Genomic DNA, 57,671 nt, shown 5'->3' with positions numbered 1-57,671 from the left:
GCGCCGCCGGCGCGGCCGAGCGAGGACGTCGCCGCGGTCTATCTCCAGGAGATCTCGGCAAGCGCGCCGCTGAGCCGCGAGCTCGAGGTGGAGCTCGGCCGTCGTATCGAGTCGGCGGAGCGCGCGATGATCGAGGCCTGGGTCGCGTCGCCCGTCGCGCTGCGGGCGCTCGCGGCGCTGGCGGACGATGTGCGGGCGGGGCGGGTGGACATGAGCGATCTGCTGCTGAACGCGGACGGAGGCGACGCGCCGAGCGACGCGACGTCCGTGAGGATGGCGCGGCTGCTCGGGCTCGCGCGGTCCCTGGTGGAGGCCGGGCGGACGGAGGCGAGCGGGCAGCGAGCGCGCGCCGCGCTCTCGGCCGGGCTCTCCGACGTGCGCCTGGGCCCCCTGGTGGAGGAGCGGATCGAGCTCGCGCTAAGCGCGGCGATCCCCGCGGTCGACAGGCTCGGGCGCCAGGCGATCGAGGGGACGCTCTCGGCGATGCGCGCCGCCCGCCGAGAGGCGGCGGAGGCGAGGGCCGAGATGGTCCGCGCGAACCTGCGGCTCGTGGCGGCGGCGGCCCGGCAGCTCCGGCACCGCGGCGTGCCGCTGCTCGACCTCATCCAGGAGGGCAATCTCGGGCTGATCCGGGCGGCGGAGAAGTTCGATTACCGGCGCGGCTATCGGTTCAGCACGTATGCGATGTGGTGGATCAAGCAGGCGCTCTCTCGCGCGCTGCTCTATCAGGGCCAGGTCATCCGGGTGCCGGTCCACATCGCCGAGACCCGGCGCCGGGCGCTGCAGGCGCGGCGGGAGCTCGAGCAGGAGCACGCGCGCGAGGCGGCGCCCGAGGAGGTCGCCGAGCGGAGCGGGCTGTCGATGGAGAAGCTCCAGGCGCTGCGGGAGATGGCGCTGCCGCCGGTGTACCTCGACGCTCCGGTGGGGGACGACGACGGCGCGCGCCAGGGTGACTTCTTCGCGAGCGAGGGCGCCGCGCCGGACGAGCTCCTGGTCCACCGCCGCCTGCACGCGCAGGTCTCCGCGCTGCTCGAGTCGCTGACGCCGCGCGAGCGCGACGTGCTGCGGCTCCGGTTCGGCCTCGACGGCGGGCAGCCGCACACGCTCGCCGAGATCGGCGGCATGTTCTCGGTGAGCCGCGAGCGCGTCCGGCAGATCGAGGAGAGCGCGCTGAGCAAGCTGCGGACGCTGTCGCGCAGGCAGGCGCTGGAGACGCCGCTCGGGGGCTGACCGGCGCTGACGTCGCGAAGGCGCTTCGACCCCGGCTCAAGGCGTAGGGCACTGCAGCTGGAAGAGCCGCCGGCAGTTCGTCAACCACCCCCTCGGGCATATATTTGGTCGCGTGAGCTGCATCATGCTGACGAGCGAGCAGGGGTGTCGATGATCGTCGGGGCAGGCTATGCACTCCGCGAGAAGATCGAGGAAACCGCCGATTTTAGCCTGATCCGCGCGTGCCGAGAGGGTGAGGACGTCCCGGTCTTGCTGAAAGTCCTGCGCGCGGAGAGAGCCACTCGGGCCGAGGTCGCGCGCTTCAAGCACCAGTGCGAGCGCATCGCGCAGCTCGCCTCGCCCCGCCTCGTCGCGCTGCGTGGCGTCGAGGAGCTCGCCGGCGCCCTGATCGTCGTTCTCGAGGACTTCCCGGGCCGCGATCTCGCGCGGATCCTCGCCGCGCGCCCGTCGTGCAGAATGCCGATCTGCGAGGCGCTCGATCTCGCGGCGGCGCTCGCCGAAGGCCTCGCCGCGGTGCACGCGGCGGGGCTCATCCACCGCGATCTGCGCCCGCACAACGTGCTCGTCGGTGCGTGCGGCGCGGTCAAGATCACGAGCTTCGGCGTCGACGCCGAGATCACCCGCGCGCACGAACGGCTCTACGCGCCGGCGGTGATCGCCGACGTGCTGCCCTACGTCTCCCCCGAGCAGACAGGCCGCATGAACCGCGGCGTCGACTACCGGACGGACCTCTACGCGCTCGGCGTTATCCTTTACCAGACGCCCACGGGTCAGCGCCCCTTCGAGTCCCTGGACCCCATGGAGCTCATCCACGCGCACCTCGCCCTCGCGCCCACGCCGTCGTCACGCGTCGACCCGACGATCCCCGAGGCCGTCTCCGGCGTTGTGCTCAAGCTGCTCGCGAAGAACGCCGAGGACCGCTACCAGAGCGCCGAGGGCCTGCTCGCCGACCTCGACCGCTGCCGCGAGGCCTTGCGCGGCACGGGGACGATCGAGCCCTTCGTCGCGGGCCAGCACGACCGCCAGGACCTGTTCCGGATCCACCAGAAGCTCTACGGCCGCGAGCAGGACATCGAGGCGCTCACGGCCGCGTCCGAGCGCGCGCTCGAGGGCAGCCGCGAGAGCGTCCTCGTCTCCGGCTACTCGGGCATCGGCAAGACCTCGCTCGTGCTGGAGATCCTGCGGCCGCTCGCGCGGCACAAGGGCTATTTCACGAGCGGCAAATCGGACCAGTACAGCCGCGACGCGCCCTATAGCGCGGTGATCCAGGCGTTCGACGGCCTCGTGCGGCAGATCCTCAGCGAGAGCGAGGCGCGCATCTCCCGGTGGCGGAGCGCGATCCTCGAGGCGCTCGGGCCGAACGCGCAGGTCGTCTGCGACGTCATCCCGTCGCTCTCCCATGTGATCGGCGCGCAGCCGCCCGTCCCGACGCTCGGCCCGATCGAGGCTCAGAACCGCCTGAACCGGTGCTTCTTGCGGTTCGTCTCGGTGTTCGCGCGCCGCGCCCATCCGCTCGCCGTGTTCCTCGACGATCTGCAATGGATCGACCCCGCGAGCCTCGGGCTGCTCCGCGAGCTCCTCGCCGACACCTCGCTCGAGGCGCTCTTCTTCTGCGGCGCTTACCGCGACAACGAGGTATCGCCCGGGCACCCGTTCGTTCGGGCCATCGAGGAGGCCGGGCTCGTCGTATGCAACATCGTCCTCGGCCCGCTCGCGCGCCCGCACCTGGTCGAGATGCTCTCGGACAGCCTCAAGTGCGGCGACTGCGGGCCGCTCGCCGATGCGGTGCAGACGAAGACCGGCGGCAACCCGTTCTTCGTCAAGGAGTTCGTCCGGTCGCTGTACGACCATGGCGTCCTCACGTATTCGACCGGATCGGGCTGGCGCTGGGACCTCGCCGCGATCGACGCGCTCGGATACACGGACAACGTGGTCGACCTCATGGTGCGGACCATCGCGCGCCTGCCATCGGCGACGGTGAAGGCGCTCAAGCTCGCCGCGGCGATCGGCAACCGGTTCGACCTCGACGTGCTCGCGGCGGTGAGCGAATGCTCGCCGAAGGACGCGTACGCCCGCCTCGATCCCGCGGTGAGCGAGGGGCTCGTGATCGCCGGGCGCGAACGCTACCGGTTCGCCCATGACAAGGTCCAGGAGGGCGTCTACGGGATGATCCCGGAGGCGGACCGGCCCGCGTTCCATCTCCGGATCGGCCGGCTGCTCGCCGACAAGCTGGACCTCTCGGACAGCCAGAGCCTCTTCGACCTCGTCGGCCACCTGAACAGCGCAGGCGACCTCGTGTCGGCCCCCGCGGAGCGCCTGCAGCTAGCTCGCATAAGCCTCGAGGCCGCGGGCCGCGCCGCGGACTCGGCGGCCTTCGGCGCCGCGCTGCGCTACCTGCAATTCGGCCTCCTGCGCCTCCCGGAGGACGCCTGGACGTCACAGCACCCGCTCCGCCTCGAGTACGCGAAGAAGACAGCGCTCATGCTCTCGCTCAGCGGCCGGCACGACGAAGCGCTGGCGATCCTCTCCGACTGCCTGGAGCGGGTTGCGAGCCGGCTCGATCGCACCGAGGTCCTGCGGCTCAAGATGAACGTGCAGGTGCTCAAGAACGACCTGCCCGCCGCGCTCGAGGAGGGGCTCGCCGCCCTGCGCCCGTTCGGGCTCGACCTGCCCCTCTTCCCCGACCAGGCCATGGTCGACGCCCAGATCGACGCGACGACGGATCTGGTCCGCGAGCGGACGCTCGAGGCGCTACGGGGCCTGCCGCCGCTGCGGGACCCGGAGATCGGCGCCATGCAGGACGTGCTCCTGGAGCTGTTCGTTCCCTGCTACTTCCTCGCCTCGCACAACGTCGGCATCACCGTCGCCAAGATCCTCGATAACACGCTCCGCCACGGGCTGTCGGAGACCTCGATCTACGGCTGCGTGAACTTCGGGATGTTCCTCTGCGCGCGCGGTGACATCGAGCTCGGCTATCGACTCGGGCGAATCGCTGTAGAGCTCGCCGAGCGGTACCCGGACAAGAAGTCCGAGTCGATGCTCTGCAACATGTGGGGTGCCTTCATTCAGCACTGGAAGGAGGGTTACGCCGCCTACAGGGAGACGCTGCGCGTCGGCATGCACGCTGGACTCGCGACCGGCCAGTATATCTGGGCGTTCTATAACACGGTCAACCGGAGCACGAACAGCCTCCTGCGCGGCCTCCCGCTCTCCGATCTCCTCGCCGAGACGAAGGGCTACCAGCCGATACACCGGCTCGACAAGTCCAACGCCATCACCTGGGTGTCCGGCGCGGTCGGACAGCTCGCGCACCAGCTCTCGGTCGAGACGGCGCGCCCGGCCGCGCTCAAGGGCGAGTGGGTCGATATCGACGCGGTCGTGGAGGAGGCCCGCCGGATCGACAACCAGGCTTCACTCTTCTTCGCCCACTTCTTCGTCGTGCTGCTCGGCGTGTTCCAGGGCGCGTTCGAGGACGCAGCACGCCTCGCGCTGACGCTGAACATCGAGATCCCGGCCGTGGCGGCCTGGCACGGCAATCCCGCGTTCCATTGCTACGCCGGCATCGCGCTCACACAGGCGGCGGACATCGTCCCCTCGGACGAGCGCGCGCGCTTCCTCGCCCGCGCGGAGCTCTTCGCGGAGAGGCTCTCGCGCTGGGCAAGGCTGTGTCCGGAGAACCTGGCGCACCGCAGCGTCCTGCTCGGCGCCGAGCTCGAGCGCGCCCGCGGTGACGCGCGGGCCGCCGGCGATCGCTACGACGAGGCGATCGCCCTCGCGCAGCGCGGCGGCTACCTCCATGACGAGGCGCTCGCCAACGAGCTCGCCGGCCTCTCCTTTCGCGCTCTCGGCAAGACCACCATCGCCCGCGCCTACCTGACCGAGGCCCACCGGCTCTACGGCCGCTGGGGCGCGACCGAGGTGATGCGGCGCCTCGAGCGCGCGTACCCCGACCTCGTCCCCGGCGAAATCCTCCGCGGCGCGACGTGCCCGGAGGCCGCCGCGCCCGCCAGCACCGCGCTCGACCTCGGCTCGGTGCTCAAGGCCTCCCAGGCCATCTCGGGCGAGATCGTCCTCGACCGCCTGCTCGACGCGCTCATGCGCATCCTGGTCAAGAACGCCGGCGCGAGGCGGGGCTGCCTGCTCCTCGCCCGCGCCGAGACCCTGTTCCTGGCCGCCGAGGCGAAGGCGGAGGGGCCCCAGATCGAGGTGCGTATTCCCCACGAGCCCGAGGCCTCCCCTTCGGACCTGCCGGCGTCCCTCCTCAACTACGTCCGGCGCAGCCGGGAGACGGTGATCCTGGACGACGGGACGGCACGGAATCCGATCATCGCCGGCGATCACCTCTCTCGGCGCCCCAGATCCGCGCTCTGCCTGCCCATCCTGCGGCAGGCGGAGATCGTGGGGCTGCTCTACCTGGAAAACGACCTCGTCGCCGGCGCGTTCACCCCGGACCGGCTTTCCGTGCTGGAGCTGCTCTCGGCCCAGGCCGCCATATCGATCGCCAATGCCACGCTCTACGCCGACCTGCTCCAGGAGAACAGCGAACGCCGGCGAGCGGAGCAGGCCGTGCGGGACAGCAAAGAGCTGCTGCAGTCGATCGTCGACAACTCGACAGCGATCATCTACCTCAAGGATCTCGAGGGGCGCTACCTCATGATCAACCGGCGCTACGCCGAGCTGTTCCACGTCGGGGAGCAGGCGATCGTCGGCGGGACCGACTACGATGTCTTCCCCAGGGAGCGGGCCGATGCCTTCCGCGCCGTCGACCAGGAGGTGCTGGCCACCGGAGCGGCGCTGCAGGCCGAGGAGGAGGTCCCCCACGACGATGGATTGCACACCTTTATCTCCCTCAAGTATCCCCTGCGCAACGCGGCGGGGCAGCCCTATGCCGTCTGCGGCATTTCCACCGACATCACCGAGCGCAAGCAGGCCGAAGCGGAGCGCCAGGCCCGCAAGACGGCCGAAGCCGAGAGCCGTGCGAAGACCGAGTTCCTGAGGAACATGAGCCACGAGCTGCGCACGCCGCTGAACGCCATCCTCGGCTATGCCCAGATCCTCGAGCGCTCCCTGGGGCGCGAAGGCCGCGAGGCGACGGGGCTGAATACCATCCAGCAGAGCGGCCAGCACCTCTTGACCCTCATCAACGACCTCCTGGACCTGGCCAAGATCGAGGCGGGCAAGCTCGATCTCTGCCCCGAGCCGATCGATCTCTCGACCTTCGTCACGGTCGTCGCCGACATCATCCGCGTCAGGGCGGAGCAGAAGAGCCTTTGCTTCACCTATGAGGCCACGCCCCACCTGCCCCAGGCGGTGCTGGCCGACGAGAAGCGCCTGCGTCAGGTGCTGCTCAACCTCCTGGGCAACGCGGTGAAATTCACCGATCGGGGGCGGGTGCGCTTCGGGGTGCAGGGGCTGGTCCGGGACGGGACCGCGGCGCGCCTGCGCTTCGAGGTGGAGGATACCGGCGTCGGAATGACGCCGGAGCAGCTGGCAAAGCTCTTCCAGCCCTTCGAACGGGTGGGGGATGTGCGGCGCCGCGCCGGGACCGGCCTGGGGCTGATGATAAGCCGCCAGCTGGTGCACCTCATGGGCAGCGAGATCCACGTGCAAAGCCGGCCCGGCGAAGGCAGCCGCTTCTGGTTCGAGGTGACCCTGCCAGTGGCCGAGATCGCAGCGCCGCTCCGGCCCTCCGAGCGGGACGCCATCGGCTACGAGGGGCCGCGCCGGAAGGTGCTGGTCGCCGACGACGTGGCGGGCAATCGGGCGGTGCTCTCTGACCTGCTGAGCGGCCTGGGCTTCGAGGTCTGCGAGGCGACCAATGGCCAGGAGGCCCTCGATAAGGCGATGGCGGCGTCGCCGGATCTGGTGGTGATGGATCTGGTCATGCCGGTGATGGGCGGCCCGGAAGCCATCCATGGCATTCGTCGCGCTCGCCAGGCTCGGGGGCTCGCGCGGCTGCCGTTCATCGCCGTGTCCGCGAACGCCAACGAGGAAGAGCAGACGGAGAGCGTCGCGGCCGGTGCCGACGCCTTCCTCGCCAAGCCGATCGACCAGGAGAGCCTGCTGCGGATCATCGGCGCCCAGCTCGGGTTGACCTGGGTCTGTCGCAGACCGGCCGAGGAGCGAGCCGGGGGCGGAGAGGACGCGGAGCTCCTGGCGCCGCCCCGAGAGGAGATGGAAGTCCTGCATGCCCTGGCCCGGAACGGCAACATGCGCGACATCCGAGAGCGGGCGGCCTACCTGACCACCCTCGGCGAACGCTATCGCCCCTTCGCCGACCGCCTGCATCGCCTGGCGCAGGGCTGCCAGTCCAGGGCGATCCTCCGCCTGGTCGAGGAGCACCTGCAGGGGGTGGAGCCGAAGGCGAGGCTGGGGCCGGAGCCGCGGCACATCGGGGGCGACCAGCGACCATGAACAGCGCCACAGCGTCCGGTGCTCGCCCCCGCACACTCCTGATCGTGGATGACATGCCAGCCAATCTCACCGTGCTGGCGGACAATTTGGAATGCATGGGTCATCAGGTGCTCATCGCCGAGGGCGGTGAAGAGGCTTTGGAGCGTGCCCGCCTCATGCAACCCGACCTGATCTTGCTGGACGTGGTGATGCCGGACATCGACGGTTTCGAGACGTGCCGGCGCCTGAAAGCGGCTGAGAGCACCCGAGACATCCCGGTGATCTTCATGACCTGTCTCACCGATGCGGCGGACAAGCTCGTGGGGTTCAAGGCGGGGGGCGTCGATTACATCGACAAACCATTCGAGATTGGAGAGGTGATCGCGCGGGTCACGACGCACCTGAGCTTGCGCGAGGCGCAAAAGGAGCTCGAAGAAAAGAACGCGGAGCTGCAGCGTACCCATCAAGAGCTGGAACGACGGGTGCGAGATCGCACGGCCGAGCTGGCCAGATCGAACGCCGCTCTCCGCGAGAGCCAGCACCTGCTTCAGGCCATCGTCGACAACACGACCGCCGTCATCTTCGCCAAGGACATCGAGGGTCGCTACATGCTCGTCAACCGCGGGTTCGAAGAGCTCTTCCGGATGCGCCGCGAGCAGGTCATCGGCAAGACCGACCATGACGTCTTCCCACGCGAGCAGGCCGATGAGTATCGCGCCAACGATTTGCTCGTCCTGCAGCAGAACCGGGCCATCGAGCTCGACGAGCTGGCCCCCCAGAGCGACGGCGTACGCACGTACATCTTCCTCAGGTTCCCGCTCCGCGGCCCCGACGGAAGACCTGAGGGCATTTGCGGGATCGCGACCGACATCACCTCCCGCAAGCGCGCCGAGGACGTGCTGCGCCATTCCTACTCGCTCCTCGAGGCTACGCTCGAATCGACGGAGGACGGCATCCTGGTCGTCGACGGCGCGAGGCGCATCGTGCGCCATAACCACAGGCTCGCCCAGATGTGGCGCGTTCCCACCGATATCCTCGCCGGCGGATCGGCCGATGTGTTCCTCGCGTTCGGCGGCAGCCAGCTCCGAGAGCCAGAGCTGTTCCTGCAAAGCGTCCGCGACCTCGACGCCGATCCCGAGGCGAGCGTCTTCGATACGTTCCCGCTCCGGAACGGGCGGGTCTTCGAGTGTTATACGCAGCCCCAGCGCCTCGAAGGGCGCGTGGCCGGGCGGGTCTGGAGCTTCCGCGACATCACCGCGCGCGTGCAAGCCGAACAGCAGCGCGATCGGCTCCTCCTGGACGAGCGGCGCGCGCGCGCGGCGGCGGAGGAGGCCATTCACCTGCGGGACGAGTTCCTCATCATCGCCTCGCACGAGCTCCGGACGCCGGTCACCAGCTTGCAGCTCTCTATTCAATCGCTGGGGCAGAGGCTCTCGCGGGGCATGGACGTCGAGCGCGTGCGATCAGCGGTCGCGCTCTCCGGCCGCCAGATCAAGCGCCTCGCCAACCTCGTCGACATGCTCCTCGACGTCTCCCGGATCCAGGCGGAGAGGCTCGAGCTGAACCGGGCGCCCGTCGATCTGCGCGAGCTGGTCGCCGAGGTCGTCACCCAGCTCGGCGACCAGCTCGCGCAGTCGGGCAGCCCCCTCGCTCTGCGCGCGGAGCAGCCGGTCATCGGCTCGTGGGACCCGTACCGCCTGGATCAGGTCGTGACCAACCTCCTGACCAATGCCATCAAGTTCGGGGAACGCGCGCCGATCGAGATCACCGTCACCGCGGAAGGTGGCGTCGCACGGCTCTCGGTGACGGACCACGGGATCGGGATCCCGGCCGAGGTGCGGACGCAGCTCTTCGAGCGATTTCGCCGCGGCGTCTCGTCGCGACATTATGGGGGGCTCGGGCTCGGCCTCTATATCACGCGCACCATCGTCGAGGCGCACGGCGGACGAATTCGCGTGTCGAGCGAGGTCGGCCTGGGCTCGACCTTCTGCGTCGAGCTGCCGCTGCCGACCGAGGGCGCGGGGCGCCACGACGCATAGCCATGGCGGCCGGAGCCGTCATCCCAGGTCACGAGCCGGCGCGAGAGCGATGGCGGATCCATGTCGACCGCGACCGTCCCGTCGCGAAGGCGCGCCGACCCCGGCTCAGCGCGGCGAGTCGCCGTGGCGGAACTCCGCGGTCGCCTCGTCGAGGCGCGCCTTGAGCTGCGGATCGAGCGCGAGCTCGGCCGCGGCGAGCGTGGCGTCGAGCTGATCTGGCCGGCTGGCGCCGATGATGGCCGACGTGACGGCCGGGTTGGCGAGCACCCACGCCACGGCGACGGTCGTGAGCGGCTGGCCTGCTTCGGCGACGATGCCCGCGAGCTTCTCGACGGTCGCGAACGCGCGCTCGTTCCAGTAGCGCTGCTGGTAGATGGACGCCGCCGCGCCGAGCGTGAAGCGGGTGCCCGCCGTCGGCTCGCCGCGGCGGTGCTTGCCCGTGAGGAACCCGCCGGCGAGCGGGTTGTACGGGATGACGCCGAGGCCCTCCTCCTGCGCGAGCGGGAGCAGCTCGCGCTCGATCTCCCGGAACAGCAGCGCATAACGCGGCTGCACGGACACGAACCGCGCGAGCCCGCGCACGTCGGCGCGGCCGAGCGCGCGCGCCAGGCGATATGCCAGGTAGTTGGAGACGCCGATGTACCGCGCCTTGCCCGAGCGAACGACGATGTCGAGCGCCTCCAGCGTCTCGTCGATCGGGGTGTCACGATCGTCGGAGTGGAGCTGATAGAGATCCACGTAATCGGTGCCGAGCCGGCGCAGGGAGGCGTCGATCGCGTCCAGGATGTGCTTGCGGGAGGCGCCCTGATCCCACGGGTTCGGGCCGACCCGGCCGACGCACTTGGTGGCGAGGATGAAGCGGTCCCGCTTGCCCTTGAGCCAGCGGCCGACGATCTCCTCGGTGCGCCCGGCGGTCGGCAAGCCCCCGCCCAGCGGATACACGTCGGCCGTGTCGAGGAAGTTGACGCCGGCGGCAGCGGCCTTGTCGAGGATGGCGCGGGAGGTCTCCTCGTCCGTCTGGAAACCGAACGTCATCGTGCCCAGGCACAGGCGAGAAACGGTGAGGCCGGTACGGCCGAGTCGGGTCGTCGGGATGCTCATGATCTTCCGTTGGTGCTTTGGCTAGGTTGGCGTGAGGCGTCGAGCTGGCGCCCTCGTCTTCAGCGCCCGCGCGTGGCGCGGGCCCGTCGTTCATGGCTCAATAATAGATCGGCCCGACGCTGCCGCCGCCGGCGACGACAGCGTCGCCGTTGATCGCGACGCTCCTCGGCGAGGCGAGGAACGCGACGACCCACGCGACCTCGCGGGAGTCGACGATCCGGCCGATGCTCACCGAGGCGGCGAGGTCCTTCTCGGGCTCGGGCCGGGTGCGCTCGGTGCGCGTCGCGCCGGGGTGCACGACGGTGACGTTGATCCCCTTCGGGCCGAGCTCGTCCGCGAGGTTCTTCGTGATCGCCGCCACGCCGACGTTGCGCAGGGTGGCGACCGGGCGGCCGGCCTTGCGCACGGCCAGCCCGCCGATGTTGATGATGCGGCCCCAGCCGTTCGCGATGAGGTGCGGCGCGACGGCGCGCGCGGTCCGCAGGTAGCCCACGACCTTGATGTTGATGTCCTCGATCACCTGCGCGTCGACGATCTGGTCGAGGCGCGTCGCGGTCGAGATCCCGCCCGGCACGGCCGCGTTGTTGACGAGGATATCCACGCCGCCCAGCGCGGCGACCGCGCGCTCGACGAGCGCGTTGACCGAGGTCTCGTTGCCGGTGTCGACGACCAGCGGGACGACGCGGCGGCCCGTCTCCGCCGAGAGCTCCGCGGCGGTCGCCTCCAGCTTGTCCTTGCCGCGCGCGGCGATCACGACGTCGGCGCCTTCCCGCGCGAGCTCCCGCGCGATCGCCTTGCCGATACCGCGGCTGCCGCCGGTGACGATGGCCCGCTTGCCGGTGAGTTCGAGATCCACGATCAGCTCCTTCCATCGGCAGACACGAGGTCGTGTGTCTTCTCGCGCCGAGGGAGCCGCGCGTGAGCACGTTTCATTCCACCCGGTGCTTGCCCCGTGTTCGCAGAGAGAATGGGCGCGCGCCGGCACGCCGGGCGGCGTGTCTGCTTCGCAGGCAGCAGCCTGCTGGCGACGTGCTGCGGGCGGAGCAGCTCGCCCATCGCCGAGGCGCGCGGAGCGCGCGAGGGCGCCCTGCGCGAGCCCGCCGAGGCGGCGCAGGCAGCCGCTCGGCGCGGCGGCGAGCCGTCCGAGAGGGCGCGGGTCACCGCGACCGGAGCCGGTCGACCACCGCGAGCACGCCCGCCGCGATCGCCAGGATCGGCGCGAAGATCACGCCGCCGAACCACGCCAGCGCGTAGACGACGCCGAGCAACGGATCGCCCCCACCGTCGGGCGGGGGCGTGCCGCTCAGCACGGACACATGCTCGCGCAAGCCGAGCATGTGACACGCAGCGAAGGCCGCGATGAGCATCGCGGCGCCGAGGGCCAGCTGTCGGCTCACGGGGCACCTCCCGCGCCGGCGATCCGCTCCCAGAGCGGGCCGAAGCTCAGCGCGTAGAGCAACGCCGCGTCGCCGACCTGGTTGCTCGCGGCGTACCGCAGCCGGTCCCCCTCGCGGATCGGGAACGCCGCGAGGTCGAGCGAGGTGAGCAGTCCCCCGAGGTACGGCGCGTCGCCGAAGGCCGAGGCGCCGAGCAGCGCGAGGCCGCTCGAGCCGGCGCTCGCCCCGACGAGCGGCACGATCGGGCCCGAGTCCACGTCCTCCGGGCCGGCCCACGAGCGGGGCCACTCGCGCGCCCAGCCGAAGCCGAGGAGCTCCGCCCCGAGCTCGCGGCGCGCCCGCGCGTACTGATCGCGCGCGAAATCAGGGTCGATCAGGAGCAGCGCGTGCGCGACCAGCCAGAGGGACGACCCCTCCGGGCCGTCCAGGATCCTGCCGTCGTGGGTGTAGCTCGACACGAGCAGCCCCGTCTTCGGGTCCAGGAGCCGGGCGCGCGCCGCCGCGAGCCAGCGGCGGCCGAGATCGAGGCCGCGGCGCTCGCCGTGCAGCGCGTCGGCCATGCGCATCGCGGAGAGGGCGAGCGTGTTGCAGAAGGTCCAGCACTCGTCGGGGTAGCTCTCGGCCGACAGCACGGGGCTCCGTTCCATGCGGGACCGCATCTCGGCGACGCGCGCGTCGAGCTCGGCCTCGTGATCGGCGCGGCGCGCGACCAGGGCGCGCGCGCCCAGCATGAGCGCGATCTCGCCGTCCACGAAGAGGCTGCGCGCAGGCTGCTGCACGAACGGCCGCCGCGTGGCGTACGGCATCATGAAGTGCAGCATCCCCCGCTCGCGCTCGATCGCGAGGGTCTCGTCGACGATCCGGTCGATGACGGCGAGGTGGCGCGCCTGGGCGCCCGGATCCCGCAGCGCGGCGTTGGCCAGGCCGAGGACGAGGAAGGTCCGTCCCATGAAGTCCCACTCGGCGTTCGCGGCCCGCATCCGCGCGAGCGCCGCGTCCTGCGCGACGCTGTCCTCCTCCCAGAGCGAGAGCTGATGCGCGAGCAGCGCCTGGCCACGCGGCGAGAGCGCGCCCGAGGCGCGGTGCTCGCCCGGCTCGCTCCGGAAGAAGAGGTGGAGGCACGGAAGCCATACAGCCGTGGCGACCAGCAGCGACAGCGCGGCGGCGCCGAGCCGGCGCAGGCGGCCCGCCGCCGCGGGGCGAGCCACGACGCCGGCGGTGGAGGAGAGGTCGGTCATGGGACGGAGCGTGGCGCGGCGCCGTGGCCGGGCTGCGCGCGAGATGTGGCGGATCGGAGGAGGCTCCGGGGATCTTCTCACCGGATGGCCAATCTCGTACATGAGTGAGCGCGAAGATCGGGTCGACGAAGCGTCGGACCACTCCTGCGACGACGCCGACGTCCACCTCGCCTCCCGTTCGCGGTGCGACAAGGACGCCACATCATCCCATCCGACCTTCACCTACGCGAACATGCCGCGGGGTCGACGGTTGTCCTACCGCGTGACCGGATCACGCAAACGAGGAGCCGATCGCCAAAGCATCACACACAGGCGCTTGAGCGTCTGATATCCCAAGCGTGAGGGAGCATACATGACGAATCACGCTGGATTCACGATCAACTTCAGGGCCACCGCGGGGTCGCTGGTCCTTGGGTTCGCGCTGCTCGCGGGAGGCTGCGCGGAGGAGGCCGCGACCGACGAGGCGACGAGGGCGTCGAGCGACCGCCTCGCCGCGGGCACGAGCAGGGCGCACGCGCATGCGGAGAAGCACGGGTCCTGGAGCGCGCGCCGCCGGTGGCAATCACGGGGCGTGGGCGGCGGGGGCGCCCTCTATTCGCCGTCCATCAACCCGCACGACGGCCGCGAAATCTTCATGGCCAGCGACATGAAGGGCGTCTATCACACGAGGGATTTCGGCAGGAGCTGGACGACCCTGCATTTTCACAAGCTCCAGGGCGGCGTCCTCTCACAGTTCCGCTTCACCGCCGATCCTGACGTCCTCTATGGCGTGAGCTACAGGCTGTCCACGAACGGCATCCAGGACGTGGCCACGCTGGCCAAGAGCACCGACCGGGGGGCCACGTGGGACGCCGAGATCACGACGCCCGGGCGGCCTGGAGACGGCCACTACCTGTTCGTCGACCGGCGGGGCACGCGGCGGCTGCTCTTCTCGGATTCCACGGAGCTCTACTTCTCGCGCGACGGCGGCCGCACCTTCCGCTCGGTTCACGCGACGACCTGGCCGGGAGGGCTCCTGGTCGGCGGCGTTTACTGGGATGGGCGCGACATCTATGTCGGCACGAGCGACGGACTGCTCGTCTCGCACGACAACGGAGGCACCTTCGCCGTCGACACGTCGATCGGCGGCATACCGGCGGGCGAGAAGATCGTCTCGTTCGCCGGCTCCGGGCACGGCAAGAGGACGACCTTCCTCGCGGTCACGTTCTCCGCGATGGACAGCGAAGGCAACGCCCTCGTCACCGCGGACACGACCGGCGGGGAGGTGGACGCGTACGCCGGCCTCTACCGGCTGAAGCGCGGCGGGACGCGCTGGGAAGCCGCGACGTCCGGGCTCGGGCCGAGCGACAAGCTCGCCTTCGTGGCGATGCCCGACGACGACGCCCGCGTCGCGTACGTCGCCGGCGGCGATCGCGACAAGCTCTCACCCATCGTCCTCCGCACGGTGAACGGCGGAGAGACCTGGCAGCACGTGTTCCGCACCGAGCACAACGCCAACATCGACACCGGATGGAGCGGGTTCGAAGGAGACATGGACTGGGAGTTCGGCGAGTACGCGCTCGGCCTCTCGGTGTCGCCCACGAACCCCGACCGCGTGGCCCTCACGGATCTCGGCTTCGTCCACGTCAGCGAGGATGGGGGCAGGACCTTTCAGCAGGCCTACGTGAAACCAGCGGACGAGAACCCGAGGGGAGCAGACACGCCCCAATCCGGCGTCTACCGCACGAGCGGCGTCGAGCAGACGTCGGGCTGGTGGCTGACGTTCTACGACGAGTACACGATGTTCGCGTCGCTCACGGACATCCGCAGCGCCTTCAGCGAGGATGGCGGCGCGTCCTGGTCGCGCGACGGCGCGAACGGCCTGTCCCTGAACACCACCTATCACGTGGTCCGGCACCCGTACACGGGGGCGCTCTACGCCGCGACCGGGAGCGTGCATGACATCTACCAGAGCCCCTACCTGCGCGACGCGCGCCTCGACGGCACGCCGAGCCGGCCGGCCAGAGGGGGGATCATGGTGTCCACCGACAAGGGCGCCACATGGTCGCTCGTCGCCGATCTCGGCCGTCCCGTCGTCTGGCTGGCGCTCGATCCGAGCGATCCGGACCAGCTCTACGCGAGCGCGGTCAACAGCCTGACGGGGGGGATCCATCACCTCGATCTGAGCGCGCCGGGGGCGGCGCCCGCCGCGCTCCCCGCCCCGCCGCGCACGCAGGGTCACCCCTACAACGTCCATGTGCTGAAGGACGGGAGCATCGTGGCCACCTACTCTGGCCATCAGCCCGGCAACACCCGGACGTTCACCGACCGGTCCGGCGTGTTCCTCCTCCAGCCTGGGGCTTCGGCGTGGGAGGACCGCTCCTCGCCCGAGATGCGCTACTGGACCAAGGACATCGTCATCGATCCGAACGACACGACCGAGAGCACCTGGTACACCTCGGTCTTCAGCCACGACGAGCGCTTCTACGGGGGGCTGTACCGGACCAGGGATCGCGGCGCGACATGGCAGCGCATCAGCGACCGATACCGCGTCGAGTCGTGCGCCATCGACCCGAGAAACCCGGACCGTATGTACATGACGACGCAGCGGGACGGGCTCTGGCTCACCGAGAACCTCAACGACGAGACACCGACCTTCGTGCTGGACGAGGGCTATCCATTCCACCAGCCGATGCGGGTGTTCTGGAACCCGTACCGCTCCGAGGAGGCGTGGACGGTCAGCTTCGGCGGGGGCATGCGCTCCATGATCGACCGCTGATCGCGCTCGACCACCGAGGACGCCGCCCGGCGGACGTCATCCCGGCGCTCGACGAGGCGCCCACGAGCTCGTCCGCCGGAGGCCCCCCGTTGCTCAACGCTTGGCGTCCCGGCGGAAGAGCCTCCGCATGACGGCGCGGGTCATGGCGAGGAGGTTGTCGCTGGTGAAGCGGAACCAGAAGCCGGCGTAGCAGCCGTTCGTGCGGAAGCCGGGGTTGGCCGCGGCGTAGCGCCGCGCGGCCGGGCGCTCGAAGTAGCGCGGCGGATACCGGCTCACCGTCTCCTCGGTCATGAAGATGTTGACGCGGACGAGGCCGGTCTCGTCGTCGACGTGGTAGTCGCTCTCCCTGGCGAGCCTGAAGAACGCCTCCCGCACCGCCTCGTCCTCCGCGGCGCCCCGGCGCTTCGGATCGAAGAGCTCGTAGCGCGCGAGCGCCTCGGTGATGGAGACGAACCCGAAGAGGCTGGCGATCGAGAGCCGGTAGAGGCGGGTCCGCGGCGCGCGGCGCTTCGTCTCGAGCAAGAACAGGAGGCCCGAGACGAGGTGCAGCCCGCGGGTCCGGAAGTCCGGCGAGATCCTGAGCTTCCCGCCGACGATGGCCCGGCTGTGGGGCAAGGCGAGCGGCGCGGTCTTCCAGAACTGGAAGCCGACGATCGCTCCCGTGTCGGCGCGGCGGAAGACGTGGACGACCTCGTTGGTCCTCGCGTGGACGCAGAAGTGCCCGAAGTCCTCGGCCATGAGCGCGTTCGAGAGGGCGTGGAGCTCGCGCAGACGCGGCTCGGTGAAGTCGCGCCGCTCGACGGTCTCGAGGCGGACGGCTGGACGCAGCGGGGAAAGTCGTAGAAGGAGGTTCAACATGGAGGGCTCCGAAGGGTCCGGGACGATCCGTATCCGCGGCCGGTGAACGACGCTCTCAGGGAGCGCGCCCCTCGGCTCGGTAACCCATGTACTTCAGGAAGCCGCGCGCCGCCTGGGTCCAGTTCTTCGGCCGGCCGGCGTAGACGTGCTCGATGCCGTGGCGGGCCACGCGGTCGCCGAAGTCGAGCCACGAGGCGCCGCCCGAGACCAGGTAAGCCGCGCCGAAGACGTGGGAGATGAGCAGGTTGAGCGCCGCCCACGCGCTGCTCTGGTACGCCACGTCCTTGCAGCCCCAGAGGTACTGCAAGGCGACGCCGTCGCGGTTGATCGCGCGGTCGCGGCACCGCGCCGCGGCCCTGACCACGATCTCGGGGATACGTCTTTTCTTCCCAGACCTTGAACGCCCAGGCTGCCGATATCAAGCCGAATGCAGCCTCTTGTGTGCAGGGCGCAAGACGTCCATCGCCTGAAGCTCAATCCCTCATCTCCCGTTTTCATCGAATCCCCAGTTGGCACGAACGGGAAACAACACCCATAAACGCCACGAGACCTTTGCCCTCGACGCCTGTCGCCGGCTCGCGACCCGCACGCGGGCAGCTCTCCCGACGAAACGCTCATGAACTCTCTTACTTGCCCACGAAGGCACACATACCACTTTTGGATTCGCAGTATGACGCGAAGACACCGAAAGGTCTTACCATGACGACACATCTCACCACGCTCTTGGTGCTCGTTGGAGCGACGGTCCCGCTCGGCGTGGCCGCGTTCGCTTGCAGCTCGGCCGATCGGGACGAGAGGGCAGAGCACGTCGCCTCCGCCGAGGACGAACTGCCCCGCCGCGCGCGATTCAGCAACTTCGACGCCACCATAGAACGAAATACGCGCAATTTGCTCCATCAGGGACAGGAGATCTTCCGATTCGACACCTTCGGCGACGAGGAGTTCTGGGGCGGCAAGCTCCGGTTGCACCAGAGCATCGCCAACGTGACGCCGGCGCAGGCGCTGGGGCTCGGGCTGAAGGTGGACGCGGACGCGCTCCCGTCGCGGCTCCGAGAAAAGATCGCGCGCGGCCAGGTCAACCTCGACGATCCCGCCGTCACCTCGAGCCTCTTGCAGCTCGATGCGATCCTCGGGGTGACGGGCTTCTTCGACGCCAGCGGCAACCTGATCTCTATCGGGCTCCAGTGCGCGCTCTGTCACTCCACGGTCAACGACTCCGTGCGTCCAGGCATCGGCACGCGCCTCGACGGCTGGGCCAACCGCGACCTGGACGTCGGCGCCATCATCGCTACGGCCCCGACGCTCCAGCCGATCGTCGCTCTGCTGCCGAAGGCGCCCGAGGGCGTCGATGAGGAAGGCGTGAGGAAAGTTCTGCGCAGCTGGGGGCCGGGCAAGTACGACGCCCAGTTGCTCCTCGACGGGAAGGCGTTCCAGCCTGGCCCTGAGAAAAAGACCGCCGCGACCTTGCTCCCCAACGCGTTCGATATGGGCGGAGTCAACGAGCACACCTGGACGGGCAACTGGGGCTCGGTGCCCTATTGGAACGCGTACGTCGCCGTGACCCAGCTCCACGGGAAGGGCAATTTCTTCGATCCCAGGCTCAACGATAAAGACAAGTACCCGAACGCCGCCGCCACCGGGATCTGGAATGTGGTCGTGGATCCGAAGAAAGATCTCGTCACGTCGAAGCTCCCGGCGTTGCACTTCTATCAACTCGCGCTCCCGGCGCCGAAGCCGGAGCCCGGGGTCGATTTCGACGAGGAGGCCGCCGAGCGCGGCGCGAAGCTGTTCACCGGCGACGCGAAGTGCACCGGCTGCCACAACAAGCCGCTCTGGACCGATGCTGGCTGGAACCTCCACACGCCCGAGGAGATGAAAATCGACGCCTTCCAGGCGAACCGCGCGCCCGGCAACTCGTACAAGACGATGAACCTGGCCGCCCTCTTCGTCCGAGAGCTAGGGCTGTTCATGAAGCCGAAGAACAAGGGTCGCTTCTACCACGATGGCCGCTTCGAGACGCTGCTGGACGTCGTGCGCAGCTATAACGAGCGCTTCAATCTGAGGCTCGACTCCAGCCAGAAGCGTGACCTCGTGGAATACCTGAAGTCGCTCTAGTCAGACAGGCCGGGGTGGGTCGGCCTCGGCGGTGCGCGCCTCGAACGGCTGCACATCGTCTATTCCCCGTCCGCCCCGTACAGGGCGTGCAGCGCCCGCGTGGCCTCGTCCGCGGCGGCGTTCACCGGGTCAACAAGCGCCGCGTCCGCGCCGAACGTCGTGCGCAGCGGCCGCTGGCCGTGCGGCGTCTCCAGTAGCCTCAGCATCACGCCCGCGACCTCTTCCGGGGATGGCCCCTTCATGGTCCTGGCCATCTCGAGCGTGGCGCGCCCCACGCCGCCGAGCGCCCCGTACTCGGCGGCGCGCGCCGTGTCGTCGTCCAGCCACATGTTGTCGAAGATCTTCGTGTGGACCATTCCCGGCTCCAGGATCACGACGTCGATCCCGAACGACGCGAGCTCGCGCTTGTAGCCCTCGGCGATCATCTCCATCCCGGCCTTGGCAGCGCAGTAGAGCGTCGTGGTCGGTATGACGACGCGCCCGCCGACGCTGGATGTGAAGGCGAGCACCCCGGTCCTTCGCCGGCGCATGTGCGGCAGCACGGCGCGACAGACGCGCTGCGTCCCGACGACGTGGGTATCGAGGAGCCGTTGCAGCAGCTCGACGCTGCCGCACTCGGCCAGCCCCATCAGGCAGCCTCCCGCGTTGTTCAGGAGCACATCGATCTTCCCCGTCTTCTCCATGACCGTCGCGACCGCCGCGGCCACCGAGGCGTCGTCCGTCACGTCGAGCGCGACCGCCTCGATGGGGATCCCCGCGGTCGAAAGGCCCGCCACCTCGTCGCGCGCCGCTCGGTTCCTGCCGTCGGGATCGCGCATGCCCGCGAAGGCCACATACCCGTTCCTCGCGAGCGTCTCCGCCACGCTCCGGCCGATCCCCGTGCTCGCGCCCGTCACCAGCGCCACCCGCTTCGCCGTCATCGGTCGTCCCTCCTCGGGCGCCGAGGCCTCCCCGGCGCTCGTTGCCCCGTCCACGGTGATACACGACCCGGAGAAAATTGAAATTCTGGACGGAGGTGTACGTTACCTTCCAGTCAGAATTGAAATTCGAGCCGGAGCCGCCGGCGGTCGCCGCCGACACGCCCTACGCCACGGCAAACCCGGCGCAGGGCAGGTCCTGTGGCCGGGACGACGAGCCGAGCGGATCCGGCAGATCGAGAACAACGCCTTGAGCAAGCTCCGGATGCTGTCGCGGCGGCAGGCGCGCGAGGTGCCGCTGGAGGGCTTAGGGGCTGCCGAGAGCTGTGTCGCGCGGCGACGCGGCGGTGCTCCGCTGCACGAACAGCTTGAAAGAGAGCTCGTCGACGGGCGATGGTAGCGTCTCTTCACCCGAGGGACGCTCATGAAGGACATCCTCTCTGCTCGCCTGGACTCGCGTGCTTTCTCGGCCGACGCGGTCGAGCTCCACGACCTCACCGGGCGCGAGGTCATCTCGCAGCCGTTCGAGTTCCAGCTCCACGTCGTGTGCAAGAGCCCCGAGGGGCTCGACGAGGAGGCGCTCCTCGCCGAGCCCGCCGCGCTCGTGTTCCTGAGGGGCGACCGCGAGGAGCGGCGTCTCTTCGGCGTCATCTCCGTCGTGCGCGACGCGCTCCACACCGAGACGCTGCACATGGCGTACACGCTCACCTTCGTGCCCCGCGCCTTCCGGCTGACGCTCACCGAAACGTCGGAGATCTTCATGGATCTCTCGGTCCCGGAGATCATCAAGAAGAAGCTCGAGCGGGCCGGTCTCCACGAGGGCGACGACTTCGAGCTCCGCCTGGTCTCGACGTACCCGCCGCGCGAGTACGTCGTGCAGTACAAGGAGACCGACCTCCAGTTCGTCTCGCGCCTCGCCGAGCACCTCGGCATCTCGTTCTTCTTCGAGCACCGCGACGGCCGCGACGTCGTGGTCTTCTCCGACACGAACAGCGGCTTTCAGCCGGTCGCCGGCGACGGGCGCGCGCACTTCTACCCGCGCGGCGATTGCATCGGCGTCCACCGCCTGGAGGGCACGACGCGCACCGTCCCGAGCCGGTACGTGGTGAAGGACTATAACTACCGCACACCGCACGTGCCCTTGATGGCCGCGGCGACCGTCTCGCCCGCGTCGGGCGGCGACGTCGTCGAGTACGGCGCTCATTTCAAGACCCCCGACGAAGGCGAGCGCATCGCGGTCCTCCGCGCGGAGGAGCTGCGCGCCGGCCGCAGGGTGTTCGAGGGAGCCAGCGACGAGCAGGCCCTCGGCGCCGGGGCGAAGCTCACGCTCGAGGGACACCCGCGCGGCGACATCGAGTTGCTGCTCGTCGAGGTGCGCCACCGGCTCCAGCAGGCGACGCTCAACGCGGGCACGGGCGAGGAGCGCGCTTACGCCAACGAGTTCCGGGCGATCCCCTATGCGACCACGTACCGCCCGCCGCGCGTGACGCCGAAGCCGAAGGTGCACGGCGTCATCACCGGCGTCATCGACGCCGCGGAGAAAGGCCAGTACGCCGAGGTCGACGAGAGCGGCCGCTACCGCGTCCGCTTCCTGTTCGACACCAGCAGCGCCGAGGATGGCAAGGCATCGAGGCTCATCCGCATGGCCCAGCCCCATACCGGTGCGGGCTACGGGTTCCACTTCCCCCTGCGGAGCGGGGTGGAGGTGATCCTCACCTTCATCGACGGCGATCCAGACCGGCCCATCATCGCAGGCGCCGTGCCGAACCCCCGCACACCGAGCACCGTCGACGCGAAGAACGGGCGCAGGAACGTCATCCGGACCGGCGGCGGCAACGAGATCAACATCGACGACAACGAGGGCGAGGAGCGCATCAAGCTCTCGACGCCGTACGGCGGCGCGACCTTCCAGCTCGGATCCCCGAACACGCCGGAGTCCGGCGCGGCGCTCACCACGAAGGAGGCGATCACGGCGCTCGGCGCTGCCGGCGTCAGCACATTGACGTCGGTCGCCACGACCCTCACGGACATCGCGTCCGTCGTGGCCTCCTCGAGCATCACACAGTACGCAACTGCCGCGCAAGCGTTCTCAAAGGCGCTGACCGATGACAAGCATCATAAGATCGTGGACGACATCCTCGGCGTCGCGAAGACCGCGCTCGAACTACCGAAGAAATGGGACGCGATGCAGCAGGCGAAGGCGAACGAGGAGGTCGTCGTCGCGGAGGAGCACATGAAGAGGGTGCGCGCGGCGGCCCAGGCGAAGGCTCCTTACCCGGAGAATAACCCGCCGCCGAAGAAGGATCATTACGGGTTGCTCAGGGCCATGACGAAGGAAGAATGGGAGAAAGAGGCCCCCGAGTACGAGGCAGCGGTCGCAGCCACCAAACAACACGCTGACGCGAAGAAGAGAGCCGAGGATCTGGCGAAGAAGATCGCCGAAGAAGAACAGGGGCGAAGAAAAGCCGGGATCGTGCATGACATCGTATCGGGGACCAGCGGGGCCGCGAAGGCGCTCCGCGAGGGCAAGAAGGCCGGAGTCGAACTGCTGAGCGACGCCGCGAAGAAGGCCGGGAAGGCGATGGAAGTCGCGCAAGTCGGAATTGCGAACAGCATGATCGGCGCGGCCAACGGGATCGCCGCGGTCCCTCGCGTCTCGGCGGTCATACCTGGCATGGGCACCCCCTTCTTCCTCGGAGGCGGGGACAACTCAGCGGTGCTGATGGGCAAGGTCGACGCGTTCGTCGGCGGCGCCGCGTCCGCGACGCTCTCCTCCGCTGGCAACGCCATCGTCTCTGGCGGCGCGATCGCCATGCTGAAATCTTTGGGCAAAGTCTCCGTTGCAGGCGCCGCCGCGGCGCTCATCACTGGGAAGAAGGTCGACATCCTCGCGCTCGACAGTTATGTGTCCAAGACAGTGGGCACTTCCAAGACGCACAGCGGAGGTGCCATGCGAATCACGACAGCCTCCTCGCTCACCATAAGCGCAGTGGGCGGCGCTCAACTCAAGTCGAAGGCCACTCTTGACATACAAGCGACCGGAAACACGAGCATAAAAGCAGCGGGAGACCTCCAGGAAAAGGGGGCCAACATCCATCTCGCTGCCGCCGGCGACGCGAAGGTCCACGGGGGGAAATTCGCGGAAGTCATGGGCGGCGGATGGGGAATGAGCGCAAAGCCTGGCAACGTCATGGTCGGCTCAAAAACGGACGGCCTGTCAGTCAAGGGCGGGACTGTGTCGGTAAAGAACGGAGGTTCCCAGTGTGTCCTGGGGGCCAGCGCAGCCAAGCTGGTAAAAGGCGGGACCAGCGTCGCGTGCTCTTCTTCCAGGGTAACTATCCGTGGCGGCCGGATCGACCTCGGCTAGCAGACGCGTACAGGATCTGATTGAACAGGAGCCCGACGCTCCTGCGCCATAGATCGATCTACGACGCCGCAGCAGCGGCCATCAGCAGCGCCAAGAGCCCCAGCACAACGATAGCTGCAACAATCCCAACGATCCGCTCAACTCTCGCTGCCTCTGCTCTCCGCTCACGCATGAGCCGCTCCGATGCTTCGTGCTCTGCCTGGGTCTTGGCCTTGACCGCATCCATCTGTCGCTCGACGACTTGTTGGCACGTCAACTTCTTGGGTCTGGACTCCTTTTCGCTCGCGAAGAGAAGCTCGCCGTCGTGGTCAAACCTCCAGGCGCGCCCGTCCCTACCAAAGAGCCAGTACGATCCATCGGGGCACACAGCAATGCTCATCTCCGGTTGCGGCAGCCTGTCGCGCTTTGACTCCAAGACGACGGACAGCTCACCCGTCGCGCTGATCCGCGCGAGCTGTCCGCTCCTGAGGACGTAGGCATTGCCGTTGCGGTCGACGCCGAGCGTGCGATATCGAGGATCTGGAGGCTCCGAAGAGAACTCCGCGCGGTAGATCTCGCGCCCATTCGCATCAAAACGCACGATCGACGCGCTACACAGGAGAAAGATCGACCCGTCCGTCCCGCACTGAAGACGCTTGAGCCCGCCTGCGATCTCGGTGAGATCCACACTCCCTGGAGCGCCGCCAGTCCAGAGAGGCAACTCCGCCCCATCCGGCGAGAGCCGCCGGAGGACACCGCCGTCCAGGATCAGGAGGGAGCCATCGCGACCGCAAGCCAAGTCGTCGCAATCGGACAAACCGCCATCGCTCTCCTTCACCATATGTGCTGGTTCTCCGGTAGGCGTACCGGTTCTGCCCGAAAGCCAGGGCTGGACCGACGTCTGCCGATCCGTGACGAGGAGTGTGCCGTTCGGAGAGAGCACGAGGTGCACAGCCCGCGATCGACCGCGCTGTAGCCAGCGGACGTTCATCGATGGATCGATGCACCAGAGTACGCTCTCGTGCTTTTCCCGGGCGAGATGTGTACCAACGGAGACCCAGTGCAGCAGCCTCGCCGCACAGTAGAGGTTGCCCTGCGCATCGACCGCCGCCATAGGCGGCTCTTCCCAATCGAACAGCCCTGCGGCGACGGCCTGCGGGGCCGGTGCGCTGTCGGCGATCGACGGATGAAAGATGAGAAACCAGCTCGCCGCCACCTTCCTTCGCCCCCGGTACACGAACTCGTCCGGCACGTGCACGTTCGCGCTGCAGAAGCGGCACGTGTACGCTCGGTTCACGCCGTCGAACGCGACCGGTGAGCCGCACTGCGGGCATGGAAACGTCGCCGCCTCCGCCGCATTTGCCTGCGCCATGGCGGGCGAGTCAGGATCTTCGCCCACGAGGTGCGTGATGTTCGGGAGCGCTCCCGCGAGCTCCACCGGCACCCGTCGCACCCAGGCCTGCTTGGCGCAGCGGTCACACCGGAGCATCGCCTGCTCCCGCACCTCCACGATGCTCGCGACGGGGATCTCCTCCTCGCATCCCTGGCAGCACGGACCGCGCCGGGTGTAAACGGCAGAGAGCTTCCTCGCAGCGCACTGTCGCCCCTCGTTCGCCAGCATCCTCGGCCCGTCGTAGACCGGATCGCGCAGCAGCGCCTGCCAGACATCGTCGCTCACCTCCGTCGACCTCCCGCAGCTCGGGCAGCCCACCTCGCGAGCCAGCGTGTTGACCGGCATCGGCATCCTGCAGGTGCCGCACTCCGTCTCGATCCTCACCGCGACGCTGATCATGCCTCTCCGCTCCTCTCCCCTCCCCCGCTCCCAGCCAACGCCCCCCAGCAACGCCAGCGAAGGCCCTTCAGGCTGCACGCTACCTCAGTGACACCCCCCGCGCGATGGCCTAGCCTCGCCCTGACCATGCCCGCGCAGCGCAACCACGGCTCACCCCCGACGCCTGCCGAGCTCTTGCAGAAGAGCCAGCGCGGCGAGCTCGCCGGCAGCCGCATCTCGGGCGCCGTCGCCCCCGGCATCGATCTCCGCGGCGCCGATCTCTCGCAGGCCCTCTGGCAGGACGTCGATCTGCGCGGCGCGAACCTCGCCGGCGCCACGCTCTCCGGCGCCATCTTCCGCAACGTGAACCTCGAGGGCGCCGACCTCACCGACGCCGACCTCACAGGCGCCCTCCTCGGCGGCCCTCCCGGCGAGGCCTGCCGCCTCGCGGGCGCCGATCTGCGCGACGCTGTCCTCACCGGCGCCTCCCTCCACCAGGTCGACCTCACCGGCGCCAAGCTCTCCGGCGCGCTCCTGGAGCGAGCCGATCTCCGCGCCACGCGCCTCCACAAGGCCGAGCTCCACGACGCCGTCCTCTCCGGCGCGCGCCTCCAGCGCTGCGACGCCCAGGGCGCCCGCCTCGACCGCGCCGCCGTCGACGGCGCCGATCTCTCCTCCGCCGACCTCACGGGCGCCTCGCTCCGCGACGTCGATCTCCGCGCCGCAATCACGACAGGCCTCCTCCTCGGCGGCGCCGATCTCCTGCGCGCCGCCGCCGCCGGACTCGACTTCTCCGCCTCGGGCCCCCCGGCGTCCCTCGCGGGCGCCGAGCTCCACGCCTCCCGGCTCACCGCGATCGATCTCCGCCGCACCGCGATCGAGGGCGCGCGCCTCGTCCAGTGCGACCTCGCCCGGGCCGACCTCTCCGGCGCGAGCTGCGACGGGCTCGTCCTCGACGGCTCCTCGCTCCGGGGCGCCCAGCTCCAGCGCTGGCGGGCCCGCGGCGCCTCGCTCGCCGGGGCGGACCTCACCGGCGCCTCCCTCGACGGCGCCGATCTCCGCAACGCCAACCTCGCCGGCGCCACCCTCGACGAGGCGTCTCTCGCCGGCGCGAAGCTCGAGGGCTGCTCGCTCGAGGGCGTCCGCCTCGCGGGCGTCGACCTGCGCGGCCTCGACCTCGCCGGCGTGTCCCTCGGCAAGGCGGCGCTCCGGGGCCTCTCGTGGGCCGGCGTGAACCTCTCCGGCGCCGATCTCGCCGAGGCCGACCTGCGCGGCGAAGGCCTCGCGGGCGCCGACCTCTCGGACGCCGACCTCTCCGGCGCCTGCCTCGCCAGCGCGAAGCTCGGCGGCGCCGCCTTCCGCGGGGCGCAGCTCGCCGACGTCGACCTCACCGAGGCCGATCTCTCCGACGCCGATCTCTCGGAAGCCGCCCTGTCCACCGCCGCCATCGCCGGGGCCGACCTCCGCCGGACACGGCTCTTCGCGGCCGACCTCTCCGGCGCCGATCTCCGCACCATGCAGCTCGCCGGCGCGGTGCTCGAACAATCGCTCCTCTGCGACGCGAACGGCGAGGGCGCCGATCTCCGCGGCTGCGTCCTGACGAATGCCACGCTGTCGGGCGCGAACCTCCGCGGCGCCAACCTCACCTCGGTGGAGGCCTCTCAGCTCAACCTCGAAGGCGCCGATCTGAAGGGCGCGAAGCTCGCGGGCCTGCGCGCCCCCGCCGCGAACCTCAGGAGGGCGATCCTCGACGGCGCCGATCTCTCCCGCGCCGACCTCTCCGACGCCGCGCTCAACGACGCCGCGCTGCGCCGCGCCCACCTGCGCGAGGCCAGCCTCGGCGCGGCGAGGCTCCCGGGCGCGGACCTGCGCGACGCGGTGATGACGAACGCCGATCTCTCGCTGGCCGATCTCTCGCACGCGCGCCTCGAGCGCGCTCACCTCGCGAACGCCAACCTCGAGGGCGCCGACCTGCACCGGGCCAGGCTCGATGACGCCGAGCTGCTCGGGGTGCGCACCCGCAACATGAAGAACACCGACCCTGACCGCGCGCGCGCGGAAGACTTCCAGACGGAGACCCGATGAACGCGAACGACGCTGTCGCCCTGGAACACGAGCCCTCCCCGGGCGGCGTGCTCGAGGCCACCCTCGTCGACCTGGAAGACGCCGCGCGCGCCGTCGTGCGCCTGGTCCGGCCCGGCGCCCCCGGCGTCGAGGGCGTCACGGCGCGCGCGCGGCTCGCCGTGCCCGGCTACAAGGCCACCCCCGGCGACAGGGTGCTCGTCTCGAAACACGTAACCACATCGGATTTTTACATCGTCGGCATTCTTCTCGCCGCCCGAGGGCCCGTGATCCACACGGCGGAGGGGGCCACGGCGTCGGCCGAGGGGAGCACGATCGCGATCCGGGACGCGTCGGGCGCTGTCGCGGTCACGTACGACGCCGCGACGGGCGCGGCGCGCGTCGCCGCTCCCGCGGGGGACCTGACGCTCGCGGCGCCGCGAGGGAAGGTCGTCGTGGAGGCGGCCACGGACGTGGAGCTCCGCGCGCGGCGCGATGTCCGGCACCGGGCGGGGCGGCGCGTGGCGAGCGAGGTCGGCGAGGGCGGCGAGCCGGCGCTCGTGGTGGAGCGGGCGGCCGTGCGCGTGTCCGCGGCGGCGGTCGACGTCACCTCGGAGAGGGCGTCGCTCCACGCGACCGAGGCGACCGTGCTCGCCGAGCGGATCGCCACGACCGCCGCGCAGATCGCCGCCACCGCCGGCCGGATGGAGATCCAGGCCGAGCGGCTGATCGAGCGGGCAAAGGACGCTTACCGCGACGTCGACGGGCTGCTCCAGACCCGGGCGAGGCGCGCGCGCTCGCTCATCCGCGAGGCGTATCAGCTCGTCAGCGATCGGACATCGATGGTCTCGAAGAAGGAGACATCGATCGACGGCGAGCGCGTGCTGCTCGGATGAGCCAGCGTGGAAGTGGAGGGATCCCGGGATGAAGATGCCCGCAGCGACGAAGGCCGGCGGCATGTGCTTCGCCATGCCGGACGTGTGCAAGGTGCCAGCGCCGCCGGCGCCCCCCGTGCCGACGCCGTTCCCGAACATCGGGACGCTGAACGGCTGCGAGTCGACCGTCTCCAAGGTGCTCGTCCAGAAGAAGGAGACCGTGACGGAGGCGTCGAAGATGCCGAGCAGCAAGGGTGATGAGGCCGGCACGCTCGGCGGGATGGTCTCGAACGTGAACCGCGGGCAGGTGACCTTCAAGCGCGCGAGCTCGAAGGTCTACGCCAAGGGGAAGAAGATCGTCTATCACACCGCGATGTCGGCCCATAACGGCTCGAACGCGAACATGCCCGCCGGCGCCCACGTCGCGCCCTCGCAGGTGAAGGTGTTCGTGGCGGTGTGATCCGCGCCGCTCATCGCTCCTCCAGCTTGGTCCCTGCCGTGAAGGCCTCCGCGATGTGGAGTTCGGCCGTGCGCGCCTTCCAGGTCTCCGCCTGATACAGGTTGGCGCCGCGCAGGTCGGCCCCCTCGAGATCGGCGCTGTCGAAGGCGGCGCGCATCAGGTTCGCCTGGCGCAGGCGCGCGCCGCGGAGCCGCGCCTTGCGGAAGCGGGCGTCGACGAGGTCGGCGCCCTCGAAGGTGGCCCGGTCGAGCGCCGCCCGGGTGAAGCTCGCCTCCGGGAGCGCCGCGCCCGCGAAGACGCCCTCGGTGAGGTCGGCGCCCTCCCACACGGAGCCCGGGCCCCGCGCGCGACGGAACGACCCGTTCCGGAGGACCACGTCGTCGGCGCGGAGGTCGGCGACCGAAGCCCCGTCCAGGGTGACGCGCGCTCCTGTAGCACCGTAAATTTTTACATCATCGAGCGTCGCGTCGCGGAAGCTCGCCTCGTCGAGGGAGGCCTGCATCATCTCGGCGCCGGTGAGGTCCGCGCGATCGAAGCAGACCCTCGTGAGCGTGGCCCCCGCGAAGCTGGCGCCGGGCGCCCGGGCCCCCTCGAAGACGGCGCCGTCGCAGCGCGCCTCCGCCGCGGCCGCGAGCTCCAGGACGGCGCCCGCGAAGCGCGCGGCCTTGACGCTCGCGCCGGTGAGGTCGGCCCGGGTGAGGTCGGCTCCCTCGAAGCGCGCGCCCTCGGCGTCGGCCTCCGCGAGCACGGCCTCGACGAGCCGCGCGCCGTCCATGCGGGCGCCCCGGAGGTTCGCCCGCTTCAGGATGACGCCGCCCAGATCGGCCCCGGCGAGGTCCGCGCCGGACAGGTCGATGCCGGTCAGGTCCATGCCGGCGAGCGGCTCGCCGAGGCGAAGGAGCTCGAGGACGGCGTCGCGGCAGGCGGCCGGCGGCGCCGCCACGGGATCGCTGGGAGCCGCCTCTTCTCGCGGGGGGACGTCGCCTTCCGCCTGCGCCGGCGCTGCGGCAGCCTCCGCCGCGGCAGCCCCCGCCGCGACAGCCCCCGCCGCCGCGCCGCTCCCGGCCGCCGTGCGCCGCCGCGCGCGCGCCTGGGCGAGCGCCTCGGCGATGCGCGCCTCGAGGGCCGATTCGCCCTCCTCGGCCGCGGCGTCGTTCGCCGCCCCCTCCTCGCCTGCCGCCGGCGCCTCGGCCGCCTCGCGCGCCGCGAGCTCCGCGAAGAAGCGCGCCCGCGCGTCGCGCTTCGCCGTCGGCTCGCTCTTCGCCCCGCCCTGCGCCATCGGCTCGCTCAGGACGAACAGCGACGCGATCTCGGAAGCGTCCTCGTCGGCCACGTCGAGCAGGCCCCGCCAGACCAGCACGAGCCGGAGCGCGTCGGCGTCGAACCACACGGTGTCGAGCCGCATCGGGACCTCGGAGAACCCGCCGCCGGCCTCCCCCGTCGCCTGCTTGAACGCGCGGACCCGCAGCTCGGGCAGCCGCCCCCGGACGACCTCGCCCTCCGGGCGCACGGACCAGAGCTCGAACGGCTCGTCCCCCCGGGGATAGGCGATCTGCTGCTCCGCGGGCGCGGCGTTGAAGAAGGTCCAGTCGAAGTCGTCGGGAAAGAACGGCCAGCGCGTCTTCCTCCAGCGCTCGCCGTACGACCCGATCTTCTCGAGGCGTTCGCTCCACGTCGCCGCGATCGGCGCGAAGCACGCCGGAGAGGGCCTGTCGCCCGCCGAGCGGATCACCCGATCCGGCAGCTCGAGCGACGGGAGCGCGCCGCCTGCCCGCGCGCCGTACCCGTTCCCGACGGGGTTCGGGCCGAACCCGGCGCCGCCGAAGGCGCTCTCGAAGCGGAGCGGGATGCGGTCCCACGTCCCGGGCGCGGTGGGCGCGCCGAGCGCGTCCCAGCGGCGCGGGCCGACGGCCGCGACGGAGCGGTCGAGCGCGTCGCCGAGGCGCAGCCGGACGAGCGCCGTGGCGTCGCCGTCGCTGGCGCGGTGCGCGTGCCCGACCAGCAGGACGTCGGCTCTCGGCTTGAAGATCGCGAAATCGGACGGGTAACGGAGGCTCTTCGCGGGGTCGTCGTCGACGTGGACGTCGCCGCCGGGGAGCTCCTGATCGGCCGCGATCGCCGCCGGCGCCCCGGGCACGAGGTCGAAGGTGCCCTTGACCACGACGGTGAGCGAGTCCCTCGGCGGCCGGGCCTGCCAGGGGACGGTGAACGCGGCGAACGGGGTGATGTTCAGGATCGGGACGTGCTCGGTCGTCCTCGCGGGCGGCGGCAGGTCGGGCGAGCCGGCGAGATCCTCGCTGGTCGGCTTCGACGGCTCCGGCTCGGGCAGCGGCAGCGTGGCCGTGGGCAGCGGCGCGCCGGCGTGCGCCGCGATGTGCGCGGCCATGGCGGGGAACGCCTGCCGGAGGGCCTCCAGCGAGACCTCGGCGGGGGCCCGCGCGGGCTCGGCCTGCTCCGCGGGCCGGGGCGGCGCGATCGGGAACGGCGCGTCCTCCTGGCGCGCGCCGCGCAGCACGTCCTGGAGGTTGAACTCGCGCGTGTCCGCGAGCACCGGCGGCTGCCCGGACACCGGCGGCGCCGGCGCGCCCGCGCCTCCGGCCGCCTCCCCGGCGCCGGGACCCGCCTGCGAGGCCTCCGCGGCGACGGCGCCGGGCGGCGCCGGGTCGAACGCGCGGAGGGCCTCGGCGAAGGCAGCGGGGTCGAGGGGGCGCGTCTGCGTCAGGTCGAGCGACGGGCGCGCCGCCTCCGCGCCCGCGCCGCGCGCGGCCCACTCCTCGGCGCTCATGCCGCGGACAACCGACGGATCCGGCTCGGGGATCGGGAGCGATGGCCGCGCGCCCGCGGGCGGCCTCACGCCCTCCGGCAGCGGCGCCGTCGTCGCGCCGACCGGCGGCGCGGCCGCGGCGGCGGGCTCCGGCGCAGGCCACGCCGCGCGCTCGTCGAGGGGCGCCAGCGTCACCAGGATCCTGCCCCGCTCGACGGCCTCCAGGGCGCGCTCCGCGACGGCCAGGGACGCGCGCCACGTCAGGGTGCAACGGAGCGCGTCGGCGTCGATCCAGAGCGTGTCGCAGCGCACGGTGAGCTCGACGCCGGCGGGGTCGGCGAGCCGCGGCGCGCGGAGGAGCACGCGCGCCGTCACGCCGGGAAGGCGAGAGCGCACCTGGGCGGCCGTGGGGTGGAGCCCTTCGAGCAGGATCCACTCGTCCCCGCGCAGGTAGCGTACCTGCTGGTCGCGCGGGGCCGCGTTGAAGTAGCCCCAGTCCATGGCGATCGGGAGCTCCGGGACGGGCCGCAGGAGCTTCGCGGGATCCCACGCGCCGAGCGCGCGCCGCCGCTGCGGCCACGCTCTCGAGATGGGCCCGAAGCCGTCGGGGGCGTCGGGCGCGGCGGGGTTGACGATGCTCGGCAGCCGGAGGTCGGCGGGATCGGCCCCCCTTCCGACAGGGTTCTCGGGGCAGCGCGCGCCGCCGAAGGCGAGCTCGTAGCGCACGGGCAGCCTGGAGAACGCGGCCGGCGCCGTCACCTGGCCGGTCGCGGGATCGCGCTGCCGCTCGCCCACGACCTGGAGCCGCTTGTCGACCGCGGGCGCGTGCCCGTGCGCGTGCACTTCGAAGACGGCGAGGCGCACCCACCGGTGGCTCACGCGCTGGCCGGGCGGGGCGTACGCGCTGCCGGTGAGCAGGACGTCGGCGCGGGGCTTGTGGGGCACGGCATCCGAGGCGACATAGAGGCTCCGGCCCGCGTTCTGCTCGTGGAAGACGTCGTCGAAGAGCGGCAGCGGCGCGGCCAGCGCGGCGACGCCGTCGGGCGAGAGCTGGAAGGTCGCCTTCACGGCGACGGTCACACAGGGTCCGTTCGCCGTTCGCCAGAGCAACGCCGAGGCGGCCAGGGGGGACAGGGAGATGAGCTGCATGAACGGCCCGGCACCCTAGCCGAGAGCGCCGGCGGATGCGCCCCCCTCGGCGACGCGGGGCCGCTCCGCGCTTCGACCTGCGTGGGGTGAGGAGCAGTGATCCTCGGGAGATAGGGATGAGAGACGAACCTGGGCGACCCGGCGCGAGATCCCTGGAGCTCCTCGCGCCCTCGTGTCCTCTTCTCCCGTGTCCTCCCGTGTCTCTGCCGTGGCGTCACGCCACGGCGAAGCCGGCGCTGAGCAGGTCTTGCGGCCGGGACGACGAGCCGATGTGGACACGGAAATCCCCCGGCTCCACCGCGCGGCGCCCCTCCGCGTCGACCAGGGACAGCTCCGCCACGGGCACGTCGAAGCGCACCTTGCGCGCCTCCCCCGCGGCCAGGCCCACGCGGCGGAAGGCCTTCAGCTCCTTCTGCGCCCACGTGGACGACGTCACCAGATCTTCGATGTACAGCTGGGCGATCTCGACGCCATCGCGCCCGCCAGCGTTGGTGATCGTCACCTCGAACGACGCCGTGCCGCCTCGCTCCACGCTCGGCGTCAGGACCTTCAGATCACCGTAGGTGAAGCGCGTGTAGCTCAGGCCGAAGCCGAAGGCGAACGCAGGCTCCTGCGTGAGGTCGGCGTAGCGACTCCCGTGCTGGCCGCGGGCCTGGTTGTAGAAGATCGGCTGCTGGCCCACGTGGTAGGGGAACGAGATCGTCAGCTTGCCAGAGGGGTTGATCTTCCCGAACACCGCCTCGGCCACGGCCCGCCCGCCCATCATCCCCGGGTTGAACGCCTCGAGGATCGCCGCCGCGCCGAGCGCCGAGCGCGGCAGGACCAGCGGCTTGCTGTTGACGAGGACAACGACCGTGGGAACGCCGGTCCTGGCGATCGCGTCCGAGAGGGCCCTCTGTCCGCCCATGAGCTCGAGGGTCGCCGTGCTCTTCGTCTCGCCGATGAGCTCGATCCTGTCCCCCAGGACCAGCACCACCGCGTCTGCGCCCCGGGCCAGCTCGACCGCCTTGGGGATGCCCGACTCGTCCTCGCTGAGAACCGAGCAGCCCGCGGCATAGACCACCTCACACCCCGGGGGCGCGAGCTCCCGTATCCCATCCACGATCGTGACGATGCTCGAGCGGGGGTGCTGCGGCCCGTTGCCGCCGCTCATCTGGCCCGAGCCGAGCGACCAGTCGCCCAGCTGGGCGATCGTGTCGTCCGCGTTGGGGCCGATCACCGCGATCCGCCGCGAGGGCCTCGACGTCGCCGCCTCCGCGAGCGGCAGGAGGCCGTCGTTCTTGAGCAGCACGAGAGACGCCCGCGCGACCGTGAGGTTCAGGTCCCGGTGGGCCGCACACCCGATGATCTCCTGGATGCGCTGCTCGCTGCTGTACCCGGGGTCCTCGAAGAGCCCCAGGGAGAACTTGAGCGACAGGACGCGCCGCACGACCGCGTCGATCTCCGCCTCGGCGAGGAGCCCGCGGCGCACCGCCTCCTGGGCGCCCTCATAGAACTGCGGTGTCGCCATCATCAGGTCGTTTCCGCTCCGGACCGCCACCGTGGCCGCCTCGGCCATGTCCTTGCAGACCTTCTGATCGAGCACGAGATTGCCAACGTTGTTCCAGTCGGTCACGAGGATCCCCTCGAACCCCCACTCCTCCTTGAGGACCTCCGTCAGGAGCCAGCGGTTGGCGGTGGCCGGGATCCCGTCCATGGACTGGTATCCAGTCATGAAGGCCATGCAGCCGCTCCTCGCGGCCCGCTCGAAGGGCGGCAGGAAATACGAGCGCAGGTAGCGCCGCGAGATGTTCGCCTCCGACGCGTCGCGGCCGCCCAGCGTCTCCGAGTACCCCGCGTAGTGCTTGGCTGTCGCCAGCACCGCGTCCGGATCGTCCAGGCCCTTGCCCTGATAGCCCTTGATCATCGCGCAGGCGAGCTCGCCGATCAGATAGGGATCCTCGCCGAATGTCTCCCCCACCCTGCCCCAGCGGAGATCGCGTGTGAGGCACAGGACGGGAGAGAACGTCCACTTGAGTCCCGTGGCCCGCATCTCGGCGGCGGTCACCCGCGCGACCTGCTCCAGGAGCCCCGTATCCCAGCTGCAGGCCATGGCGAGCTGCGTGGGGAAGATCGTGGCGCCCGCCCAGAAGGAATGGCCGTGGATCCCGTCGTCGGCCATCAGCACCGGAATGCCAAGGCGGGTGTCCAGCGCGCGCCGGATCGCCGTGTCAGCGTCCTTCCCGTTGCAGTGCAGGAGGCTGCCGACCTTCATCCGTCCGATCGCGTCCTCCAGATCTCCCTGGGCGTCGAGCTGCATGAGCTGCCCCACCTTCTCGTCCAGGGTCATCCGACTCAGGAGGTCTTCCACCCGCTTTCCCACGGGCTGCTTGGCATCTTTGTAGAGAGGAGCGTCGTTCATGGGTTCTCCTGCACGATGGGGAGCGCACGGCGACAAGTCCACCGTCGCGCTCGTCGCCCTCGTCGCGAGCGTCGCGGTGGGGTGCTTCGGCTGAAGGTGGGGTCTTTCAAACGGCCAAGTCGCCGTGCGACGCCAAGAAAACCACAAAATCTTGGCGTCTCATGGCGACTTGGCGGTTCCATCCTTACACGACGGTGAGGGAATCCCCCCACCGCCGCCGCGACCCCGACCCTCGTCGCCTCAGACGCGGAGCACGGCGCTGCCCCACGTGAGGCCGCCGCCGAGCGCGCACAGCAGCACGTGATTTCCGGGCAGGATCCGGCCATCGCGGAGCGCCTCGTCGAGCGCCATGGCCACCGAGCCCGCGCAGGTCCCGGCCGCGCTGGCGCCGTCGACCGCGCCGAGGACGCGCTCGGGCGAGCACCCGAGGCGATCGGCGAGGAGGGCGACGAGGTGCGGGTCGGCGTGGTGCGGGATCACCCAGTCGACGTCCGCGGGCGCAAGCCCGGCGGCCGCGACCGCCGAGAGGGCGTGGGCCCCGAGGTGCTCCTCCGCGGCCTGCCGCAGCTCGGGCTGCTTCACGCGCAGGTAGTGCCGCCGGTCGGCGAGCCGCTCCACGGTGAGCGGCTCCGCGGATCCCCCGCCGGGCACCTGGAGCACATCGGCCCTCTTCCCGTCGGCGCGCAAGCCGACGCTCAGGATCCCCCGACCGTCGTCGGTCGCCGGCCCGATCACCACCGCGCCGGCGCCGTCGCCGAACAGCTGGGCCGCGGCCCTGTCCCGCGGATCCAGGCGGCGGGAGAGCAGGTCCGCGCCGATGACGAGCACGTGCTTCATGGTCCCCGCCGTCACGAACTGGTTCGCCACCGACAGCCCGTAGAGGAAGCCCGTCAGCGACGCGGAGAGGTCGAACGACGGGATGTGCTCGGCGCCGAGCTTCTGCTGCACGTACACCGCGGTCGCCGGCATCGGCGCGTCGCCGCTCGAGGTGGCGAGGATGATCATCTCGAGATCGCGCGGCCCGACGCCGGCCGCCTCGAGGGCCGCCTTCGCCGCCCGCGCCGCCAGGTCGCTCGTCCGCTCGCCGGGCGCGACGCGGCGCCGCTCGTCGCTCGCGCCAGGGTCGCCCGCCGCGCCGTCCGCCGGCGGCGCGCTCCCCTGCGCCTCGCTCGTCGGGACGGCGAGCGGCAGGGAGCGGCCCGTGCCGAGGATGCGCGCGCGTGGATTTCTGGCATCGAACGTCATCGCGGCCGCAGCCTACATCAAGGGCTGCTCGTTGGAACGGGCGATCGTGCCCTGCCGCTCGGTCCACGGAATGCTTGAGTCGCGGGCGCGCTCCGGTACATAAAGCGCCTCGATGGCTACGAGCTCCGAAGACAGAGACCGCCCCGACACGGACGAAGCGCCTCCCGGCGAAACCGACGCGCAGGACACCCGCAGCGAGGAGGACGGCGAGGGCCGCGCCGACGCCGCCGCGCCGGCCAGAGCCTCGCGTCCTGCAAAGCAGGCTGGCGCAGCGCGGCGCCCGGCCGGCAAGAAGCCCGGCGCGCGGCCTCGCGCCGCCGCCCAACCGCAGGGCGGCTCGCTCGGCAAGAGCATGATCCTGTTCCTCATCATCATCGGCGGCCTCGCCGCGGCCTTCGCCTATTTCGGGCGTGAGCCTGCGGCCGGCACGGCCGGCCCCAAGTGGAAACCCGGGGACAAGTCCCAGGTCGAGGTCACCCTCGTGTCCACCGACATCAAGGATCTCGCCTGCTGGTCGGCCGACGAGATCAGCGGCCGGCACTGCGCGTTCGAGTCGCCCACCAAGGGTTGGTCCAAGGGGGACGCGGACGACAAAAAGCTGCTCCGTCCTTACACGACCACGGACCGCGTCCAGTTCCTCGCCGCCGGCCTCTGGAGCGAGCCCGCGCTCACCTCGGGCAAGCTGCCGTCCGCACGGTTCGCGGTGAAGTGCACCTACACCGTCGAAGGCAGGATGAAGCGGCCCGGCATCCGTTGGTCCAGCGAGGGCGCATGGCTCGACAGGACCGATGATTGGTACACGGGGCTCCTGTCGGACTGCAAGCTCATCACCCCCTGATGTCGCAGGCGCCGCGGCGTTCATCGTCCTGACGCGCGGGAAGCGGCGTACGACGCAGCGCATTCAGCCGGCGCTGCGCCGCGTGCCATGCCCCCCCTCGTGTGGCCGCGCCCCTCCGTGGTAGTGTGATTTTCGGCTTGGAGGTGCTCATGCCCTGTCATCGGGTGATCGCGTTGCTGTCGTGGGCCGCATTGTTCGCTGTCGCTGGATGTGAAGCCGACCCGGGCACCGTGGACCTTTGGCCGACCTATGTCACCGCATCGAGCTCCTCCAGCGGGGGCGCGGGCGGGGAAGGCGGAGCGACCTCCACCGTCGCGACGACGAGCTCGGGGGGCGAGGGCGGCATGGGCGGCGAGGGCGGCACGATGTGCACGTGCGAGACCGGGCTCTCGTGCTGTGGATCGGAGTGCGTCGATCTGACCGGCGATCCGCGCAATTGCGGGTCGTGCGGCACGACGTGCACCGAGGCTCAGGTCTGCATCCAGGGCGAGTGCGCGGATGCGTGCGCCCCCGGCTTCGGCTGCGAAGAAGGCCTCTGCTGCGGCGTGCGATGCTGCAACGCCGGCGAGATCTGCTGCGACTACGGCGACAGCGCCGGCGCGCCCGACCTTCACTGTCAGGCGACGGTGAACGGCACCTGCCCCCTCGCCTGCAGCGGCTGCGAGAACTGACGGACGTCGCTAGCGGCGCGCGGCGCACCACGCGGCGCCGCGCGCCGGCGCAATGTTCGCGCCGCGCCTCGTGAGCACGTCGCGCGCAGCGCGCCTCGCCCGCGCGCCGCGCGCGCCACGTCGGCTCACGCCTTCTCGAAGATCTTGCCCGGGTACTTTCGCTCGAAGTGCCCAACCACGCCCCGGCCGATCGCCTCGATCGTGAGCCCTGCGATGCCCATCTTGATGGCCGGCCCGATCAGGGGGACGAAGCCGACCGCCCGGGTGGCCAGGAATTTCAGGCCTTGCCCGAGGATCGCGAAGCTCCCGCCGGCGGCGGTCGTCACCACGGATCCCATGTTCTCGCCGTAGATCTCGCCGACCATCGCCATCATGTGCGTCTCGATCGCGACGAGCCCGGTGGAGGTCGAGATCGGGAGCGGAAGCGCGGCGAACGCCGCCCCGCCGATCGCGTAGCGGTGAACCCAGCGGAGAGCTTCATCCCTGCACGTCGTCATGTCCCGAGGTTGCCGCAAGTCGCGCCGTCCGTCCATCGAGCACCGCGCTGACGGCGCGCGCGCGTCGGAGGCCCGGTCACGTCCGGGCCTTCTGTGCGCTGCCTTCCCGCGCCGCGGGAACCGCGCGTGCATGGCCCTCGCTCGGCTCGACCTCCGCGATCGCGCCGGAGGGAGGCGCCCGAGGCAAAGCGACCCCGCGAGGGGATGTTGGACCGTCGGAACCCGTGGCGATCCGGGCTCCAGGGAGGTTGCCCATGACAGCTCGACGCGCGCTCTTCAGCCTGCCCCTGCTCTGCGCCTGCGCCGCCTTCGCGGCGTGCGGCGCGGAGCCGCGCCCCGCCTCGCCCGGAGCGGAGCCGCCGACCGGCCCTGCGCCTGCGGAGGCGCCCGACGCCGATCGCGTCCCTCTGTTCGAGGACATCGGCGCTCTCCATCACCCCGTGACGACGTCATCGCAGCTCGCGCAACGTTATTTCGATCAGGGGTTGCGGCTCGTCTACGCGTTCAACCACGACGAGGCGAGGAAGGCATTCCGGGAGGCCGCCCGCCTCGATCCGGGCCTCGCCATGGCCCGCTGGGGCATCGCGCTCACGCTCGGCCCCAACATCAACCAGCCGGCCGACGCGGCGCGGGAGCGGGCCGCCCTCGAGGCCGTGGAGGAGGCGCGCGCGCTCGCCGCGTCCGCCAGCGAGCGCGAGCGCGCGTACATCGACGCGCTGGCCGAGCGCCACGCTTCCACGTCGGGCCGCGCGCCGGGCCGCGAGCGCGCGGACCTCGACCGCGCCTACGCGAGCGCGATGCGCGAGCTCGCCCGTCGCTTCCCCGACGACCTCGACGCGGGTGTCCTCTTCGCCGAGGCGCTCATGGATCTGCGCCCGTGGGATCTCTGGACGCAGGACGGCCGGCCGCAGCCCGAGACCGAGGAGATCGTCTCCACGCTGGAGGGCGTCCTCCGGCGAGACCCCGAGCACCTCGGCGCGAATCACTACTACATCCACGCGGTCGAGGCGTCGCGCGCGCCGGAGCGGGCGTTGCCGAGCGCCGAGCGGCTCGGCGGTCTGGCCCCAGGCGCTGGGCACCTCGTGCACATGCCGTCGCACATCTTCCTGCGCGTCGGTCGCTACGCCGACGCCTCTGACGCGAACGAGCAGGCGGTGCTGGCCGATCGCCGGTACATCCGCGAGCGGCGCCCGGAGGGCATCTATCCGATGATGTACTTCCCGCACAACCTCCATTTCCTCTCGGTCTCGGCGAGCATGGAGGGGCGCAGCGCCGTCGCCGTGCGCGCCGCGCGAGAGCTGGCCGCGGCGGTGCCCGACCACAACGTCCGACACATGCCGATGCTCGAGATGTTCCGCCCTGCGCTGCTGTTCGCGCTGGTCCGGTTCGGACGGTGGGACGACGTCCTCGCGGAGCCGGCGCCGCCGCCCGGGCTGCGGTACACGGCGGGGATATGGCGCTATGCGCGCGGCCGCGCGCTCGCCGCGACGGGGCGCCATGACGATGCCGCGCGCGAGGCGGCGGTGCTCCGGGCGATGGCGTCCGAGAGCCGGGAGGACGCGACGATCGGCAGGAACCGCGCGAAGGATCTGCTCGAGATCGCCTCGCTCGTGCTCGAGGGCCAGATCGCGTCCGAGCGCGGCGACACCGGCGCCGCTGCTCGCATGCTCGAGGACGCCGCGCGCATCGAGGACGAGCTGCGCTATTTCGAGCCGCCGGACTGGCCCGAGCCGGTCCGCCACACGCTCGGCGCGGTGCTCCTCACGGCGGGCCGCGCGCGCGACGCGGAGGCGACTTACCGGGAGGACCTGCTCCACCACCCGCAGAACGGCTGGTCGCTGTGCGGGCTCGAGCGCAGCCTCCGCGCACAGGGCAAGGAAGAGGAGGCGGACGCCGCACACGCGCGCTTCAAGCGCGCCTGGGCGCGAGCCGACGTGCGGCTGTCCGGGTCACGCCCGTGAATGTCCGGTCTCGAGCGGCTGGAGGCGGCGAGAGAGGCGCGCATTGCCGGCGTGCGCACCGGAGCATCTGCTAGGTTGGTGGGGTGTTGCGCGCGAAGCTTGGACACTCGGCGCCCTGGTGTCTTTTTTCTCTCGCTTCCAGCCTGTGCGCGGTCTCGCTCTTCGGCTGCGAGAGCACCAACCTGCCGCCGTATACCCAGCTCCCGGGGGAAGGCGCCGGCGGCTCGGGGTGTGCGCCGGGGCAGATCAGCGGCGCCAGCGGATGTGCACAGGTGGGCATTCGGGGCTGCGCCGACGCCTTCGTCGACGAGGACGGCTTCTGTCGTCCCGCGCTCGCGAAGTGCTCGCCCGGGACGATCCCGAAGCACGACGAGGGCTGCATGGACGTCGGGATCCCCGGCTGTGCGGCGGAGTTCGTGGAGGGCGGTGCCTGCCATCCCACCATGGCCAGGTGCCCGGAGGGGACATTCGCGGTCCCGCAGAAGGGCTGTGTTTCCATCGACGGCCCGGACGGCTGCGGCTCGGCGCCGTGGGGCGAGATCGTCGAGGCGCCCGGCGATCTCCACGTCGATCCTGGCTACGAGGGCGGAGACGGCGACGGGTCGCGGGAGAGGCCGTTCACGACGCTGGCGGAGGCGCTGGCGGGCGTTCAGGCGGACGGGCGCGTGGTGCTGGCCGAGGGCGAGTACGACGAGCCGATCGAGATAACGAAGCCCATCGAGATCGTCGGGCGGTGCGCCTCGCGGGTGGTGCTCCGGGGCGAGAAGAGCGATCCCGACGGCAACGTCAGCGCGATCTGGATCCACGACGTCGACCACGCCGGCGTGCGCGGCGTGAGCCTGCTCAGCCCGTCGATCGGGGTGTTGATCCAGTCAGCGGCGGTCTCGGTGCGCGACATCCGGGTGACGGGCGAGAGCGGCAAGGGGCTCGTGGTCGCGCTCCCTGGCGCGAGCCTCGATCTGTCGCGCAGCCTCGTCCAGTCGTCGTGGGCGGACGATGGAACGGGCGAGGGCTGGATCAGCGTGCTCGTCGTCTCCGGGGCCGAGGCGCGGCTCACCGAGAACGCGCTGGTCGGCGGCACCATCAACCTGCGGATCAGCTCCGAGGCGGCGGAGGTGGTCGCGGAGGGCAACCTGCTGGAGGCCGCGGCGCTGCCGTCGGCGACGAGCGACGGCGTCGGCGTGCACCTCGAGGACGGCGCGCTCCGGCTCGACGCGAACGCGCTCGTCCACCATCACCTGGGCGCGCTTGTGACGGGCGCCGGCGCGGAGCTCGTGGCGGCGCGCAACCTCATCGCCGCCCCGGCGGACCCGGCGCCCGAGGCCGGCGGCCTGGCCGTGGAGCAGGGCGCGCGCGCGTCGCTCGCCTCCAGCGTGCTGTCAGGGGCGTGCGACGCGCTGCTCGCCGTCGCGGGCGCCGGCACGGAGGTCGAGGCATCTGGCAACCTCTTCGATGGCGCGGCCGCCTCGGAGAGCGGTCACCTCGGATTCGCCGTCGAGCAGCGCGGCGGAGCGCTCTCGCTGTCGTCGAGCCTCGTGCGCCAGGCCGGCGACGCCGGGCTGTTCGTCTCGGGCGGGACGCTCTCGGCGAGCGGCGTGGTCATCGAGGGCACGCGCGCGAGCCCGCTGCACCGGGATCGCGCCGCCGGCGTGCTCGTGCAGGGTGGCCGCGCCGCGCTTGCGTCGACGTATGTCCTGGAGCCCCACGTCGCGGGCGTGTCCGCGTCCCGGGGCGCGATCCTCGAGATCGCGGACAGCCTCATCGAGCGCTCGCTGCCGGAGGAGCGCGACGGCACGGGCGGCGTCGGCGTGCTGAGCGCCGGGGCGGCGCAGGTCCTCGTCCAGAGGTCGGCCGTGCTGGAGAGCCGCGTGGCGGGCCTGCTGCTGGCCTCGCCGAGCACGGTGGAGGACACGGTCATCCTCGGGGTCGAGGGCGGCACGTTCTCGGCTCTGAGCGCCGGTGGGCAGACGGAATCGGTGCCGGACCTGGGCGACGGCCTCGTGGTCCTGGGCTCGACGGCGCAGGTGAGCTCGGTGCAGGTGCAGCGCTGCGCGCGCGCCGGTTTGCTGTTCAGCGACAGCGGCGGCGCGCTCGCGAGCTCGGAGTCCGCCGGCAACCGGTTTGGCCTCGTCGTGCAGGGCGCGCAGGCGCCGTCGGTGTCGGAGGACAACAGCTTCGAGGGCAACCGGGAGAGCGATCAGCTCGCCGAAGGCGCGCTCCCCGTCCCGAGCAGCGCCACGCCCGCCCCGTGACGATCGCTCGCCGAACGGTCTACCGTGTGTGTTGCGGACGCCTCCTGTCCGAGCGGGCGCGCGTTCGGAGCGGCGCGTCGGCGTTCGCGCTGGCGCAGAATCTCTCACACGCACTGCAGCGCGCGTTCCCCTCATCGCGCTCTTTTCGCCCAAGACGCGGCTCGTATAGAGTCCTCGTTCGATCATGAAATTCACGTGCTTACTCAGGGGTACCATCACCGTCGTTGCTCTCTCGACGTTCGCGGCCCAGCTGGGCTGCGGCGGCGCCGCGCCCACGTCCGTGGCGCCGGTGATGGTCGACGCCGAGCCTGTCGAGACGTCGAGCCCGAAGATGAGCTCGGGTTCCGAGATCGGCGGCATGAACGAGGAGAAGGTGCAAGCGGCGTTCGAGCGCGTGTCGCCTCGGCTCTCGCGCTGCTACCAGAAAGGCGTCCAGCGGATCCCCTATCTCGGGGGCGAGATCCGCTTCAAGGTCCGGGTGACCGAGGAGGGCACGGCGCGCTGGGCGTTCGTGAAGGACTCGAACCTGGGCGATCGCGAGACCGAGGCGTGCATGCTGAGCGTCCTGAAGGCGACGAGGTGGCCGAAGCCGGTCGGCGGAGAGGGCCTGGCGGAGAACAGCTTCACCTTTGAGCCGAGCAGCGACGAGCGCCTGCCCGTGCCCTGGACGCCCGACCAGCTCGGGACGCCGTACAAGAAGGCGAGGCCGGCGCTCGCGTCGTGCCGAAGCCAGGCGGGCGCCAGCCAGCTCAAGGCCACGCTCTACATCGACACCGACGGCAAGCCGCTCAGCGTGGGCGTGTCCAGCGACGACGAACGGGGCGAGGAGGCGGCCGAGTGTGTCGCCGGCGCGCTGCGCGAGATCACCTTCCCCTCTCCTGGCAGCTATGCATCGAAGGTGAGCGTCGACATCGATTGACGTGACGCCGCGCACCGCCCGCAGCGATCGCCCGCACGCCGGGCTGGCCGCTGTCGGAGGTGTCCGACGGGCGTGCCGCCGCGCGCTGCGTCCCGCCCTGTCCGACGCGGCGAGGGTCGCGGGGCTCGTCCATTGGCCGCGAAATCGACCGCCCTTGCTGGCAGCGCGCGCCGCGGGACTGCGCTACGCTCTCGTCGTGGGCAAGGTCCTCCGGCAGATCCTGGTGCTCTTGTGGAAGGTGGCTCGCCTCGTCCTGTGGAAGTGGCTCAAGCCGCGCCTCATGAGGTTCGCGATGATCACGGCGGCGCTCGTCGGGGTCATCCTGCTCGTTGTGGCCGTGCTCGGCAGGCTTTAGCGGCGAGCGCGGCTCCCCGGCTGGCAGCCGCGGGCGGCGCGGCTGTCGTTCGCTTGTCCCCGGTCGCATCCGGCAACTAGTCTCTCCCGCTTGCATGGCTAGCTCACCGCCTTCCTTCCTCCTCGCGGCCCTGACGTGCGCGATCGCGTCGGGGGGCGCCGCTGCTTGCTCCGAAGAGAGCCCCGCCGAGGGGGCGCCTGCGTCGCTCGAGGCGGACGCCCTGCGGATGCCCCCCGAGGCGGACGCGCCACGCGTGTCCTCGGGAGCGGCCGCGCCGCGCGCCGCGGTCGTCGAGGCCGCGCACGTCACGAAGGCGCCGGCCCCGGCCCAGGCGGAGGCCGACGCGCCGCCCGCGGCGAGCGCGGCGGCAACGACGCCGCCCGCCAGCGCGGCGGCAACGACGCCGCCCGCCAGCGCGGCGGCGGAGGGCGCGCGCATCTACTCCAAGGCGCGCTTTGCGTGGATCAACCCTGGCCCTTACCCGACGCGGGGCTGGAGCGGCTACCTGGGGCTCGGCGGCTCCGTCGCGCTGCGCGGCGGCAGCGTCGAGGCCGCGCGGACGCCGGGCGAAGGGTGCGACGCGTGGTACGCCATCGAGCCGCGGGGCTACGTCTGCGCTGGCGCCGGCGCCGCGGTCGACCCGAACGACCCGGTCGTGGCCGCGCTGCGGCCGCACGCGCCCAGGGTCGACTCCCCGTGGCCCTATGACTACGCGGAGTCGACCGGCGCGCCGCGCTACCCGCACCTCCCGAGCGCGAAGGAGCAGCGGCGCTCCGAGTGGGACCTCGAGGAGCACCTCGCGAACATCGCGAAGGTGCGCGCCGCCGAGGGCGCCGGCGAGGAAGCCATCCGCGCGATCGACGAGGCCCTCGTGGGCGTCGACCTGAAGCCCGCGGGGGTCGCCGCCCCGGCGCTGTTTCCCTTCGGCGGCCTCGTGCGCGAGGGGCGCGACCGGATCGTGAACGGCTCGACTGTGGCGTTCACCCGCGCGTTCGACGCGCAGGATCGGACCTGGGTGGTGACCTCGGACCAGGCGTACATGCCGAAGGATCGCCTGAAGCCCTACCCGCGCTCGAGCTTCCAGGGCGTCTGGCTGAAGGACGGGCGTTCGCTCCCGCTCGCGTTCTTCCGCAAGACCGATCGGCCGAAGTACCAGCGGGGCGCCGGCGGCCGCTTCGAGCCGACCGGCGCGTCGTTCGCGCGGCTCGCCTCGGTCGGGCTCACCGGTCGCGCCGAGGTCGAGGACGGCGAGCGGCTCCTCGAGACGCAGGAGCCGGGGGTCTACGTGCGCGCGGACGACGCCGTCGTGATCGAGGCGGCGAAGCGCTCGCCGCTCGAGGGCGACGGCGATCCGTCGTCGCCGCGCAAGTGGATCGAGGTGAGCGTGCTCGGCGGCTGGTTCGTCGCCTACGAAGAGCTCACCCCGGTCTTCGCGACGCTCATCTCACCGGGGCGCGGCGGCGTCCCGAGGCAGGGCATCCCCGCCATCGAGACCGCGGCGACGCCGACCGGGCGCTTCCGCATCGACGGGAAGTTCGTGACGGCGATGATGGTCTCGAGCACGAACGACAAGATCGTCCACTCCGAGGTGCAGTTCGTGCAGAACTTCAGCGGACCTCACGCGCTGCACGGCGCGTACTGGCACGACGCCTGGGGCGAGCCGAAGAGCGGCGGCTGCGTCAACCTCTCCCCCATCGACGCGAAGCAGATGTTCGCCTGGACCGACCCGCCGGTGCCGGAGGGGTGGCACGGCCTGCGGGCCTCCCGCGACGCCGGCCGCTCCACGGTGGTCCTCATTCACCGCTGATCGCGCGCGCGATCCGGCCCACGAGCCGCGGCGCGGCTTCCGCGAACACGTCCGGATCGAGCAGCAGGCCGACCACGAGGAAGCCGTCGCGCGGCATGTCGAAGAAGTAGCCGGGGTGGACGATGATCCCCTCGTCGCGCACGAGGAGCTCGACCCAGCCGTCCTCGTCGTGCACGCGCGGGACCTCCAGCGTCGCGTACCAACCGCCGTCGATCGGGAGCCGCCGGACCGCGCCCCCGGCGCGCGCGGCGATCGCCGCGTCGAGCACCGCCAGGTTGGCCTGCACGCGCGACAGGATCGCGCGCTGGACGGGCGCCCGCGAGGCGAGGATCTCCGGCAGCGCGAGCTGCACCGGGGTGCCGACCGAGAGGTAGGTGTCCGCGATGACCTCGAGCCGCTCCAGCGCCGCCGCGGCGAGCTCCGGCGGCCCCGAGACCGCGATCCAGCCGAGCTTGAGCTGCGGCAGCGCCATCACCTTGGAGAGCCCGCTCAGCACGAAGGTCAGCGCCTGCCGCGCGCCGGCGAAGCTCGGCAAGCGGTCCGGGGCGAGGTCTCCGTGGGCGTAATCCCCGAAGACCTCGTCGACGATCAGCGCGAGCCCGCGCTCCCTGGCGCACGCCTCGAGCGCGGCGGCGTCGTCGCGGCGCACGAAGGAGCCGGTCGGGTTGTTCGGATGGACGAGCACCACCGCGCGCGTCCGCTCGCCGGCCGCGCGCTCGAGCGCGCCGAGGTCGATGCGCCATCCTTCCTCCCTGAGGAGCGGGTAGGGCGTGAGCGCGACGTCCTCGAGGCAGGCCAGGTACTCGAGCAGCGGGTACGACGGCACGGGGACGAGCACGTCGTCGCCGCGCTCCGCGAGCAGCTTGAGCAGCCAGCCGTACGCTTCGCTGGTGCTGGCCGTCAGCACGACGCGCGACGGATCCACGTCGAGCCCGCGCTCCTGGTAGTAGCGCGACACCGCGGCGCGCGCCTCGGGATCGCCGAGCGGCAGCGGCGCGTACCGCTCGCCGCGCGGCTCGCCGAGCGGCGCGATGAGGTGAGCCGCGTCGACGATCCCGCAGCGCGTCGGGTTCGACTCGGTGAAGTCGACGAGCGCGCGCCCCGCCCCGCGCGCCTCGGCGAGCACGGACGCGAGGCTGTTGCCCGAGAGATCCCAGCCTGTGCGCGCCGCGAACCGCAGCGGCCGGGGCGCGCGCGCGTGTCCCGCGTCCGCCTCTGCCGCGGGAGGTCGATCCAGGATCACCCGTTTCTCCATGCGTCCGTGCTCCATCGCCGTCGTGCTCTCCCCCGCCCCGCCGGTCGGCCACCGTGACACGGACGGCGCCGGACGGCAGCCGCGCGTGCAATCCGGGCGACGCAAGGGCGCGCGGGCCGCGGGGGTGCTCAGCCGCGGCGCCGCCGGCGCGCCGCCGACGCCGCCACGAGGAGGCTCGCGAGGCCCCAGGCGGCGCGGCTCGACGGCGGCAACCCGTCCGGGCGAGCCGCGGTCCACGTGCACGCGCCGCTGGTCGCCTCGAGCTCTCCGTTCGCCATCCAGACGTCGCTCCCCACCGGGAGCTCGCGCGCGCCGAGCGAGGCGCCGTCGTAGAGCACGTCGACGGCCAGCGTCGCCCCTCCGGAGCCGCGCGGGGCGGCGACCGCGAACTGCCACAGCCCGCGGCGCACCTCCCTGAGCGGCGTGTGCATCACCCCGCCGCGGACGGCGACCGTGAGCTTCCCCTCGACGCCCCTCACCGGGGCGCCGTCAGGGCGCCGCAGCTCGATCGTCCCCCAGACCGGCCACGACGGGTCGGGCCTCGCGTAGGTGCTCGACAGGACGTACCAGCTCTTGTCGAGCGCCGGCTCGTTGCCGCCGGTCTCGGCGGCCTCGAGCGCGAGGCGCGCGCCTTCGAGATCGAGCACGCCGGGACCGAGCTGCGCGTCGAGCGGCACCGCGCCCCTCGGGTACCGCGCGCCTGCCTGGAGCGCCTCCGTCACCTCCGCCTGGGTCAGGTTCGGGTTGACCTGGAAGAGGAGCGCGATCGCCCCTGCGACCTGCGGCGCCGCCATGGACGACCCTGACGCGATCGCGTGGTGGTCGTCGACGACGAAGCAAGGCTCGTCGCCGGGGCACCCGGGCGTATCGAACAGCCCTCCGGGATCGTCGCGCGGGTCGACGCCGCTGGCCATGGCGGCCGCGACCAGGCCGCCGGGCGCGCTGATCTCCGGCTTGGCCACGCCGAACGGCGTGGGGCCAGCCGCGCTGAAGTAGCAGGCGCTGTCCTCTTCGATGTCCACGCCGTCGAGGCTCGTGAGGCGCACGCTCGTGGAGCTCCCCTGCGGCTGCCAGCGGACGCGGTTGATGGTGCACCCCACGGCGAGCAGCCCAGGGTGGCTCGCGGGCACGTTGATCGTCCCTTGCTTGATGGCGCGCGGGAACAGGAGCCCGAGATCGTGCGACGGCGAGACGTCGCCGAGCCCCGTCACCCAGAGCTGCGCGTCCCCTCGGCCTCGCAGGCGGATCGCGAACTCGCCCGCCTTCCACGCCCCGCTGAAGGCCACGACGGCGCTGTTCGTCGCCGCGGTGATGGGCGACTTGCCGTTCGCGAGCCGGTTGATGACCGCGCCGGTCGTCTCGCCGTCGTCGCCGGTGTAGCCGGCGTCGTCTCCGGGCTCGACCAGGCCGATCCACGCCTCGCCGCCCGGCCCGTCGAGGCCGACCGACACCTCGTCCCCGGGCCGGAAGGTGATCCAGACGTATCCTTCGCCGCGCTCGGCGCTCGGCGTGCGGATGGGCACGCGCGTCTCGGCGTGCGCCGACACGTGGGCCTCGGTGTGGATCCCGAGCGGCCCTTCGCCGTCGATCTCGTACGTCGCGCCGCTGTTGCCTGCGGCGACGACGATCGCCCGCCCCGGATGAGCGCTGCCGACCATCGCGGCGAGCCCCGCCTCGAGCGGGCTCGTCCCGTCGTGGGGCCCGAAATCGCTCCCGACGCTCAGGTTGACGACCGCCGGCATGTTCAGCTCCTCGGCGCGGTCGAAGATGAACTGCACCGCCTTGAGGATGTCCGGATCGTCGAAGCCCTCGCCGGGCCGCGCGGGCGCGGCGATGATCAGCGTCGCGGCGGGCGCCACGCCGACGTACCGCGGCCGCTCCGAGACCATCGGCCCGCCGTTGCCCGCGGCGATGGAGGCCACGTGCGTGCCGTGCCCCGCGATGTCGCGGAGGATGCCGGGCTTGCTCTGCGCGAGCATGGCGTCGATGTCGGCGCCGGAGAAGATCGCGCACGCCGACTGGTCCGGATCATCGCACCCGTAGGTGTGCTCGAGCGCCGCGTGCAGCCCCTTCGGGCTTCCGGCCTGCAGCATCCATCGGATCCGTGTCTTGCCGTCCTTGTCTCGAAAATCCGGGTGGGTCACGTCGAGGCCGGTGTCGACGACGCCGACGACCACCCCCTCGCCGTCCGCGCCGGTCGCCTTCCTGTACGGCTCGACGCGGATCCACCCCTTGGACCGATCCAGCAGGGGCCGCCGCGGCGGTCCTGTGAGCAGCCTGAGCTCCGGGTGCGCGGCGGAGAAGGCGCCGACGTCGCCGGGCGCGAGCCGGATGGCCCCGAAGCCCGGCGCGACCGGGAGCAGCCCGAGCGCTCGCGCGTCGGCGCCGGCGGGCAGCGGCACCATCACGGGGACGCGCCCGCGCGGATCGGCGAGCGGGTGCCGACCCAGGCGCGAGCCGAGCAGGCGCGCCACCGCCTGGGCCGGGACGTCGGCGCGCGCCTCACCCGCCGCGAGGGCGAGGCCGAGCAGCGCGATGGAAAGCGGAGATCTGCGGGCGAGCACGCCGCGAGTCTACACCACGTCCGCGCGCGGCCGAGGTCACGAAGGGCGCCGCCCTCGCCGCGCGCTCTCCGGAGCGCGCCGCGCGCCGCTCACACGGGCGGCACGAGGTGCTTCTTTCGCGGCCTCTCCTCGACCTTGCCGGCGTACCGCTCGAAGCGGCGCGCCACCTCGCGGCGGAGGTCCGCCGTCGGGACGATCGCGTCGATCACGAGCTCGCTCGCGAGCTTCTCCAGATCGACGTCGGCCCGGTACTCGTCGCGCAGCTTCTGGACGAGCGCCTCGCGCTCGGGCCCCGCCGGGATCGCCTGGATCTTGTTGAAGTAGACGGCGTTCACCGCGGCGCTCGGCCCCATCACGGCGATCGAGGCCGAGGGCAGGGCGATGCACTCGTCGGGCGCGAACGCCGGCCCGCACATCGCGTAGAGCCCTGCCCCGTACGCCTTGCGCACGACGACGGACAGCTTCGGCACGCTCGCCTCGCTCACCGCGGCGATCATCTTCGCCCCGGCCCGGATGATCCCCTGCCTCTCGACGACGGTCCCGATCATGAAGCCGGGCACGTCGGCGAGGTAGAGGAGCGGGATGTTGAACGCGTCGCACAGCCAGATGAACCGCGCCGCCTTGTCGGCCGAGTCCACGAACAGCACGCCGCCCTTGTATTTCGGCTGGTTCGCGACGATGCCGACCGCGCGCCCCTCCACGCGCGCGAGCCCGGTGACGATCTCTCGGGCGTAGAGCTTCTTGATCTCGACGAAGCTGCCCTCGTCGATGATCGCGTCGATCACGGCCATGATGTCGAACGGCTTGTTCTCGTCGGCGGGGATCACGTCCTCGAGCGGCCGCTGCCCTGGCTTCTCCGGCCTCGGCTCGACGCGGGGCGCGGCCTCGGCGGAGCTCTGCGGCATCAGCGCGAGGTAGCGCTTCGCGAAGGCGATCGCCTCCTCCTCGGTCTTCACCAGGACGTCGCCGCACCCGGAGACCGAGCAGTGCATGCGCGCTCCGCCGAGCTCTTCGAGCGTGACCTTCTCGCCGATCACCATCTCCGCCATGCGCGGGGAGCCCAGGTACATGCTCGCGTTGCTCTCGACCATGCACACCACGTCGCAGAACGCCGGGATGTAGGCGCCCCCCGCCGCCGACGGGCCGAACAGCAGGCAGATCTGCGGGACGAGGCCGCTCAGCTCGACCTGGTTGTAGAAGATCCGGCCCGCGCCGCGCCGCCCGGGGAACATCTCGATCTGGTCGGTGATGCGCGCCCCCGCGGAGTCGACGAGGTAGAGCAGCGGGCACCGGAGGCGCCGCGCGGTCTCCTGCACGCGCAGGATCTTCTCGACGGTGCGGCGCCCCCACGAGCCGGCCTTCACCGTCGAGTCGTTCGCCATCACGCACACGGGGCGCCCGCCCACCGTCCCGGTGCCCGTGATGACGCCGTCGGCCGGCAGCTCGGGATCCAGCGCGTTGGCGAGCGCCGCGTCCTCGATGAAGCTGCCTTCATCGACGAGCAGCGCGACGCGTTGCCGCGCGAACAGCTTGCCCTGTTCCGCGTTCTTGTCGTGGTACTTCTGCGCGCCTCCCTTCTCGATGCGCGCCGTGAGATCCCGCAGCTTCTGATCGAGCGACATGGCGCGACCCATAGCCCTAAGCGCGCCGGGCGACCACCTCCCGCGCCGCCGATTCGAGCTCCCGCGCGGTCCGGGCGACGAGCACCTTCGTCGCCGCGGCGGCGTAGCGCGGCATCGCGCTGTCCCCCGTCCCCCAGGCGCCCGGCCCCTCGGGGCACAGCCACAGGAGCGCCCGCGCCCGGTCACGGAGCCTCCTCACGATCTCCGCCTCGTCCGCGAAGTAGTTCGTGCGCCCGTCGCCCAGGATCACCAGGGTCACCCGCCGGTCCACGTCACGCCCGTGTCGCTCTTCGAAGGCCAGCAGGGCGCGCCCGTAATTCGAGTTGTGCGCCCGGTTCACCACCTCGCCGCGCTGGATCCGCTCGAGCGCCGAGCTCGCCGGCAACGCCTCGAAGAGCTCGGTCGTCTCGGCGAGCTCGCTCACGAAGACGAACGATCGCGTCCGGTCGAAGAGCTCCTGCGCCGCGCAGACGAACTCGAGCATGAACCGCGCGGCGACGCGGACCGAGTCCGACACGTCGCACAGGATCATCAGGCGCGGCTTGTCGCGCCGCCGCGCTCGACGCGCCGGCTGGAACGGCACGCCGCCCGTCTGGAGGCTGCGCCGCAGCGTCCGGTGGGGATCGATCCTCCCGCGCCGCGCGCGGCGCCTCCGGAGCCGCTCCGCGCCCCGGAGCCGCACGGACAGCTCCTTCACGGCGCGGCGCACCTCCTCCATCTCGCCCTCGCCGAGCGAGGCGAACGGCACATCCATGCGGCCCTGGGCAGCAGGCTCTTCGCCCTCGACGCGCCGGAGCGACAGCGTCACGTGCTCGCGCACGCGGCGCCGCATCCGCTCCAGCTCGGCGGCGAGCGCCTCCCCGAGGGCCCTCCCCCGCTCCTCGCCGAGCGCCTCCTCGAGCGCGCTCCGGATCCGCCGCAGCGCGCTGGCGACGGCCGGCACCCCGAGCTGATCCATCACCCGCTGCGCGAAGAACCCGACCTGGAGCGAGCTCGTCATCGGCGCGAGCACGCGCGCGATCCCGGCCGCCTGGAGCGCTCGGTCGAGCTCCCCCGCGGTCCCTGCGAGCGCCTGGAACGCGATCGCGTCGCCCGAGGCGCCGCTCCGCTCCGCCGCCGCGCTCAGCAGATCGCGCAGGGCGGAGAGCTCCCCATCCGAGAACCCTCGCTCCCGCAGGCGCCCCCACAGATCGCCGACGTGCGCGCCCGCGGGGGAGAAGAAGCGGTCGAAGCAGGCGCGGTACCGGCGGAGATCGGCGGCGCGCTCGACGACCACCGCGCCGATGGCGTCGCGCAGCGCCCCTCGGTCGCCGAACCCGACGAGGGCGCACGCGCGCGTGACGTCGATGGCCTGCGCCGTCGAGACGGCGAAGCCGTCGCGGCGCAGCGCCCAGAGGAATTCGTCGATGGAGAGCAGCATGGAGGGCGTACCGGTCAGCCGGCGCGGCCCCGCGGCGGCTACGGCGCCGGCGCGGGCTCCGCGAGCAGCGCCTTGAAGAGCTTCTCGACCTCGGCGTGCCGGGTCGGGTCGTACCCGACCACCACGTCCCGGATGACGCCCTTCTTGTCGATCACGAACATCGTGGGGAGCGCCTTGACGCCGTAGGCCGCGGAGGTCGACTCCGACGCGTCCGCCGCGACCGCGTAGCGCATCGAGAGGGCCTGCGCTGTCTTCGTCGCGACGCTCACGTCGTCGGTCGTCACGCCCACGACCCGCAGCCCCTGCGCGGCGTACGCCGCGTGCCACGCCGAGAGCTGCGGGGCCATCAAGCGGCACGGCGCGCACCAGGTCGCCCAGAAATCGAGCAGCACCACGTTTCCGCGCAGGGTCCCGATGTTCGCCGGGACGGTCCCTCCGACCGTGGTGAGCGACCTCCAGGCTGGGGCGAACGTGCCGATCTTGTCGAGGCGAAGGATCTGATCGTGCCCGGGGAACGGCACCAGCGTCGGCGCGACGTCTCGCTCTCGTCCGCCGCGCCGGATCCGGAGGTTCACCACGTTTCCAGGCCCCGCGAGCGCGACACGCGCGACGAGCTGCTTTGGCTCGTCGATCTGGACGCCATCCGCCGCGATGACCTGATCGCCGTCCACGATGCCCGCCTTGGCCGCCGGCGAGCTGGTGACGACGTGCTTCGCGACCACCCCCCCGGCCGGCCCTGGCTCCAGCTCCACGCCGAGCCAGGCGCGGCGGGACGCCGCCTCGGCGGCTGCGTGCGGGGCGCCCCCCAGCAGCGCGGCGCCCGACAGCGACACCAGCGTGGCGGCCGAGAGGGCGCGCCATGCGCGGCCTCGCCAGGAAGAGGCCAGGTACATCCGGGCAGTGTAGCATCTCGGCCGGTGCGGTCCCGAACCCGCCTCTCTGCGTGGTGCGCGCTCGCTGCGGCGTCGCTCGCCTCGATGACGCTCTCGACGGAGGCGCGGGTCCGCTCCGGGTGGGCCCCCCTGCCGCTCGGCTGTGCGCCGCCCCCGCCGTCCCCGTCCCCCGCTCACGTCGCGGAGAGCACGGCGTGGATCGGGCGCGGCTCCAGCTCCATCCCCGAGGCGCGCGCGCCGGCCGCGGCGCCCGCTGCACCGCCGGCCGCGGCGCCCTCGGCGTGGGAGCTCGCCGGGCAGCTCGCGAGCTTCCGGCCCGTCACGGGTCGAGCTCGCTCCCAGCACTTCACCGGCGAGATGGAGGCGGAGGTGAGGATCAACGCGGCGGCTGCGCCCTACCCGCAGCTCGGTCCGGATCGCGTCCTCCCCTCTGGCGCCGCCGTTGTCGAGTTCCACTACCGGGCGGGCGCATCGGAGCCGGACACGCTCCTGGCCATGGTGAAGCGACCGTCTGGCTACGACCCCGACGGCGGCAACTGGGAGTACCTCGTCCTCACGCCCCAGGGCACCTCCACCCACCGCGGCGCTCTGCCCCTCTGCAAGCGCTGTCACGCCGACGCCCCGCACGACCACCTCTTCGGCGGCCCCCGATAGGCACTCGCGTCGCCCTCGACAACGCAACGCGTCACGGCGTCCGTTGGCCGGGACGCTTGGTCCGCAAAGATTGCGAAGCACGGCATGGCACGCGACACCGCTGCCCGAGCACCTCGTCGGACACGGGATCCACGACAGCCGAAGAAGCCGAAGAAACCGCGGCGAAACGTGAGTATTCCGCTGGACGTACGCGCGCGAGGACGGCGCCGAGGAGGAGGCCGCGGGGTGGCACAGAGGCTGCTCCAGGCGGAATTGGCCGTGTTCTGCGCTGTGGGCTGCAGCGTGTCTCGGTCCTCCTCCCCTCGTAACGGGCCTCACTAGCTTGTGCTTGGTCGTTCAGCGGGCGCCATCCCGCCTCTCCATGGCGCCGCTGCTGCTTGGCTTACAGCTTCTTCCCGTTTCGTCAGCTTGGCCTGCTCATCTCGTGGTGCGCTTCTAGATCTTCGCTTGCCCTTCGAGAGCGTGTGAAAGCGCGCGGCCATTCCGTGACGGAGTCGCCGCGCGCCCTGTTTTTGTCCAGCGCTCGTTGCCCGCCGCCGGCCTCGTGTGCGTCGCCGGCATGGCCCTTGGCAACGACCTCGGCCGCAAACGCCGTGCATCCGAGCAGACGCCCTCAGGCCTCGATCACTTTTCCTTTGACAGCTCGCTCGGGGGCGTATAAACGCCGGCACTCACTTCGCGCAACCGAGCGCGACGCGGGAGTGCGGTGGCGTAGCCACGTCTTGCACTGGTCTTCACCAGAGCGCCCATAGCTCAGCTGGATAGAGCATCGGCCTACGAAGCCGGGGGTCGGAAGTTCGAATCTTCCTGGGCGCGCCTGATCGGTCGTGTAAAAGGTCCTGAGCCTCTCATGGTTGTCATGGATGACGGAGCGGATTTGCTCCTCTCCCCTGTGGCACAGCCGGAGGAACCAGCGAGCGCCGACGCGCGGTGGATGCGCGAGGCGCTCGCGGAGGCCGAAGCTGCGGCAGGCGCCGGTGACGTCCCCGTGGGGGCGCTCGTCGTCGACGCGGCGGGGACGGTGCTGGCGCGCGGTCGAAACCGTCGCGAGATCGACCAGGATCCGACCGGTCACGCCGAGGTGGACGCGCTGCGGGCGGCGGCCAGGCGGCTTGGTCATTGGCGGCTCGAAGGGGCCACGGTCTACGCGACGCTGGAGCCGTGTCCCATGTGCGCCGGCGCGCTCGTCAATGCCAGGATTGCGCGGCTCGTCTACGGCTGCCCGGACCCGAAGGCGGGAGCGGTCGACACGCTCTACGCGATCGGGCGCGACAACCGGCTCAACCATCGCTTCGCGGTCACGTCGGGCGTGCTCGCGGACGAGTGCGCCGGCGTGCTCCGCGCGTTCTTCGCGAAGCTCCGGACCGCCGCGTCGAAGCGCTGACGGCCCGGCCCGCAGGTGCGGGCGTCAAGGCGCCGCCCAGGCGCCCCCCTCGTCCTCTCCCGATCTGTCCTCGCCGGCCTCACCGCCGTCCTCGGAGGGCTGACGGGGCGCCAGATGAGGCGCAGGGGAGCCTCGCACCACGACCTCCTGGAGCCCCTTCTCCAGCTCCTCGTCGGAGATCCGGCGGCGCCTGTGCGCGATCTGCATGAGCTTGCGCAGGTACCCGCTCCACGCAGGCGTCACCTCGCCGTTCGCCCCGAAGTGCTGCACGCTCGGGTTTGGCAGGATCGACGCGATGTACAGCGCCTGTCCGAGCGAGAGCTGCGCCGCCGACGCATTGAAGTAGTGCCGCGCGGCGGCGCCGATGCCGTAGACCAGCGGCCCGAACTCCACCGCGTTCAGGTAGAGCTCCATGATCTGCTCCTTGGTGAGCTCCTGCTCGAGGTACATGGTGAGCAAGGTTTCCTGGAGCTTGCGCGCCACGCTCTTGGTCCGCTCGAGGTAGAGGTTCTTGGCGAGCTGCATGCTGACGGTGCTCGCCCCCCGCACGAACCTCCTCTTCCGGAGGTTCTCGCGGATCGAGTTCTTGATGGCTTCCTCGTCGAACCCGTGGTGCCGGTGGAAGGCGCCGTCCTCCGTGGTCAGCACGGCGACCTCCATGAAGCGGGAGATGTCCTCGTAGGGGACCCAGTCGGCGGTCCCTGGCCCGGACTCGATGTCGACGCGCTTGCCCCCGGGCCCGTAAACCAGGCGCCGGAACGCGCGCTTGAAGCGATCGACGCTGAGCTCCGGCGGCATCTCCGTCACGCGGCAGGTGTTCGATACGCCCCAGTCAAGCAAGAAATTCCGGTCGAGGTTCGCGGTATCGAACCGGAGCTTCCCTTCGATCCCGAACGAGCCGGCGAGCCTCATTCCGTGGAGCTTCGCCACGATCCCTTTGGGCACCGAATCCAGCATCGACTGGCAAGCCGTGAGGGGCACCTCGAAGGTGCCGCGGACCCGGTGTGAGTTCCCGGCCTGCTCGTACTCGCCGCGCGCGATCAGCCTCAGCGCACCGAGGTCGACCTCGGCGTCCTCGGCGACGAGCTTGGACCCGTCGAGCTTGCCGTTCGCCTTCGCTCGCCATGCCAGGTCGAGGCCTGCGATGGGCTCGTCTGCCAGGGCCGCGCTCCGCAGGGAGAGATTTCTCAGCCTTCCTTCGCCGTCGACGCCGAGCGTCTGGCCGTCGGCCGAGAGGACGACCCGCGCGCGGCTGACGATCGACGTCCGCGCCACATCGAACAGGCCCATGTCCCCTTCATGGATGCCGAGGGTGGAGAGCCAGATGGGTCCGCCCTGCACGTCGGCGACGATCTCCTGCGGGGTCTCCTTCGCGTCGCTGAGCGGCACGCGAAGGCGAAAGGTGAGCGCTTGCTGGGCGTCGGCGCCGGCGGCCGCGATCGCGGCCTCTCCAGGCGAGAGCTCCACCACGAGCGAGCCTGCCTCGCGCCGCACGGCGAGGTGCCCCGGTCCCAGGTTGAGGTGATCGGCGTCGCGCCGGAGGCGCGCGGTGACGCCTGCGACGTTGACCTTGGCGTCCTTACCGAGCGCCAGATCGATGCCCTGCGCCGCCCGCAGGAGGGCATCTCGAACCGCAGCCCCTCGATTCCGCCCCGCATCGGCCCCGTCGCTGCGCTCGGCCGCCCTCGTCAGCTGTGCCGGATGGGTGCGCCCGCTCTGCTCAGGCACGACCCGAGGTTCAGGGGTCCCCTCCGGGAGCGCCACGTTGGCGTCGATGGAGTCGGCCGAGAGCTCGCTCACCTGGTATCGCCCCTGCTCCAGGGCGAGCACCAGCCGGCCGTGCCGGACAGAGAAGGCGGCCCGTCCCAGGGACAGGATCGCTTCGCGCGCGGCGATGGCTGTCCGCCCTCCCGCGCGCGACAGGTGCACGTCGTCGGCCGACAGGCTCTCCGCGGGTGAGGCAGCTCGATCGGTCCAGACGAGCCGCAGGCCTTCCAGCTCGGTGCTACCGCCCCCCTCGTTCGTCGCGGTGCCGGGACGTCCTGCCGGCTGCCCCGCCCGCCAGGTCTCCAGCTCCTGGAGGATGGCCTCACGCGGCCCGACGGCGGAGACAGTCCCCCCGCGCATCGTCACGCGCCGTCCCGAAGCGCCCAGCGCGACGGCGACCTCCTCCAGGCGGATGGAGATGCTCGGCGCCCCGCGCAGCTGGACGTCCACCCCCTTCAGGGAGACGCCGCTCCAGGTGGGCCGAACCTGGTCGATCGACAGCGATGCCCCGTACCGATCAGCCGCCCGCTCGGCCTGGTAGCGCACAAAAGGAGCGAACCCGACGACGAGCCCGCCACAGAGGGCTCCCCCGGCGACCGCAGCGATTCTCCTGCGCTTGAATCCCAAGGTTCCCCTAGGGTAGCAACGCCTGGCGGCCGGAAGAAACTCGCAGCGTCATCTTGATCGCGCGCCG

At 71.3% G+C, this 57,671-nt stretch carries 36 protein-coding genes and 1 tRNA gene (1 of these 37 cut by a window edge); 19 read left to right on the top strand and 18 right to left on the bottom strand.

Going from position 1 to position 57,671, the window contains the following annotated elements; translation table 11 throughout:
• The 3 genes from WMF44_RS14240 to WMF44_RS14230 form a co-directional block, all read left to right on the top strand.
• Positions 1-1,230, top strand: the 3' portion of a protein-coding gene (locus tag WMF44_RS14240) for a sigma-70 family RNA polymerase sigma factor (protein ID WP_437299654.1). 162 nt of this gene lie to the left of the window's left edge; only the last 1,230 of its 1,392 coding nucleotides appear in the window; its start codon lies off the left edge, out of view; it ends in the stop codon at positions 1,228-1,230.
• Between the two features lie 150 nt (positions 1,231-1,380).
• On the top strand, positions 1,381-7,644 hold the full coding sequence (locus tag WMF44_RS14235; RefSeq protein ID WP_437299653.1) for an AAA family ATPase: 6,264 nt from the start codon (positions 1,381-1,383) through the stop codon (positions 7,642-7,644).
• Positions 7,641-9,662 carry an ATP-binding protein gene (locus tag WMF44_RS14230; protein WP_437299652.1) on the top strand — a complete coding sequence of 674 codons (2,022 nt, stop codon included), beginning with the start codon at positions 7,641-7,643 and terminating at the stop codon, positions 9,660-9,662. The genes WMF44_RS14235 and WMF44_RS14230 overlap by 4 nt, the downstream gene beginning before the upstream one ends.
• A 105-nt stretch (positions 9,663-9,767) precedes the next feature.
• On the opposite strand, the gene WMF44_RS14225 is transcribed toward WMF44_RS14230, so the two are convergent.
• The 4 genes from WMF44_RS14225 to WMF44_RS14210 form a co-directional block, all read right to left on the bottom strand.
• A complete protein-coding gene (locus WMF44_RS14225; protein WP_437299651.1) occupies positions 9,768-10,763 on the bottom strand; it encodes an aldo/keto reductase in 996 nt (331 codons plus the stop codon).
• 97 nt (positions 10,764-10,860) lie between these two features.
• The gene (locus WMF44_RS14220; RefSeq protein WP_012235241.1) at positions 10,861-11,619 is read right to left on the bottom strand and encodes an SDR family NAD(P)-dependent oxidoreductase; all 759 of its coding nucleotides are present in this window, start codon (positions 11,617-11,619) and stop codon (positions 10,861-10,863) included.
• A 301-nt stretch (positions 11,620-11,920) separates the two neighbouring features.
• Positions 11,921-12,160, bottom strand: coding sequence for a hypothetical protein (locus WMF44_RS14215; protein WP_437299650.1), 240 nt, complete (start codon positions 12,158-12,160; stop codon positions 11,921-11,923).
• Positions 12,157-13,398 (bottom strand): hypothetical protein, encoded by a 1,242-nt coding sequence (locus WMF44_RS14210; protein WP_437299649.1) that lies wholly within the window; start codon positions 13,396-13,398, stop codon positions 12,157-12,159. Before WMF44_RS14210 ends, WMF44_RS14215 begins: the two co-directional genes overlap by 4 nt.
• 352 nt (positions 13,399-13,750) lie before the next feature.
• On the opposite strand from WMF44_RS14210, the gene WMF44_RS14205 reads away from it, so the two are divergent.
• The gene (locus WMF44_RS14205; protein WP_437299648.1) at positions 13,751-16,156 is read left to right on the top strand and encodes a hypothetical protein; all 2,406 of its coding nucleotides are present in this window, start codon (positions 13,751-13,753) and stop codon (positions 16,154-16,156) included.
• Between the two features lie 93 nt (positions 16,157-16,249).
• Here WMF44_RS14205 and WMF44_RS14200 read toward each other — a convergent pair whose 3' ends face one another.
• Both WMF44_RS14200 and WMF44_RS14195 read right to left on the bottom strand, forming a co-directional pair.
• Positions 16,250-17,014, bottom strand: a complete 765-nt coding sequence (locus WMF44_RS14200) for a hypothetical protein (protein ID WP_437299647.1) — start codon at positions 17,012-17,014, stop codon at positions 16,250-16,252.
• A 55-nt stretch (positions 17,015-17,069) separates the two neighbouring features.
• Complete coding sequence (locus tag WMF44_RS14195; RefSeq protein ID WP_437299646.1) at positions 17,070-17,378, bottom strand: hypothetical protein; 309 nt, start codon at positions 17,376-17,378, stop codon at positions 17,070-17,072.
• Positions 17,379-17,713: 335 nt separating this feature from the next.
• Here WMF44_RS14195 and WMF44_RS14190 point away from each other — a divergent pair, with 335 nt between their 5' ends.
• A complete protein-coding gene (locus WMF44_RS14190) occupies positions 17,714-19,129 on the top strand; it encodes a hypothetical protein (protein ID WP_437299645.1) in 1,416 nt (471 codons plus the stop codon).
• Between the two features lie 59 nt (positions 19,130-19,188).
• Here the strand turns inward: WMF44_RS14190 and WMF44_RS14185 are convergent, their stop codons facing one another.
• Positions 19,189-20,049 carry an SDR family NAD(P)-dependent oxidoreductase gene (locus tag WMF44_RS14185; protein WP_437299644.1) on the bottom strand — a complete coding sequence of 287 codons (861 nt, stop codon included), beginning with the start codon at positions 20,047-20,049 and terminating at the stop codon, positions 19,189-19,191.
• A 421-nt stretch (positions 20,050-20,470) separates the two neighbouring features.
• On the opposite strand from WMF44_RS14185, the gene WMF44_RS14180 reads away from it, so the two are divergent.
• Positions 20,471-23,413 (top strand): type VI secretion system Vgr family protein, encoded by a 2,943-nt coding sequence (locus WMF44_RS14180; RefSeq protein WP_437299643.1) that lies wholly within the window; start codon positions 20,471-20,473, stop codon positions 23,411-23,413.
• A gap of 58 nt (positions 23,414-23,471) precedes the next feature.
• Here the strand turns inward: WMF44_RS14180 and WMF44_RS14175 are convergent, their stop codons facing one another.
• The gene (locus tag WMF44_RS14175; RefSeq protein ID WP_437299642.1) at positions 23,472-25,184 is read right to left on the bottom strand and encodes a hypothetical protein; all 1,713 of its coding nucleotides are present in this window, start codon (positions 25,182-25,184) and stop codon (positions 23,472-23,474) included.
• A gap of 126 nt (positions 25,185-25,310) precedes the next feature.
• Between WMF44_RS14175 and WMF44_RS14170 the strand changes: the two genes are divergently transcribed.
• From WMF44_RS14170 to WMF44_RS14160, 3 genes are read left to right on the top strand one after another with little or no spacing between them, the layout of a single operon-like run.
• Positions 25,311-27,248, top strand: coding sequence for a pentapeptide repeat-containing protein (locus WMF44_RS14170; protein WP_437299641.1), 1,938 nt, complete (start codon positions 25,311-25,313; stop codon positions 27,246-27,248).
• Positions 27,245-28,120, top strand: coding sequence for a DUF3540 domain-containing protein (locus WMF44_RS14165; RefSeq protein WP_437299640.1), 876 nt, complete (start codon positions 27,245-27,247; stop codon positions 28,118-28,120). Before WMF44_RS14170 ends, WMF44_RS14165 begins: the two co-directional genes overlap by 4 nt.
• Before the next feature lie 28 nt (positions 28,121-28,148).
• Positions 28,149-28,559, top strand: a complete 411-nt coding sequence (locus tag WMF44_RS14160) for a PAAR-like domain-containing protein (RefSeq protein WP_437290455.1) — start codon at positions 28,149-28,151, stop codon at positions 28,557-28,559.
• Between the two features lie 10 nt (positions 28,560-28,569).
• Here WMF44_RS14160 and WMF44_RS14155 read toward each other — a convergent pair whose 3' ends face one another.
• From WMF44_RS14155 to WMF44_RS14145, 3 genes are all read right to left on the bottom strand, one after another.
• Positions 28,570-32,472 carry a DUF2169 domain-containing protein gene (locus WMF44_RS14155; RefSeq protein ID WP_437299639.1) on the bottom strand — a complete coding sequence of 1,301 codons (3,903 nt, stop codon included), beginning with the start codon at positions 32,470-32,472 and terminating at the stop codon, positions 28,570-28,572.
• Positions 32,473-32,686: 214 nt separating this feature from the next.
• Complete coding sequence (locus tag WMF44_RS14150) at positions 32,687-34,873, bottom strand: glycoside hydrolase family 3 N-terminal domain-containing protein (protein ID WP_437299638.1); 2,187 nt, start codon at positions 34,871-34,873, stop codon at positions 32,687-32,689.
• Between the two features lie 240 nt (positions 34,874-35,113).
• The gene (locus WMF44_RS14145; RefSeq protein ID WP_437299637.1) at positions 35,114-36,118 is read right to left on the bottom strand and encodes a 3-oxoacyl-ACP synthase III family protein; all 1,005 of its coding nucleotides are present in this window, start codon (positions 36,116-36,118) and stop codon (positions 35,114-35,116) included.
• Between the two features lie 112 nt (positions 36,119-36,230).
• Here WMF44_RS14145 and WMF44_RS14140 point away from each other — a divergent pair, with 112 nt between their 5' ends.
• The gene (locus tag WMF44_RS14140) at positions 36,231-36,956 is read left to right on the top strand and encodes a hypothetical protein (protein WP_437299636.1); all 726 of its coding nucleotides are present in this window, start codon (positions 36,231-36,233) and stop codon (positions 36,954-36,956) included.
• Positions 36,957-37,105: 149 nt separating this feature from the next.
• Positions 37,106-37,627, top strand: a complete 522-nt coding sequence (locus WMF44_RS14135) for a hypothetical protein (RefSeq protein WP_437299635.1) — start codon at positions 37,106-37,108, stop codon at positions 37,625-37,627.
• A gap of 125 nt (positions 37,628-37,752) precedes the next feature.
• Here the strand turns inward: WMF44_RS14135 and WMF44_RS14130 are convergent, their stop codons facing one another.
• Positions 37,753-38,124, bottom strand: a complete 372-nt coding sequence (locus WMF44_RS14130; RefSeq protein WP_157906655.1) for a hypothetical protein — start codon at positions 38,122-38,124, stop codon at positions 37,753-37,755.
• Between the two features lie 254 nt (positions 38,125-38,378).
• On the opposite strand from WMF44_RS14130, the gene WMF44_RS14125 reads away from it, so the two are divergent.
• The 5 genes from WMF44_RS14125 (at position 38,379) to WMF44_RS14105 (ending at position 45,418) form a co-directional block, all read left to right on the top strand.
• Positions 38,379-40,085, top strand: a complete 1,707-nt coding sequence (locus tag WMF44_RS14125; protein ID WP_437299634.1) for a hypothetical protein — start codon at positions 38,379-38,381, stop codon at positions 40,083-40,085.
• A gap of 83 nt (positions 40,086-40,168) precedes the next feature.
• Positions 40,169-42,337, top strand: coding sequence for a DUF1565 domain-containing protein (locus WMF44_RS14120; protein WP_437299633.1), 2,169 nt, complete (start codon positions 40,169-40,171; stop codon positions 42,335-42,337).
• A gap of 184 nt (positions 42,338-42,521) precedes the next feature.
• Positions 42,522-43,256, top strand: a complete 735-nt coding sequence (locus WMF44_RS14115; protein ID WP_437299632.1) for an AgmX/PglI C-terminal domain-containing protein — start codon at positions 42,522-42,524, stop codon at positions 43,254-43,256.
• A 196-nt stretch (positions 43,257-43,452) separates the two neighbouring features.
• Positions 43,453-43,611, top strand: coding sequence for a hypothetical protein (locus tag WMF44_RS14110; protein ID WP_157906653.1), 159 nt, complete (start codon positions 43,453-43,455; stop codon positions 43,609-43,611).
• 94 nt (positions 43,612-43,705) lie between these two features.
• Positions 43,706-45,418, top strand: coding sequence for a L,D-transpeptidase (locus WMF44_RS14105; protein ID WP_437299631.1), 1,713 nt, complete (start codon positions 43,706-43,708; stop codon positions 45,416-45,418).
• On the opposite strand, the gene WMF44_RS14100 is transcribed toward WMF44_RS14105, so the two are convergent.
• The 5 genes from WMF44_RS14100 to WMF44_RS14080 form a co-directional block, all read right to left on the bottom strand.
• Positions 45,405-46,673 carry a pyridoxal phosphate-dependent aminotransferase gene (locus tag WMF44_RS14100; protein WP_437299630.1) on the bottom strand — a complete coding sequence of 423 codons (1,269 nt, stop codon included), beginning with the start codon at positions 46,671-46,673 and terminating at the stop codon, positions 45,405-45,407. The genes WMF44_RS14105 and WMF44_RS14100 overlap by 14 nt on opposite strands.
• Positions 46,674-46,801: 128 nt before the next feature.
• The gene (locus WMF44_RS14095) at positions 46,802-49,237 is read right to left on the bottom strand and encodes a S8 family serine peptidase (protein ID WP_437299629.1); all 2,436 of its coding nucleotides are present in this window, start codon (positions 49,235-49,237) and stop codon (positions 46,802-46,804) included.
• A gap of 89 nt (positions 49,238-49,326) precedes the next feature.
• Entirely contained in the window at positions 49,327-50,859 is a 1,533-nt protein-coding gene (locus tag WMF44_RS14090; RefSeq protein WP_437299628.1) for an acyl-CoA carboxylase subunit beta, read from the bottom strand.
• A gap of 16 nt (positions 50,860-50,875) precedes the next feature.
• A complete protein-coding gene (locus WMF44_RS14085) occupies positions 50,876-52,279 on the bottom strand; it encodes a VWA domain-containing protein (protein ID WP_437299627.1) in 1,404 nt (467 codons plus the stop codon).
• Between the two features lie 38 nt (positions 52,280-52,317).
• Positions 52,318-53,172, bottom strand: coding sequence for a redoxin domain-containing protein (locus WMF44_RS14080; RefSeq protein WP_437299626.1), 855 nt, complete (start codon positions 53,170-53,172; stop codon positions 52,318-52,320).
• A gap of 24 nt (positions 53,173-53,196) precedes the next feature.
• Here WMF44_RS14080 and WMF44_RS14075 point away from each other — a divergent pair, with 24 nt between their 5' ends.
• The 3 genes from WMF44_RS14075 (at position 53,197) to tadA (ending at position 55,210) form a co-directional block, all read left to right on the top strand.
• Positions 53,197-53,826: a hypothetical protein gene (locus WMF44_RS14075; RefSeq protein WP_437299625.1), complete on the top strand. Its 630-nt coding sequence runs from the start codon at positions 53,197-53,199 to the stop codon at positions 53,824-53,826.
• 742 nt (positions 53,827-54,568) lie between these two features.
• Positions 54,569-54,642, top strand: a tRNA-Arg gene (locus WMF44_RS14070).
• A gap of 34 nt (positions 54,643-54,676) precedes the next feature.
• Positions 54,677-55,210, top strand: a complete 534-nt coding sequence (gene tadA, locus WMF44_RS14065) for a tRNA adenosine(34) deaminase TadA (protein WP_437299624.1) — start codon at positions 54,677-54,679, stop codon at positions 55,208-55,210.
• A gap of 24 nt (positions 55,211-55,234) precedes the next feature.
• Here the strand turns inward: tadA and WMF44_RS14060 are convergent, their stop codons facing one another.
• Positions 55,235-57,604 (bottom strand): transglycosylase domain-containing protein, encoded by a 2,370-nt coding sequence (locus tag WMF44_RS14060; protein WP_437299623.1) that lies wholly within the window; start codon positions 57,602-57,604, stop codon positions 55,235-55,237.
• Positions 57,605-57,671: the final 67 nt, after the last annotated feature.

This window comes from Sorangium sp. So ce426, from assembly GCF_051475585.1.
GTDB classification, from domain to species: Bacteria; Myxococcota_A; Polyangia; order Polyangiales; family Polyangiaceae; genus Sorangium; species Sorangium cellulosum_B.
Note: the sequence above shows the minus strand (reverse complement) of the source record. Positions and strands in the feature narration are given on the sequence as shown.

Bases quoted from the DNA above. Each gene is read 5' to 3' on its own strand.
- WMF44_RS14235 (WP_437299653.1), top strand. From the start codon at position 1,381: ATGATCGTCGGGGCAGGCTATGCACTCCGCGAGAAGATCGAGGAAACC.
- WMF44_RS14230 (WP_437299652.1), top strand. From the start codon at position 7,641: ATGAACAGCGCCACAGCGTCCGGTGCTCGCCCCCGCACACTCCTGATC.
- WMF44_RS14225 (WP_437299651.1), bottom strand. From the start codon at position 10,763: ATGAGCATCCCGACGACCCGACTCGGCCGTACCGGCCTCACCGTTTCT.
- WMF44_RS14210 (WP_437299649.1), bottom strand. From the start codon at position 13,398: ATGACCGACCTCTCCTCCACCGCCGGCGTCGTGGCTCGCCCCGCGGCG.
- WMF44_RS14205 (WP_437299648.1), top strand. From the start codon at position 13,751: ATGACGAATCACGCTGGATTCACGATCAACTTCAGGGCCACCGCGGGG.
- WMF44_RS14200 (WP_437299647.1), bottom strand. From the start codon at position 17,014: ATGTTGAACCTCCTTCTACGACTTTCCCCGCTGCGTCCAGCCGTCCGC.
- WMF44_RS14190 (WP_437299645.1), top strand. From the start codon at position 17,714: ATGACGACACATCTCACCACGCTCTTGGTGCTCGTTGGAGCGACGGTC.
- WMF44_RS14185 (WP_437299644.1), bottom strand. From the start codon at position 20,049: ATGACGGCGAAGCGGGTGGCGCTGGTGACGGGCGCGAGCACGGGGATC.
- WMF44_RS14180 (WP_437299643.1), top strand. From the start codon at position 20,471: ATGAAGGACATCCTCTCTGCTCGCCTGGACTCGCGTGCTTTCTCGGCC.
- WMF44_RS14175 (WP_437299642.1), bottom strand. From the start codon at position 25,184: ATGATCAGCGTCGCGGTGAGGATCGAGACGGAGTGCGGCACCTGCAGG.
- WMF44_RS14170 (WP_437299641.1), top strand. From the start codon at position 25,311: ATGCCCGCGCAGCGCAACCACGGCTCACCCCCGACGCCTGCCGAGCTC.
- WMF44_RS14165 (WP_437299640.1), top strand. From the start codon at position 27,245: ATGAACGCGAACGACGCTGTCGCCCTGGAACACGAGCCCTCCCCGGGC.
- WMF44_RS14160 (WP_437290455.1), top strand. From the start codon at position 28,149: ATGAAGATGCCCGCAGCGACGAAGGCCGGCGGCATGTGCTTCGCCATG.
- WMF44_RS14155 (WP_437299639.1), bottom strand. From the start codon at position 32,472: ATGCAGCTCATCTCCCTGTCCCCCCTGGCCGCCTCGGCGTTGCTCTGG.
- WMF44_RS14150 (WP_437299638.1), bottom strand. From the start codon at position 34,873: ATGAACGACGCTCCTCTCTACAAAGATGCCAAGCAGCCCGTGGGAAAG.
- WMF44_RS14145 (WP_437299637.1), bottom strand. From the start codon at position 36,118: ATGACGTTCGATGCCAGAAATCCACGCGCGCGCATCCTCGGCACGGGC.
- WMF44_RS14140 (WP_437299636.1), top strand. From the start codon at position 36,231: ATGGCTACGAGCTCCGAAGACAGAGACCGCCCCGACACGGACGAAGCG.
- WMF44_RS14135 (WP_437299635.1), top strand. From the start codon at position 37,106: ATGCCCTGTCATCGGGTGATCGCGTTGCTGTCGTGGGCCGCATTGTTC.
- WMF44_RS14130 (WP_157906655.1), bottom strand. From the start codon at position 38,124: ATGACGACGTGCAGGGATGAAGCTCTCCGCTGGGTTCACCGCTACGCG.
- WMF44_RS14125 (WP_437299634.1), top strand. From the start codon at position 38,379: ATGACAGCTCGACGCGCGCTCTTCAGCCTGCCCCTGCTCTGCGCCTGC.
- WMF44_RS14115 (WP_437299632.1), top strand. From the start codon at position 42,522: ATGAAATTCACGTGCTTACTCAGGGGTACCATCACCGTCGTTGCTCTC.
- WMF44_RS14105 (WP_437299631.1), top strand. From the start codon at position 43,706: ATGGCTAGCTCACCGCCTTCCTTCCTCCTCGCGGCCCTGACGTGCGCG.
- WMF44_RS14100 (WP_437299630.1), bottom strand. From the start codon at position 46,673: ATGGAGAAACGGGTGATCCTGGATCGACCTCCCGCGGCAGAGGCGGAC.
- WMF44_RS14090 (WP_437299628.1), bottom strand. From the start codon at position 50,859: ATGTCGCTCGATCAGAAGCTGCGGGATCTCACGGCGCGCATCGAGAAG.
- WMF44_RS14085 (WP_437299627.1), bottom strand. From the start codon at position 52,279: ATGCTGCTCTCCATCGACGAATTCCTCTGGGCGCTGCGCCGCGACGGC.
- WMF44_RS14080 (WP_437299626.1), bottom strand. From the start codon at position 53,172: ATGTACCTGGCCTCTTCCTGGCGAGGCCGCGCATGGCGCGCCCTCTCG.
- tadA (WP_437299624.1), top strand. From the start codon at position 54,677: ATGGTTGTCATGGATGACGGAGCGGATTTGCTCCTCTCCCCTGTGGCA.